Genomic DNA, 57,467 nt, shown 5'->3' on the forward strand with positions numbered 1-57,467 from the left:
CAGCGCCACGGCGGCGCTGCGCGCCTCCGCCAGGGCGGACGCGACCGGTTCGGCGCGGCGGGCGCGGTCGAGTTCGATCTGGACTTCCGCCCGGCGCGGGGCGCCGGCGGCGTAGGTGTCGAGTTGGTCGCGTGCGGTGGTGAGGCGCCGATGCAGTTCGTGCAGGCGGCGCTGCCCCTCGGCCACCGTGCGCGTCCGGCTCGAATCGGTTTGGCGGAGTTCGAGTTCCGCCGTGATGGCGGTCAGGTCCGCGCGGGCGGTCGCCAGCAGGTCATGGGACCATTCGACCGCTTCGAGGGGGCCGACGGTTTCGGTGGCATTGCGACCGGCGGCCACGCCGATCTGGGCAATAAGGCGGTCGATGCTCTGGCGGCGGGTGTCGAGATCGGCGGCGCTGGCGCGGCGCTTATCGATGAGCCACTGTTCGGCGGTACCGAAACGTTCGGTGTCGAAGAGCTTTTCGAGGAGTTTCTCGCGATCCTCATTATCGGCGCGCAGGAATCGCGCGAAATCGCCCTGCGGCAGCAGCACCACCTGGAAGAACTGATCGGCGCTCATACCGAGCAGGCGCACGATCTCATCGCCGATATCGGGAATCCGCGAGAGGTTGAGTCCGCGGCCGTCCAACCATTCGAGGGTGGCGCCGGCCTGTTCGCTGATCCACCCGGTTCCGCGCTTCTTGGGCCGCTGAAATTCCGGGGTGCGAATGAGTCGCAGCCGTCGGCCGCCGAGCGTCGCCTCGAGGATCACCCGCGGCGGTGTGTGCTCATCGGCGTGATCGGAATGCAGCCGCTTGCTCTCCCCGCGCGCCCCGGGCACCCGTCCGTACAGGGCGAATGCGATGGCATCGAGCACGGTCGTCTTCCCCGCGCCGGTCTGCCCGTGCAGCAGGAACAGCCCATCGGCACCGAGTTCGTCGAAATCGACCACCGTGGTCTCGGCGAACGGACCGAAGGCGGTCAGCTCCAAGCGGTGCAGCCTCATGGTCGAACTCCCCCATCGCGCTCGAATCCGGTTTCCGCTGCGACCGGGTGTCGGCTCATGCCGTCATCTCGGTGGGGTCCGTGGTCGCGAACATCCCTTCCGCGGCCACCGCTTCTCGCCCCGGTTCCCGCACGGCGGCGGCCAATGCCCTTTCCACCCACTTCATTTCATTGTCATTGGGTGCGCCGCGCACATCACTCAGAAAGCTGTGCGCGATCTCGGTATCGCGACGCCCGTGCACGCGCTCACGGTAGCGCAATTCCGGATTCCCCTCGGGCCGAACCCATTCCACATGGACCGCGTGCGGAAAGCGCTCGCGCAGTTTGCGCAGTGCATCCACCGGCCGGGCATGATCGGTGAGAGTAGCTGCGACATAGTCATTCTCGGCGTCGGCGAACTCCGGTTCGGTGAGCAGTTCCGCCAGATTGCCACTGAGCTGACTCAGCCCGCGCACCACCGGCAGATCGATTCGCCGCACCTGTGCCAGCCCATCGGCCGCGAGATCCACAATCCACACCGCTTTGCGCTGCGACCGCTCTCCGAACGAATACGGCAGCGGCGACCCGCAATAGCGCACCGATTCCGAGAGCGTCTGCGGCGAATGCAGATGCCCCAGCGCCACATAGTCGATGCCGTCGAAGGCCCGCAGCGGCACCGTTTCGACCCCGCCCACCGAAATGGACCGCTCCGATCCGGTCGCCTCCCCGCCGACGACGAAGGCATGCGCCAAGACCACCGACCGCACTGTCGCGGCGGCGCGATTACGCTCCGCCAGATCGGCGCGAATCAGTCCCATGGCCGCGTCGAGAATCTCGGCATGCGAACGCGCCTGCGGCACACCCAATTCGACCCGGGTGATATCCGGCTCCAGATACGGAATGCCGTAGAACGCCACCTCCCCGTGTGCGTCCGACAGCACTACGGGCCGTCCCACCTCGGCAATGGTGGTGCGCAAATGCAATCCTCCGGCCGCCGCGAAACTCCCCAGCGCCCCCAGCCGGGTCGGCGAATCGTGATTGCCGGAGGTCGCCACGATGGTTGCCCCCGCCGCGCGAATGGCCTCGAATCCGCGGTTGCACACCGCGATCGCATCGGCGCTGGGAATGGACCGGTCGTACACGTCACCGGGCACGACGACCACGTCGACTTGCTCCGCGGCAACCGTGGCGGCAATGGCCGCGAGCGAGCACGCCTGATCGGCTAGCAGATCGACGCCGTGGAAGGTGCGCCCGATATGCCAGTCCGAGGTGTGCAGGATCCGCATGTCGCAGAACCGTATGCGATACGGCCGACAACTTCACCGCCACCCGGGCCAGTCGCCCGAAAACCGCCGATGCATTGCAATTCGTTTGCCAAGGGGACAGCTGATCTCGCAACGGTCGGGGTACCTCGCCGGGTACGCCCGGAATCGGTTCGGCACCTGACCGCAGGCACGGATCTGTAACAGTAGACGGCTCTCAGTCGGCCGCTGGAAGTCACGGGGAGGCGGATCTGTCACTATCTGGGGCTATGACCGCACCGATGCTGTTTGCGCTGCTGTTGGTCTTCCTCGCCGGGCTGGCCGTGGGCTGGTTGGCGCATGCCGCGCGGGCGGGGCAGCGTGCCGCGGTGGCGGAGGCGCGCCTCGCGGCCGTGAACGACAACGAGCGGTTGTTACGGCAGTCGCTCAGCGCCGCCAGTGAGGACGCGGCGCGGCGGCAGTCCTATGCCATCGGCAATCTGGTGGAACCGTTGCGCGAGGCGGTCGGCGCGCTCAACCGCAATATCCAGGAGGTCGAGCACAACCGCATCAACGCGTATTCGGGTCTGCGCGAACAGGTTGCGGGGATGCAGCGTATTTCGCACCAGCTCACCACGCAGACGGGTCAATTGGCATCGGCGCTGCGCAATCCCCAGGTGCGCGGGCGCTGGGGTGAGATCCAGTTGGAACGTGTCGTGGAATTGGCGGGTATGACCCGGCACTGCGATTTCGACACCCAGGTGACCCGCCGGGGCGATTCGGTAATACGCCCGGACATGGTGGTGCGGCTGGCGGGTGAGCGCCAGATCGTGGTGGATGCCAAGGTGCCGTGCTCCGCCTATCTGGACGCCACCTCCACCGAGGATCCGCGCGAACAGAAGCGGCTACTCACCCAGCACGCCAAACATCTGCGTGCCCATGTCGACCAACTGGCTGATAAGGAGTACTGGGCCGCGTTCGAACCCTCCCCGGAATTCGTGGTGCTGTTCGTGCCGGGTGATCCCTTTCTCGACTCCGCGCTCACCAACGACACCGGATTGCTGGAATACGCCTTCGGGCGGAATGTGATTCTGGCGACCCCCACCACCCTGGTAGCGCTGCTGCGTACGGTGGCGCTGAGCTGGCGGCAGGAGGCGCTCACCCGGGATATGGCGCAGGTGCACCAGTTGGGCCGCGACCTGTACTCCCGCCTGAGCGTCGCGGGTCGGCATATGGACGATCTCGGGGCGCAGCTGGGAAAAACGGTGATGGCGTTCAACAAGGCCGTTGCCTCGGTCGAATCGCGCGTCATGGTGACCGCTCGCAAACTGCATGAATTGGAGATTGCCGACACGCCCGTCCCGGATATCGGACGAGTTGACTCCTGGCCGCGAGCGGTGGGTTTCAGTGATACCGCGGACGGTTACGCCGACAGTATCGACCAGCGCGGGTAAGAGGCACATAGCAAGCCGCGTGATGTCGCCTCCCTCGCGGAATAGCGACATGCCTTAGTGTGCTTGACGTGGCAGTAACCCCAAGCGACCGAGCCGACGTGCCCCCGTCGCATAGTTCGATTCTGCCGTCGGTGCCGGGCGTCCCCGCCGGAGCGGCGGTATTGATCGCCGTTACCTGCACCTTTCTCGGGTTTTTCATCGACGCCGCGGGTGGTTCGGAGCTGACCGGCACCTTCTCGTCGCTGTATGTGCTGGGATGCGTGCTCTCGGTGCTGGTGGTGCGCTTCCGGGGTCTTTTCACCGCCCTGGTGCTGCCGCCGCTGCTGCTGTTCTTCGCGGTGCCGCTGGCCTATCAGCAGATGCTCGGCAACGCCAGCAGCCTCAGGCTCAAGGACATGATCTTCAATCTGGCCATTCCGCTGGTCAACCGCTTCCCGGTAATGGCGCTGGCCACCGTGCTGGTGCTGGCCATCGGCGGGGCCCGGATCTACCTTCATCGCCGCGAGGCCGACCCGGGTAACGCTCGGTCGCGCACCCCACGCTCCCGTAGCGCGCGCCCGAACAGCAATGCCGTCCGATCCCGCCGAACCCGTCCGGCCGATACGGAACCGGCCAAACGGCGTTTCCGCGCGAAACCGGCTGGGGACGATGAATTCGACGACCGCACACCGGCACCCGCGCCACGTGGCCGCCGTCCCAACGGCCGGGTAGCCGAGCGGCCACCGCGCGTCGGAGCCGAGCGACCGTCCTCGGGGACTCCCGCCGACCGCAAGCGCGCCGCGGCCAAACCGCCGACCGGGGATCGCAAGCCGACCGCCGCCGGTCGCAAGGGCCCGGCTTCGGACCGCAAACCGCCTGTCGCGGAAAAGAAGGCGGCGGCCGCCGATCGCACCCCGCCCGTGAACGGCCGCAAGCCCCGCACGGATCGGGTACCGCCGACCGATCAGCCCCGCCGTCGTGGCCAGACCGGCGAGGTGCCGCCGCACCCCCGCCCGAACGTCCGCTACCGCGACCGCGATTCGGGTCGCATCGAGCGCTGAAGCGCCATCCGGCTACTTCCGAGATATCCGCGGCTGTAACGAGTCGGCCCTCGATATCGACAGCACCGGTGTATCACGTCGGCGCAGAGTGTGACAGCTCACGGGTTCGGCTGTGGATATGGCGATTTGGCTTTCCGAGGGGTATCCGCAGGACGGCCCGACACACACTGCGCTCGACGGCTAGAACCGCTACACAACAGCTACACAGTGTTCTGACAACAGTTACGAAAAAGCCCACGCCCCCGTGCGAACCAGCACGGGGGCGTGGGCGTTCGTAGTCTTTGTCTCAGCGAGCCGCGCGCAGCTCGCGCGGTAGCGAGAACACCAGGGTCTCATTGGCCGTCGTCACCGGCTGCACCTCACCGAAGCCGTGTTCGGCCAGCAGCTCCAGCACACCCTCGACCAGGATCTCCGGCACCGAGGCGCCCGAGGTGACGCCGACGGTGCGCACCCCCTCCAGCCACGCCAGGTCCAGTTCGCGGGCGTAGTCGATCAGGTACGAGGCCCGAGCGCCCGCGCTGAGGGCGACCTCGACCAGCCGCACCGAGTTGGAGGAGTTGCGCGAGCCCACCACGATGACCAGATCGCATTCTGGAGCCATGGCCTTGACTGCGGTCTGCCGATTCGAGGTGGCGTAGCAGATGTCATCGCTGGGCGGATCCTGCAGGTTCGGGAAGCGCTCCCGCAGTTTCTTCACCGTCTCCATGGTCTCGTCGACCGACAGTGTGGTCTGCGACAGCCAGATGACCTTGTTCTCATCGCGCACGGTGACATTGCCGACCGATTCGGGTCCGTCCACCAGCTGCACGTGCTCGGGGGCCTCACCGGCGGTGCCCTCGACCTCCTCATGGCCCTCGTGGCCGATGAGCAGGATGTCGAAGTCGTCGCGGGCGAAGCGCTTGGCTTCCTGGTGCACCTTGGTCACCAGCGGGCAGGTGGCGTCGATGGTGTGCAGGCTGCGTTCGGCGGCGGACTCGTGCACCATCGGCGAGACGCCGTGTGCGGAGAACACCACCACCGCGCCACGGGGCACCTCGTCGGTTTCGTCCACGAAGATCACCCCGCGCTCCCGTAGCGTCTCCACCACGTGCCGGTTGTGCACGATCTCCTTGCGGACGTAGACGGGCGCTCCGTGCTTCTCGAGCGTCTTCTCCACCGTCTCGACCGCGCGGTCCACACCGGCGCAGTAACCGCGGGGTTCGGCCAGTAATACGCGTTTCGCCGAGTCGGCATTACCCGTACTGGCCGACCGGGTGATTCCGACGTTCAAGGGGATAGCCGAGGACATGCCCCACAGAATACGTGTGCGGGGTGAATCGCATTTGGTGGGAGGCAAGGCTAACTCCGACTTTCCCGGACTCGTGCTCTTTGCATCACACGGCGTTTCGGGCAGGCTAGGACCATGTTTCGACCTCCCTTCCTGGCCCGGGTGGCCGCCGGGGCCGCCGTTTACGCCCTCGAGGAAACCCGGCGGCTACCGACGACCGCACTGAACCTGCCCATTACGGCCGCGAGCCAGATGCTGCAGAACTTCATGCACCTGCAGCAGTTCGTGACCAGCCTCGCCCTCAAAGGCGACGAAGTTTTCGACCGCTTGACCAACCGCCCGGAGGAGCAGCCGGAGTGGGCCACCTTCGACGAAGATTCCGACGACGAGCAAACCTTCGGCACCGCGTCGGAATCGGCACGCACGAGCCGTTTCGACCTGTATAGCCCCGAGGATTCGGCGGCGGCGATCGTGGACGCCGCACCCGAATCGGCCGAAATCCCGGCACCGGAAGTGGCCGAAATCTCGCAGCCGACGGCTGAGGATTCCGCAATCACCGCGCAGGAGGCGGCGATTTCGGAGACTTCTGAGGCTTCTGAGACTTCTGCGCCGGAGCGCACCGAGGTTTCGGAGCCGGTCGCCGAGGCGGCTGCCACTCCCGCTGAAACCTCTGTTCCCGCAACCGCTTCCGTGGCGTCCACCAATGGCCGCAATGGCAGCTCCGCGGCGATCGTGGAGCCGGAGGTCGCCACCCGCTACGACTACCTGAACATGACCCTGGCGCAGCTGCGTGCCCGTCTGCGCATGCTCAGCGTCGACGAACTGGCCCAGCTGCTCAGCTACGAGCAGCAGACCCAGGCGCGTGCGCCCTTCCTCACCATGCTCACCAACCGCATCGCCACCGTTAAGTCCAAGTGAGCTGACTTCACGCAGCGCCACCGACCCGACACAGCGCCGATCGACCGGTCAACCGAGTCCGGACGATCGGCGCTGTGTTGTCTCCGCGGAACCCCGCCCCGCATTCCGCGTACCTTCCGGCCGGAAGCCATTCCCGCCTTTTCTGGTTATCACTGACGTTTCGGCGGGTGCGTTCGACCTGTGTCGGTGCCGCCAACCACAATGGCGGGGTGAGCGACACTGGTTCGGCGACACCCGCGAGTACCGCGCGTCAGGCGAGTTCCCCCGAGAACCCCTGGCCAGTGCGCACCATCTCGGTCAAGGTGGCGCAGTGGATCGACAAACTCGGCGCGGTGTGGGTGGAGGGTCAGATCACCCAGATGAATTTGCGGCCGGGTACCCGCACGGCATTTCTGGTGTTGCGCGATCCGGCGGCCGATATGTCGATTTCGGTCACCTGCGATCCGGATCTGTTGCGCAAGGCCGCAGTGCCGCTACAGGAGGGCAGCCGGGTCATTGTCTACGGCAAGCTGTCGTTCTTCACCGGTCGCGGCACGATTTCCCTGCGCGTCACCGAGATTCGGCCCGTGGGAATCGGTGAGCTACTGGCCCGCATCGAACGGTTGAAGGCGCTGCTGTCGGCCGAGGGTCTGTTCGATCCCCGCCTCAAGCGCCCGATTCCCTTCCTGCCCAAGCGAATCGGCCTCATTACCGGGCGCGCCTCGGCCGCTGAGCACGATGTGGTGACGGTCGCGACGCAGCGCTGGCCCGCGGCGCTCTTCGAGATTCGCAATACCGCCGTACAGGGGCCGACCGCGGTGCCGCAGATCCTGGAGGCCATTGCCGCGCTCGACGCCCATCCGGAGGTGGAGGTGATCGTCTTGGCGCGCGGTGGCGGCAGCGTGGAGGATCTGCTGCCGTTCTCCGATGAAACCCTGTGCCGGGCAATTGTTTCCGCCAAGACGCCGATTGTGAGCGCGATCGGGCACGAGCCGGACAACCCGATCAGCGACTATGTGGCCGATCTGCGCGCCGCTACGCCCACCGATGCCGCCAAGCGGGTGGTCCCCGATGCCGCCGCCGAAATGGCGCTGCTGAGTGAACAGCGCGAGCGCGCCGCCGCCGCACTGCGCGGCTGGGTGAACCGGGAGGCACGCGCCCTGGAGCAACTGCGCTCGCGCCCGGTGCTCGCCGAACCACTGCGCATGCTCGACCAGAAGTACGATGAGGCGGAGCGGCTGCGTACCGCCGCCCGGCGCGCGGTCGAGCACGCGCTCTCCGCCGAATCCACCACCACCCGGCATCTGCGTGAAAAACTCACCGCCGTCGGCCCCGCCGCCACCCTGGCGCGTGGTTACGCCGTGGTGCAACGGGTTTCGGGGACCGAGCGGCATGTGGTGCGCTCCATCGACGATTCCCCCGCCGGCAGTCAGCTGCGCATCCGCGTGGCCGACGGCGCGATATCCGCCGCCGCCCTGGGCACCCAGCCCCTCGGCACCCGTACCGTCCGAAAGGAATCCGCACCGAATGACCGAGACTGACCTCGCCGAAATCGCCGGCTTCGGCTACGAACGCGCCCGCGACGAACTGGTGAATGTGGTGAAGATGCTCGAACAGGGCGGTATGGACCTGGACGAGTCCCTCGCCCTGTGGGAGCGCGGCGAAGCTCTCGCCACCCGCTGCGAGGAGCATCTCGCGGGCGCGCGGCAGCGGGTCGAGAACGCGCTGTCGCGACGTGAACAGGAGTAGGCCATGACCATCCGCCGGGCGGTCCCCGATATCCACACCACCGATATGACGGGCAGCCGCGCCTTCTACCGTGAACTCGGCTTCGAGGAGGTCATGGACCTCGGCTGGGTGGTAACCCTGGCCAGCCCCTCGAATCCGACCGCCCAGATCACCCTGTTCAGCTCGGACACCGCGGACCACGCGGATATGAGTGTCGAGGTCGACGATGTCGACGCGGTCCACGCCGCCATGGTGGCCGCCGGATCCGAAATCGTCTACGCGCTCCGCGACGAACCCTGGGGCGTGCGCCGTTTCTTCGCCCGCGACCCGAACGGGAAGGTCGTGAACGTGGTCAGCCACCGCTGAGCCAGGTCACCGGGAAAACGGTGGTGGCACAGCGACCGCCACCAGTGCCCGTTCGGTCGGCGCCAGCGGAGCTCAGGAGGAGAGAGTGCCGCACTTCGGACCGCCGGAGCTGTCCACAGAGCCGATCTTCAGCATGTGGATCAGCGCACAGAAGGCGTTCACGACCGAATCGGCCGAGCCGGTGTCGAGAGCCGACCCGGACGGCGCGGCAACAGGAGCGGCCACGCTCACCACCGGCGCGGCACCCGCGATTCCCGCAGGCAGGGCGAAGGTAGCGGTAACGGCAAGAGCGGCAATAACTTTCCTCATCCGGCGAGTATTGCCGCGATCCCGACCTCGATCACGCCCCCACTACTCGGGGCACCCGCCCACAGCGCCCGCGAACAAGATCAGGGAATCGGCAGCGGCAGAGTGCGAGTAGCGCCCGCCACCAGTTCCCCCTCGCGTTTCATTCAGGGGCGCGGAAGCGAGCGGGAGACGGCACAGCGCCGCGGACCGGGATGGGCACCGCCAGCGAAATGGCGGACAAGTTCCGGGTAAGCCACGGCGGTCCGGTCCGAGCCTGCGCCGCCACCGGTTCCCCCGCGCGGTTCCGCTCAGGCGGAAGAACGACCGGAGTAGCCGAGGGGGCGCAGCCTGATGTTCGCGAGCATTCGAGGCGAAGCCGGACAACCAGAAGCGGCGCGAGTCAGCGCCCGCAGGGGCACGGGACGAAACCCGATAACCAGAAGCGGCACGATCAGCGTTCTCGGGGGTTCGGGGGCGAAGCCCCTGAGAGCCTCCCGAGAGTAGGGATCACCCTCGGGACAACGGTTGGGCCCGGCCGACCGCGGTAGCGAGCACGTTGCAGGCTGGGACGCTGCCCGCAGCGGCACGAATCAGCACCTTCGGGGGTTCGGGGGCGAAGCCCCTGAGAGCCCCCCGAGAGTGGGGATCACCCTCGGGGCAGCGGTTGGGCTTGGCCGGTGACGGTGGCGAGGGTGTTGTAGGCGGCGGCGTTGCCCGCGCCCTTGATGAGGATTCGGACATCGCCGAAATCGGTGATCCAGGCGGTTTCGGTGCCGGGTTCGGCGTAGACGACCCACTTGCGGTCGCCGATTTGCTCGGTTCCGGTGGCATAGCGGGTGCCGACCACGTTTTTGGCGAGGGCCTCCTCGGCCGCGTCTGTTTGGGTCAGCTGCATGTAGGTGCCCTGCGGCGTGAGGAAGCCGACGGTGCTGACCGCGCCGCCGCCGGGGCCGGTAATGGTGTCGTGGTGCCCGGAGTTGGGGGTCCAGCCTTCCGGCAGCGCGGGCTTGCGGATGGGGAACGACATGCGTTTCGCATCGTCGGCCAGCGAATTGTCCAGATCGAAGTGCGGGATCTGGCCGGGTGTCGGCCCCTTCGCGGAGAACGTGCACTGGCTGGCGATTCCGGCGATGACCAAGCAGATCAGCACCAGTGGCAGCAGCGACCAGAACAGGTCTTTCCAGTCGTTCATGATCCGCGGCTTCGTATTCGGCACGCCCCCAGTATCCACGGCGGTGGGCTGCGGCCTCGGTCACAGGTAGCGGCGGCGGTCCGTCGCACGGCATCCCGGTGATCGACCTCTACGGAATTGGAACGTGAGTACCTGAATGCCGGGTCCGGCCTCAATGCGACAATTACGCGGCAGTAAGTCAAAACTAGGAGGCACCTGTCATGACCGCATCCAGCCGCCGCGAGGCTCCGGACCGCAACCTTGCCCTGGAGTTGGTCCGGGTCACCGAGGCCGGCGCCATGGCCGCAGGGCGGTGGGTCGGCCGTGGCGACAAGGAAGGCGGCGACGGTGCGGCCGTGGACGCGATGCGGCAGCTGGTGGCGACCGTATCGATGCGCGGCATCGTGGTGATCGGCGAGGGCGAGAAAGACGAAGCGCCCATGCTGTACAACGGTGAGCTGGTCGGTGACGGCACCGGTGCGGAGCTGGATTTCGCCGTCGACCCGATCGATGGCACCACGCTGATGGCCAAGGGTTCGCCGGGCGCGATCTCCGTGCTGGCGGTCGCCGAGCGCGGCGCCATGTTCGATCCCTCCGCGGTCTTCTACATGGAGAAGATCGCCGTCGGCCCGGATGCCGCCGATGTGATCGACCTCGGTGCCCCGATCGCGGAGAACCTGCGCCGCGTCGCCAAGGCCAAGGGCTCCTCGGTGTCCGACCTGACCGTCTGCATCCTGGACCGTCCGCGCCACGCCCAGCACATGCAGGAGGTGCGCGACGCGGGTGCGCGTATCCGGCTCATCTCCGACGGTGACGTGGCCGGTGCCATTGCCACCGCCCGCCCCGAATCCGGCGTCGACATGCTGATCGGTATCGGCGGCACCCCCGAGGGCATTATCGCCGCGGCCGCCATGCGCTGTATGGGTGGCGCGCTGCAGGCCAAGCTGGCCCCCAAGGATGACGAGGAGCGCCAGAAGGCCATCGACGCGGGCCACGACCTCGACCGCATTCTCGGCACCGAGGACCTCGTCTCCGGTCAGGACGTTTTCTTCTGCGCGACCGGCGTCACCGATGGCGATCTGCTGCGCGGTGTCCGCTACTACGGCGGCGGTGCGTCCACCCAGTCCATCGTCATGCGCGCCAAGTCCGGCACCGTCCGCATGGTCGATGCCTATCACCGTCTGTCGAAGCTGCGCGAATACGCATCGGTGGATTTCGTCGGTGACGACGAGGCCGCCCCGCCCATGCCCTGATTCCAATACCAGCGAATGTCGTTGCCGCCCAGCGCCTCCGAGGTGCTGATCGCGCTGTCCGACATCGCAAGGCAGCTCGGCGCGGTCGGACAGCCAACCATGCTGTCCGACCGCGCCGACGCCGTTGTCGCGCGCGTCGCCGGCCTGGTGGTGAAGGCCCACCCGTTCGATGCCGACGCCGCCGCGCTCCACACCCGTCTGCGCCTCGCCGCCCACCCGCGTTTACACCGAATCCTGGTGCCGCCCGCGCAGATCGACGGCGATGTCCTGACCATCCGCTCCGGCCGTGTGTACTCGGCCTGGCCATACGGCGAACCGGTCGACCCCGACGATCCAGATGCCGCCCCATGGGAGGCAGCAGCGGCTCTCCTCGCCGCCCTGCACAACTGCCCGCTGCCCTCCCTCATTGACGATTCGGTCTCCGCCGAGCCGAGTCCCGCAACCGACGGCACCGCATCTCATGCGAGCGCGTCCACTCCCACTGCGCGGCATCCGATCCCGATCGCCGACACCCCGACCCGGGTGACGTCCGGCTACGGCCCCGAGGTGGGCAGCCCCACCCCCGCGGCAGACCGGAGTCCCGCGACGACAGTCGGCTTCGACCGGCGAACCCGTCTACCGGCGGCGGGCGGTCCGGAGCGTGTCCAGCGTGCGATGGATCGCCTGCGCGCGGCCACCGGTATCGCGGATCCCGCTGCGGCGGACGTGGTGTGGCGCGCCTATGGCAGGCTGCCTTCACTCCAGCACGGGGAGAACACCATCCAGGACCCCCGGCGAAATCCCGGTGAAATATCAGGACCCCGCCCCGCCCATTCCGCCCGGCGACAGGCGTTGGTACACGGCGACTTTCATCTCGGCCAGCTGATTCGCCTGCCCACCGCCGCCTCGGGGCGCGGTCGCGCGGCGCAACCGCCGAGCGGCGGACGATCCAGCGTCACGCCCGGAGACAACGTCGCGACCGGAGACAACATCACGCCCGCAACCGATGTCACGACCGGAGACAACATCACGCTCGGGGGCGCTGTCACGGCCAGGGGCAACATCACGACCGGAGGCGAAAACCGCTGGCGGCTGGTGGATGTGGATGATCTCGGAGTCGGGGATCCGGTATGGGATCTGGCGCGGCCCGCCGGATTCTTCGCGGCGGGCATTCTCGATCCTGTTGCGTGGGAGCGGTTCCTCACGGCCTACCGGCGATCGGGTGGACCCGCGGTGCCGGGTGGCGGGGATGTGTGGGCGGTCCTGGATATCCCGGCGCGGGCACTGGTGGTGCAGACGGCGGCGATCGCGGTGGCCAAAGCGGGGCTGGTGGGGCGCGAATTGGATGAGCTGGATACGGCTTTGGTTGATTCGTGCTACCGGATGCCACCTGCCGTATGGTAAATCCCGCATGTATTTGCTGAATTGGGGAGCTGAAGTCGGATGCAGTGTCCGAAATGTCACGCCATGATGCATACCTACAACCGGGCGGGGGTTCAGATCGAGCAGTGCGGCGCCTGCCGGGGAATCTTCCTGGATTACGGTGAACTGGAGGCGCTGACTCGAATGGAGTCCGGGTACTCCGCTCCCCCGGCGACACCGCGGTTCGGCGCTCCGCCCATGTACGGCGCTCCGGTCTGGGGCGCACCTCGTCAGGGCTACGGACATTACAAACACAAGCACAAGAACAACTTCGGCAAGATGCTGTTCTCGTCGTAAACACGGCGCATCGGGTGACTCCTGGCATGCCGCCGTGTTCGATCCACCGCCGTGTTCGATCCACCGCCGCGTTCCATCCGGTGTCGTATTCCCGTCTCACCCCACTCTCGGGCGTGCCGATCCCCTCAGGCGTGGCATCCCCATGAACCCGGACTCGGGCATAGGGTCGAATCCATGAGTGAGGAGACCGAATACCGCATCGAACACGACACCATGGGCGAGGTCCGGGTACCCGCGCGCGCGTTGTGGCGGGCCCAGACTCAGCGGGCCGTGCAGAACTTTCCGATCAGCGGCCGCGGCTTGGAGCGCACGCAGATTCGCGCGCTGGGATTGTTGAAGGCCGCGTGCGCGGTGGTGAACCGGGACCTGGGGCTGCTGGACGCGACCAAGGCCGACGCCATTATCGCCGCGGCCACCGAGATCGCCGATGGCGAGCACGACGACCAGTTCCCCATCGATGTCTTCCAGACCGGTTCCGGCACCAGTTCGAATATGAACGCCAACGAGGTGATCGCCACCATCGCGGCGCGTAATGGCGTCACCGTCCACCCCAATGACGACGTGAATATGTCGCAGTCGTCCAATGACACCTTCCCGACCGCCACCCATCTGGCCGCCACCGAGGCCGTGGTGAAGGATCTCGTTCCGGCACTGGAACACCTGCGCTTGGCCCTGCTGGACAAGTCCACCGAATGGCGTGAAGTGGTGAAGTCCGGCCGCACCCACCTCATGGACGCCGTGCCGGTCACCCTCGGTCAGGAGTTCGGTGGCTACACCCGCCAGGTGAGCGCCGGTATCGAGCGTATGCTCACCACGCTGCCGCGGCTGGGTGAACTGCCGATCGGCGGCACCGCGGTCGGCACCGGACTCAACGCACCGACCGACTTCGGCGCGAAAGTCGTTGTGGAACTGAAGAAGTCGACCGGTTTGGACGCGCTGTCGGAAGCGCGCGACCACTTCGAGGCGCAGGCCGCCCGGGACGGACTGGTGGAGGTATCGGGCGCACTGCGCACCGTCGCCATCAGCCTTACCAAGATCGCCAATGACATTCGCTGGATGGGTTCGGGCCCGCTCACCGGCCTCGGCGAACTCCAGCTTCCGGACTTGCAGCCGGGCTCCTCCATTATGCCCGGCAAGGTGAATCCTGTTCTCCCCGAAGCGGTTACCCAGGTCGCGGCGCAGGTTATCGGCAATGACGCGGCGGTCGCCTGGGGTGGCGGCAACGGCCACTTCGAACTGAACGTCTACATCCCGGTCATGGCCCGCAATGTCCTGGAATCGATTCGCCTGCTCGCCAATGTCTCCCACCTGTTCGCCGATAAGTGCGTCAGCGGATTGGTCGCCAATGTGGAGCATCTGCGCACCCTGGCCGAATCCTCGCCGTCCATTGTGACGCCGCTGAATTCGGCCATCGGATATGAGGAAGCCGCGGCGGTCGCGAAGCAGGCGCTCAAAGAACGCAAAACAATCCGTCAGACCGTCATCGACCGTGGTCTTATCGACGACAAGCTCGCACTGGAGGAGCTCGACCGCCGTCTGGATGTGCTTTCCATGGCGAAAGTCGACGGTAAATAGCTTGGTACGGGAGTGACTACTGAGAATCACCGGGGTCAGCGACCAGTTTTTTTCTTTTCCGTGCTCGGATGTGAAACGCATCACGCATTGCCTCCGATTAGCTGAGTGTCCGCCAAAACAGCGGATTCCCCCGGAAAGGACAAGACAATGTTAACTAGCCTCGCTGCATTCTTCGTAGTACTCGGTGCCGCCGGACTCGTCGCTGCTCTGGCGACACTGGGCATCATCATTTGAACAGCACAGTCCTGGGTATGGCGGCGTAAGCCGCCATACCCACGTGCTGTGCCGGGAATTCGATTCGATCACTTCGGAATTCGACAACCCATCACCGCGGGCTCATGGATTCGGCGTAATTCTTCAGGTCGATATCATTAGCTGCCCTGTCGCCGTACATCGCCATCAGTGCGAAGGCGCGCGAGCCGAGGAACCAATTGCGGAGACGAATCCCGCGGGCGGTCTTCGGAGCCAGGAACGGCCCGGGGTTTGAACCATCGATCTTGCGCATATAGCGCTTCACGATCTCCTCGTACCGCGCAAATGCCACGGCCTGGTCCCCGTTCGCCGCGGCCAGTTCACCCGCGAGCACGTACGCGCCCACCACCGCGAGCCCGGTGCCGAATCCGGCGAGGGTATTGCCGTAGGCCGCGTCACCGAGCAAGGCCACCCGCCCGGCCGTGAAGTTCTTCATCCGCACGTGGCTGATGGAGTCGAGGTAGAAGGTGTCGAGACCGGCCAGCTCGGCCAGCATATCGGGCACCTTCCAGCCCATTCCGGCGAACTTGTCGATGACGATCCGCTTCTGGGCGGCGATATCGTCGCGGGGGAAGTCGAGCTCCGGCGTCGCGAACATGTACATGTGCGGCGACTTCGGACCACCCTCGACCGCCAGCCGTCCGGGAGTGTTGTGGGCGTATGCGATTTCGCGTTCCGGTGGCGCGTACGGATCAACCCGATTATCGCCCGCGATGCAGTAGTACCAGCCGTGGTAGTTGACGTAATTCCGCTCGGGCCCGAATACCAGACTCCGGACGGTGGAATGGATTCCATCCGCGCCGAACACCAGGTCGAAGGTGCGGGCGGATGCTTCGGCGAATTCGACGTGCACACCGTCGGCGGTTTCGGTGAGCGCGGTGATGTGGTCACCGAAGACGTACTCGCAGCCCTCGGCAGTGTGATCGTAGAGGACCTCGGCCAGGTCACCACGCCGAATCTCGAGGTCGCCGCCGGTGAAATCACCTGACATGACCGCTAATTCGCGGCCTTCGGCGTCCACGAACCACATATCAGCGGTGCCGGTGCGCCGGGCGCGAATATCCCCGAGGATGCCCATGCGCTCCAGCACGGTCAGGTGCGTCGCGCCCTTGAAATCGATGGCCTGGCCGCCGGGCCGCGGCGCGGGGGCCTTCTCGACGACGGTGACGTCGAAGCCGTAGCGGCTGAGCCAGTATGCGAGAGCCGGTCCGGCGATGCCGGCGCCGGAGATGAGGACGGTGGTGTTGCGCATATCGAGTGCTCCGTTCGAGTAACTGCGTCTGCTAGACGCTTTTTAACGTACGGTAGACGCAGTTAGACGTCAACGGCGATTTCGGGAAGGATGTGGGCATGGCCGCACCGACCACGACCGAACTGCTCTGGGGCACCCAGCAGCGACCCAGGCGCGGGCCCAAACCAAGCCTCAGCCTGGAGCGGATCGTCACCGAGGCGGTCGCGCTCGCCGATGCGGAGGGACTGACCAGCCTGTCCATGGCGCGCCTGGCCGAACGCCTGGGCTGCGCCAAGATGGCGCTCTACCGGTATGTGCCGGGCAAGGCCGAACTGACCGCGCTCATGCTCGACACCGCCATGGGCGTACCACCGGAGCCCGGACCGCACTCCGATGCGCAGGAACCCTGGCGCGATTACTTACGCCTCTGGGCCGAGACCTTCTTCCATCGAGTCCGGGCGCACCCCTGGAGCATCGAACTCTCCGTCGGCGCTCATGTGATGGGCCCCCATGAGATGGATTGGCTGGAGAGCGCACTCGCCACCCTCGCCGATACCGGCCTGACCGCCGCCGAGCGTTTCGACACCGTCGTACTGCTGATCGGCCACGTACGGAGCCTTGTCCAGCAGGTGGGCGAGCACGGCGATGATGCGGAAGACCTTCTGCAACAGGAAATGTCGGCCATTCTGACCACGCACGGTGAGCGCTACCCGCAAGTTGCCGCGACCTTGGCCGAGGCGGCGAGCACACCGCCCGGCGCTACCGGCCGCGACAATGCCCTGCACTTCGGCATCGATCGCATCCTCGACGGCCTGGGCACACTCATCACCGAACGCAAGTAATCCTGTTGCCGCCCGGCACTGCGGCCTACAGTCGAAGAATGTCCGATCTTCCTGAATTGCAGCAGGACGCCATCACCACGGTCCGCGAGTTCTTCGCCGCGCTGGAGATGAACCTCGCCGACGAAGCCATCGAACTGGTCGACCCCGGCATCGTCTGGAGAAACACCTCGCTACCGGATATCCGCGGTATCAACCGGGTGCGCTCGATACTGCGCAAGCTCGGCAACGATCGGTTCGGCTTCCGCGTGGATATGCACCATATCGCCGCCAATGGGGAGAATGTGGTGCTCACCGAGCGCACCGACTACCTGCGCATGGGCCCGGTCGAGATCGGGTTCTGGGTGTGCGGGACCTTCGAACTCGTCGATGGCCGAATTGCCCTGTGGCACGACCACTTCAGCTGGGAGAACTTCCTGCGCGGCACCGTGAAGGGCCTCGCCCGCGCGGCACTCTCGCGCTGACGCCGGTCCCGGCATGTCGCTGACACCGACCTCGTCATCCCGGCATGTCGCTGACACCGACCTCGTCATCCCGGCGTGTTTGTGGCCGGGATCCACACCTTCGGATAGGGCGTGGATTCCGGCCACAAACATGCCGGAATGACGAGGGGCGCAGGTGCTTCAGATGGCCGGGAGGCTCAGGGGCGCAGGTGCTCCAGTTCGGCGCGGGCCTGCTCGCCCGTCGCACCGAGATCGGTGCGGGAGAAGACCTTCCACTGCGCCAGCAGCGGGCCGAAGACCAGCTCGGGCTCCTTGGCGCGGTCGTAGATTCCGGCCGCGGCCAGCGCGTCGTCACTGCTGCTGCCGTCGGCGAGCACCACCTCCGGCACCCGGAAGTCGGCGACCCGGTCGGCAATGGCGCGCATGGTCTGGTCGGGAGCCAGGTCGAATGCGGCCGAGATCAGGTTGGCGAAGAACTCCGCCTGCATCTCGTCGTCGACAGCGAGCCGACGGGCGATTTCGGTGACAATCGGATTCTCGTCGAGGGCCTCGGTATTGCGGTGCCGCACCGCGGCCGCCATCTCCTCGAACGCCGACGCCGCCAGCACATCCAGCAGATGCATCGAGGGGCGGCGGAAGCCGAGGGTCATATGCGCCAGGCGCAGCCGCTCCAGCTCCTCCGGATCCACCGCACGGGTGACCATGAGGTAGTTGCGAATGAGGATTTCGTGGCGGTTCTCCTCGGCGGTCCAGCGACCGACCCAGCGCCACCACGGGCCGCGACGCAGGTACTTGCCGAGCTCCCGATGGTAGGAGGGCAAGTTATCGGCGACCAGCACACTCACGGTGAGCGCCAGCTTGGCGGTCTCGCCGAGTTCGGATTGCGACGGATCCCAATCGGTTCCGCCGAGGAACCCGAAGTTGCGGCCGTCATCCCACGGCACATAGTCATGCGGCTGCCAATGCGCCGCCGCGTCGATATGACGGGTCAGGTTGGCTTCCACCTCGTCGGTGAGCTGGTCCATCAAATCGCGGTCGGCCAAAACATTCTGCACCAGCACAACCTAGCGGCTACGCGGCAACCATGGGGACCTTCCCCCCGAATTCGGCTCGGCTACCGCAAAACCCGGGTTGGTGACGCGTGTCGCACAGCGGAATGCGTGTCGTGGAGCACACCCGATGCCGAGTGAAGTCGGCGCGCGCGAAGACTCAGCACGCTCGATCACCGAGTCCGCAACCGATACGGCGAGTCCGGAACGCGACCGCGGCAGCATCCCGGACCACACGTCGTCGACCGCAGCGGCGGCACCCGCAAGCCCGCTCGAACCGCCAACCGCCACGCCCCAAGGATTTTCGAGCCCAACCCACGCGGCTGTGCCTGGTGGATTCGGGCAGCGCCGCAAGCCACCAGCACCTCGCGGGTTTCGGGCAGTCCCGCGAGGGCAGCGAGCCGCGACCCGCCCCTGGGGTCTCAGGGGCGAAGCCCCTGAGAGTCCCGAGAGTTGGGCAATCCTCTACTTCTCGGTCACCGTGGTCTGTTCGTTCACCCAGGTGATCGTTCCGCCGGTGAAATCGCTCTGCTTGCCGCCCTCGATATCCATCTCATCGGTGGTGGGATAGCCGAGCGTGCCGCCGGGGCCACCGCTGGCCAGGTATGCCGTCCGAATCTCGCCCCACACGACATGGGCGCCCGTGGCGGGGCTGCCGTAGATCGCGCCGCCCTCGAACTCCTGCACGGTGCCACCGCCGGGTGCGTCCCGCTGGTCGGCGATCGGGTCGCCCAGTACGCCGGTGGGGCCGCCGAGCGCGTTGTACTTCTCCAGGACCGCTCCTGCCACGGTGACTTCCCCATGGGCCGTGGCGATCTTGGTTTCCGGGGAGTCGGTGTCCGGTGTATCCGTGCCGTGCTCACCCTCGTGCCCGGTGGCCTGCGCCATCTCGGTGGTGGTGGCCATTCCGGTATCGGACGACTTTCCGTCCTCGTCATCATTGGAGCAGCCCGCGGCGAGCCCGCTCACCAGAGCGACCGCCGCGATGATGCCAGCCGTGCGTCGAGCGAAGTGGTTCATGTCCATCCTCTCGCAGATGACTGTCCGAGGGCGCCGCACAGTGCGGCGCCCTCGGCAGCCAGGCCGACACTCGGCACCGGTTCGGCAAATACCTTGTCATTAGCCGAAATCAGCGCCGAGCAGGTATTTGGGCGAAAGATACCCGCATACCTGTGAGGTGAAACACATGCCTGCTGTTTGCTCGATCAGGAGTTCGGCCCGAACTCCTCCAGCATCTCGGTGACCAGGGCCGCGATCGGCGAACGCTCGCTGCGCGTGAGCGTGATGTGCGCGAAGAGCGGATGGCCCTTGAGCTTCTCGATCACGGCCGCCACCCCGTCGTGCCGCCCGACCCGCAGGTTGTCGCGCTGCGCCACATCATGGGTGAGCACCACCCGCGAACCCGTACCCAAACGGCTGAGCACGGTGAGCAGCACATTGCGTTCCAGCGACTGCGCCTCGTCCACGATCACGAAGGAGTCGTGCAGCGACCGGCCGCGAATGTGGGTGAGCGGCAACACCTCCAGCATGCCGCGCGCCTGCACCTCCTCCATCACCTCCGGGCTGGCGATACCCTCGAGGGTGTCGAAGACGGCTTGCGCCCACGGCCCCATCTTCTCGCTCTCCGAACCCGGGAGATAGCCGAGATCCTGGCCGCCGACCGCGTACAGCGGACGGAAGACCACCACCTTGCGGTGAGATCGACGCTCCAGCACGGCTTCCAGTCCGGCCATCAGCGCCAGCGCCGATTTACCGGTACCCGCGCGACCACCCATGGAGACGATCCCGATGCTCTCGTCGAGCAGCAGATCGAGGGCGACGCGCTGTTCGGCGGAGCGGCCGTGCAGGCCGAAGGCCTCGCGATCGCCGCGCACCAGCTGCACCCGCTTATCCGGGGTCACCCGGGCCAGTGCGCTGCCCTTATTGCCGAGTAGTCGAATTCCGGTGTGGCAGGGCAGATCCCGGGCCTCGTCGAGGTCGATAATGGAATCGGCGTAGAGCTTGTCGACGACCGCGGAGCCGACCTCCAGTTCCGCCATACCGGACCAGCCCGAGGTGACCACATCCTGCGCGTGGTACTCGTCGGCCGCCAGACCGACCGCGCTGGCCTTGACCCGCAGCGGAATATCCTTGGATACCAACACAACCGAGCGGCCCTCGGCCGCCAGATTGAGCGCGCAGGCCAGAATGCGCGAGTCATTGGAATCGGTGCGGAATCCGACCGGCAGTACCGTCGGATCCGTATGATTCAGTTCGACCTGCAAGGTCCCACCGTCGACGCCGACCGGAATCTCCTGGTCGAGTCGTCCGTGCTGAACTCGGAAATCGTCCAGCATGCGCAATGCCTCGCGAGCGAACCAACCCAGTTCGTGGTGGTGGCGTTTGGCCTCGAGTTCGCTGATGACCACCAGCGGCAGCACCACATGGTGCTCACCGAAGCGGGTGACCGACCAGGGGTCGGACAGCAACACCGAAGTGTCCACGACGAAGGTTTTCTGTCCGAGTTCGGACGACTGCGAGGAGGCGCGAACTCCCTTTCCTGTGCGCGCGGAGCGAGCATCCCTGGCGGGAGCGTTTACGGAGCGTGCATCAGTCACGGTGGGCTCCTTTTTCACCCACGCGGCCCCGCGCGGGCGTTCTAGATGGGCCGGTCCGCCCTGTAGGTCAATCGACCCTGGGGCCGGGTGCCGGCCCCCTCGCACTGAGTTGCTCAGCCACGACCAGGACCTCCCGTACGAGCCACCTCTACGCGACCCGCACCCCCGACGCTACAGCCGAATTGGGCTTCCGGCCCACCGGATTACAGGCGTGTTGGTGAACATCCCGTTAAGGCACGCCGCATTCGGGCGAATCGCCCGCTTGGCCCCGGCAGATTGGAATGTGGCCGTGATCAGGCTCTTTCACAGCTGTGACCAGCAAAGACGTTTCAATGTCGACTTCTTGGCGCAGCCGCCCCGGCCGCACGGTGAGCGCCCGCTGTGGTGAACTCGGCGCGGCGCCCTCGCGCGCACCCGGCGCAGCGACGCCGCGGCTCGGCGTTATACCTACTCACGCATAACAGTGCGGTCCATCACATCCGCGCCCACCCGTCGATCACCGCCGCCGGTTTGCTGACCCGACGCGACGCACACCCATCGCATCACGAACCCGAACCGATTTCACGCGCCCGAGCCGATACAGTCGAACCATGGCCGATGCTCAGGATCTCGAGAAGCTGTCCTCCAAGGAACTGCACGACCGCGCCGTGAAGTCGGCCGTGCGCCACGGCGACGTGAAATTCCTGTGGGACCTGCTCAAGTCGATTCCGGCCGCCGAGGCCGCCGCCGGAAATCTCGGTGAGAGCGAACTCGACGTCAAGTACGTCCTGCCCATGCTGGACGACTACGTGCACGCCGGTGAGGGCGATATCGCCGAGGTGCTGCGGCCCATGTACATCGACTACCTCGCCAGGCGCTCCTGAGCTGAAATCCCGTAGCGCGAGAACTCCCGCGGCCGGTCCGCACCGCGCACGAACGGAACGAAACTCGCGTGCCCACGGTGCGCACGGCTCTGCTCGACACCGGTGACCGGTGCGCCTAGCGTGAGTCCATGACCGCCGACCCCGCACCCGAGCTGGTTGTCTACCGCCGCCCGGGCTGCCCGTACTGCTCCCGAATGCGGCGGGTCCTCAACCGCCACGGGATCATTCACCGCGAAGTCGATATCTGGGAAGACCCGGAGGCCGCCGCCTTCGTACGGTCGGTCGCCGACGGCAATGAGACCGTGCCGACGGTGGTGCTGCGAAACGGTGCGACGCAACAGCATTGGGTGAACCCACAGCCGAAGAAGTTGATCACGACCGTCACCGCCGAAACACCCACGCTCACCGGCGGACCACGCAAGATCTGGAGTTGGTAGACCGCCGCCCGTCATTTCGCCGATAGACCTTGCCCGTCATTCCGACGCGCTTTTGGCCGGAATCCACGGAACCCGTTAGGCAAGTAGTGGATCCCGGCCAAAAGCATGCCGGGATGACGAGCGGGGCAATGCCGACGAGACAGGTGGGCGACGACGCAACCGGGGGCGAGGGATGACGAGGCCAATGGTCAATGTCTCAACCCGGGGCGGGGGCTGAGTCTCAGCCCAGGGCAGGGCTGACGCGACCGGGGACAAGAAGGAAAGCCCGCCGCGATCATGTGATCGGGGCGGGCTCCCCTGTTCGTTCAGGGTGACTCGGCGTTCCAGGTGGCTCAGCCCAGCAGACGCCAGTCCTCCAGACCCTCGTAGAGCGGGAAGTCCTGCGCCAGCTTGGAGACTCGGGTGCGCAGGGTCTCCACGTCGCCGCCGATCAGGGCCGACGCGATGATGTCGGCGACCTCGGCGAACTCGGTGTCGCCGAAGCCGCGGGTGGCGAGGGCGGCGGTACCGATGCGCAGGCCGGAGGTGACCATCGGGGGGCGGGGGTCGAAGGGAACGGCGTTGCGGTTCACCGTGATTCCGACCTCGTGCAGGAGGTCTTCACCCTGCTGGCCGTCGAGCTGGGAGTTGCGCAGATCGACCAGGGCCAGGTGCACATCGGTGCCGCCGGTGAGCACGGTGATGCCCTTGTCCTTGACGTCGGCGGCGGTGAGGCGCTCGGCGAGTAGTTTGGCACCGGTGATGGTGCGCTCCTGACGCTCCTTGAACTCCGCGGTACCGGCGATCTTGAAGGCCACGGCCTTGGCGGCAATGGCGTGCATGAGCGGACCGCCCTGCTGGCCCGGGAATACCGCGGAGTTCAGCTTCTTCGCGAACTCCTGCTTGGCCAGGATCAGACCGGAACGCGGGCCGCCGAGGGTCTTGTGCACGGTGGAGGACACCACATCGGCGTGCGGCACCGGCGACGGGTGCAGTCCGGCGGCGACCAGACCGGCGAAGTGCGCCATATCGACCCAGAGGTAGGCGCCCACCTCATCGGCGATCTCCCGGAAGGCCGCGAAATCCAGGTGCCGCGGGTACGCGGACCAACCGGCCACGATCACCTTCGGCCGGGTCTCGCGGGCGATCTTGCGGACCTCGTCCATATCGACGCGGTGGTCTTCCTTGGAGACGCCGTAGGCGTGCACCTCGTACAGCTTGCCGGAGAAGTTCAACCGCATGCCGTGGGTCAGGTGCCCACCGTGCGCGAGATCCAGGCCGAGCAGCTTCTCGCCCGGATTCATCAGCGCCATCAGCACGGCGGCATTGGCCTGCGCGCCGGAATGCGGCTGCACATTGGCGAATTCGGCCCCGAACAGCTCCTTGACGCGGTTGCGCGCCAAATCCTCGACGATGTCCACCGCCTCGCAACCGCCGTAGTAGCGGCGGCCCGGGTAGCCCTCGGCGTACTTATTGGTGAGCACACTGCCCTGGGCCTGCAGCACGGCGCGCGGCACGAAATTCTCGGACGCGATCATCTCGAGGGTGTCGCGCTCCCGGGCCAGTTCTTGGCCCATCGCGACGGCGAGCTCGGGATCGAGTTCGGCGAGGGACTGGGTGTTGACGGAAGCGGTCGTCTGGGTCACGCCGCCGAGTTTATTGGCCGTCGACGCGGGCTCGTGCAGAGGGTTCTCCGTGTCGGCAGCTCGGTGCTGATCCATTTCGCGACCTCCCATGATTGGGGTGCCCGGTTACCCGAGCCGCCCAACACCCAGGCGCGCGGTGCGGGGCTTGGTTGCTTCCCGGTGGTTACTTCCACCTCGAATGCGCCAGTCGCGGTACCCGGCCATGCTAACCCGCCTCCCCGAATCTTCAGCGCACTGTCCCGCCTCCCCGGAACTTCAGCGCACTGTCCCGCCTCCCCGGAACTTCAGCGCACTGTCCCGCCTCCCCGGAACTTCAGCGCCCGGCTGAGCGCCGTTGACATTCGTGCACGCGTGCCGACGTTGGGAGCCGAGCCGATTGTGGACGTACCCGGTGAGTTACCCCGAACGTTGCGAGATCAGTGGTCCAGTCGCATTCGACGAACGGCGGCCGGGGTCAACGGCTCGTCGAGTAGGCGGCGGAAGCGGTCTGAGCGGTCGTCGGCGTCGGGGGCCTGGTCCAGCCAGCCGCCGAGTAGGCGGTAGCCCTCGACGTAGGTGCTGATGTAGGCGCGCCACAGTGGGGAGGAGAGGAAGCGCAGGGACTGGCGGGCGCGCTCCGGGGTGGTCAGGCTCCAACGCTCCAGGAACTTCGCCACGGTGTCGGCGTCCTGGCGGCGGTCGTGCAGCAGTAGCGCCGCATCCTGGCGGACGTTCAGCAGTTTGGCGGAGGCGGTCGAAAGCTGTTCCGCCCGTTCACCATCGAAGCGCAGGCCGAGGTCGGCGTAGATCTCCTGCGCCCATTTCCCCCAACCGGGGCCGACGATGGATTTCAGCGCCAGATCCGCCAGGCCCTCCGCCATCAGGCACTGCGGGGTGTTGACCAGGAACAGCGTCTGCTCGGCCTGCCCGGCCGCGACCAGCCCGGCCTCCTTGCGGCAGTGCTCGGTGTGGTGGCCCGGATACGACTCGTGCGCGATGAGATGCGGCAGATGCGCCATATGCTGTTTGAGATCGGAGTTGATGGCGACCCGGGACCGGAAGTTGCCGAGGTAGTAGTTGAAGCCCGACCACGGCTTATCCCCCACCACTTCGTATTCCACGAATTCGTGCTCGGGCAGCGGATAGCGCTGCCGCACCAGCTCGCGCAGCGCACTGGAGAACGCCTCCACACACACCTGCAACCGCTCCGGCGGAATCTCATCGGCGCGCCGGTGCGCGGTCACCCGGTCGAACAGCGACCCCTCCCCGGCGAGCACCTCATCCATCCGCCGATGCGCGTCCTGGTACTCCGCCTCGTCGCCGGGCGCGATATCCACATCGAAGTAGGCGCGCACCTCCTCGACGAACGCGATCTCGTCCCCGGCGAACTTGCGCGCCGAGCACTCCATGGCCCGCAGGTGCACATCCAGGAATTCGGTGCGCTCGCTGGAGAGTCCGGCTTCGGGCAGTTCCTTGCGCAGGCTCGCGGCGCGATGCGCGAGATCGCGCGGCGCGGGCGGGGGCGCGTTGTCGACCTCGTGCCGTAGGGCGGGATCACCGGTGTAGGCGTCGACGAACCCTTCTTCGAGCCGGTCGAAGGCCAGACCCAACCGCAGATAGTCGTCGACAAGTGCGTGCGCTCCCATAGAAAAGACCTTATTGGATGGCAGTGCATTCGGCGTCGGCGCCGACGGGTCCCCCGTTTCGTGCTCGAACAAACACGGCGCGGGTGTTGGATATCTCACTGGCCCCTACTGGCCAGTAACAACACCCGGTATTCCCCGGGCCGGTGGACCCGAGCACAATTCGACCATGCGTGGAGTATGGACCGGATCTCACCGGACCGAGCATGGCAATGGTGAGGGTCGTGGCTGAATGGCGCGAATGAGTGAGCCGAGTCCCTACGTGGAATTCGATCGAAAGCAGTGGCGCACGCTGCGAAAATCAACTCCCCTGGTACTCACCGAGGAAGAACTGGTGGGCCTGCGCGGTCTGGGAGAACAGATCGACCTCGAGGAAGTCGCCGAGGTCTACCTGCCACTCGCCCGGCTCATCCACCTCCAGGTGGCCGCCAAACAGCGGCTCTTCGCCGCCACCGCCACCTTCCTCGGCGAAAAACACCCGGACCGCCAGGTGCCGTACGTAATCGGCGTCGCGGGCAGTGTCGCGGTCGGCAAGTCCACCACCGCCCGCGTACTGCAGGCGCTGCTGGCCCGCTGGGACCACCACCCGCGCGTGGATCTCGTCACCACCGACGGATTCCTCTACCCCACAGCCGAACTCACCCGCCGCGGCCTCATGCACCGCAAGGGCTTCCCGGAGAGCTACGACCGCCGCAAACTTCTGCGCTTCGTCACCGAGGTGAAATCCGGTGCGGCGGAAGTCTGCGCCCCGGTGTATTCGCATATCGCCTACGACATCCTGCCGGACCAGAAACACTGCGTGCAGCAACCCGACATACTGATTGTCGAGGGTTTGAACGTCCTGCAGACCGGCCCCCGCCTCATGGTCTCGGACCTGTTCGACTTCTCCATCTATGTCGACGCCCGCATCGAGGATATCGAGAACTGGTATATCGAAAGGTTTCTCGCGCTGCGCAAGACCTCCTTCTCCGATCCGAATTCGGCGTTCCACCACTACGCCAAATTCAATGATCAGGAGGCCATCGGAGCGGCGCGGGAGATCTGGAACAACACCAACCGGCCCAATCTGGTGGACAACATCCTGCCCACCCGCCCGCGCGCGACCCTGGTGTTGCGCAAGGATTCCGATCACGCCATCAACCGGCTCCGGTTGCGCAAGCTCTAGATCTTCCAGGCAGCGTCCAGCCGTGCGCCCACATCGATATCGATGGCGGCCACAATATGCGGTTTGCGAATCTCCTCGGCCAGGTAGCGGGCCACGAAGCGGCGGATCTCGTGATCGACGCTGGCCAGAATGCGCAGTAACTCCCCGCGCCGTGACGCGCTCGCGACATTGACGCGCACATCACTGGGGCGTGGTTCGGCGATATCGATAATCACCCGCAGTGGTTCGGCGGTGCGGACCGTCAGATGCAGATGGATCTTGCCGTCCACGTGAAACGGATACCGGTCCACCGCGAGATCGACGAGCAGGTCCACTTCCAGCGGAATCATCAGCTCGAACGAAATATTCTCCAGCACTTCACGGTCCAGCTTCGGCTTACCGAGCCGCACCGTCGCCGACAGCTTCGCTATCCGCCCCGGACCCACCCCGATGGGGCCGAAATCGAATGCCTCGCCGGTCAATTGCCCGAACGCACCGCTGATGCGCTGTTCGGAGGCCGCGTATTCCAGGAATCTACGGCCGAACTCCTCGTAGGAGATAAAGGAACTCGATCTGACCCCGCCCACCGAATCCACGGGGTTCCGCTCGCCCTCGCGCACCTCGCTCATGCAATCCGACGGTACGGCAGCGACAGTCCCGCGAACACCAAAGCCATTGCACTGCAACCCAACCGTTGGCCCGCCGTAGCCCCCCGTACAGCTCGAGACCCTGTCGATCTTCTCGTCGATACGAACCGTGACAACTGATCTCGCAACGTTCGGGGTAACTCACCGGGTACGCCCAAAATCGGTTCGGCACCCAACCGCCGGCACGCGTGCATGAGTGTCAACGGCTCTCACCTGCGCGCTGAAGATTCGGGGAGGCGGGGGAGTCAACGGCTCTCACCTGCGCGCTGAAGATTCGGGGAGGCGGGGGAGTCAACGGCTCTCACCTGCGCGCTGAAGATTCGGGGAGGCGGGGAGGATTAGACCCCGAAGCGGCGGTGCCGGGCCGCGTAATCACGCAGGGCGCGCAGGAAATCTGTGCGGCGGAACTCCGGCCAGTACGCCTCGGTGAACCAGATCTCCGAATACGCGCTCTGCCACAGCAGGAACCCCGACAGACGCTGTTCGCCGGAGGTGCGGATGACCAGATCCGGGTCCGGCTGGCCGGAGGTGTAGAGGTGCTGGCCGATGGCATCGACGGTAATCGACTGCACCAGATCCTCACCGGTCTCCCCGCCCGCCATCTCCTGGCGCAGCAGCGAGCGCACCGCATCGGTGATCTCCTGCCGCCCGCCGTAGCCGATGGCAACATTCACATGCACACCATCGCGGCCCTCCGTGCGCTTGGCCGCCTCGCGCAACCGCCGCGCCATATCCTCGGGCAGCTGATCCAGTGCGCCGACAATCCGGACCGTGCAATTCTGTTCCGGCGCGGACAGTTCCTCGACAACATCGGCGATCACCTCGAAGAGCGTCTCCAGCTCCTCGGGATCGCGGCGCAGGTTCTCGGTCGAGAGCAGGTACACGGTGACCATCTCGACACCGACTTCGGCGGACCAGCCGACCAGCTCGGCGATCTTGAGCGCACCCACCCGATGCCCGTGGCTGATATCGGAGAAGCCGTTCTCCCGAGCCCAGCGACGATTGCCATCGCACATCACCGCAACATGTCGCGGATGTTGTTTGCCGGCCAACTGCTTCGTCAGCCGGGCCTCGTAGATGCGATAGGGAAAACTCCGCACCTGACTCGCAAGCTTCACGGCGCTAAACAGTACGCCCCGCCGCACAGCGGCGGGCTGGCCGGGACAGCGCTCACCTACCTCCCCCGCGACTTCAGCGCCGGGCTCGAGATACGCGCTTGCGCATTCGGCTTCCCTTCTCTTCGAGACGAACGTGACGACTGATCTCGCAACGGTCGGGGTAACTCACCGGGTACGCCCAAAATCAGCTCGGCACCCGACAGCCAGCACGCGTACACAACGGTCAACGACTCTCAGCCACGCGCTGAAGTCCCGGAGAGGCGGGGGAGCTCGGGGTAACTCACCGGGTACGCCCAAAATCAGCTCGGCACCCGACAGTCGGCACGCGTACACAACGGTCAACGACTCTCAGCCGGGCGCTGAAGTCCCGGGGAGGCGGGTCAGTGACCCCTACCGCAGAGTGATGACGTGACGGGGCTGTGGGCGCTAACCTACGGTACCGTAGGTTACTCAGGAGGTAATGGTGTCGGAAACCGCGTTGCCCGCTTCCTCGGTGGGGGCTGCCGTTGAGGCGTTGATCAAACCGCGCATGCGCGGGTGGATTCATACCTGGGCGGTGGGAATCGCCGCCATCGCGGTGCTGACGCTGGTCGCGACCGCGACCACGGTGTCGGCGACGGCGACCTGGTCGACGCTCGTGTACGGGCTGACCGTCTGTGGGGTTTTCGGGGTCAGTGCCACCTATCACCGGGTGAACTGGTCCACCGATAGTGCGCGCATTCATATGAAGCGAGCCGATCACTCGATGATCTTCTTGTTCATCGCCGGGAGCTATACGCCGTTCGCACTGCTCGGGGTCGGCGGTCGGTCGGGGACGACCCTGCTCACCGTGGTGTGGGTTGGTGCGCTCGCGGGGGTCGCGCTGAAGCTGTTGTGGCCGACCGCGCCGCGATGGGTCGGGGTTCCGCTGTATCTGCTGCTCGGGTGGGCCATCGTGCCGGTGGCCGGAACCCTCACACACAATGTGGGACTCGCGCCGATGTTGCTGCTACTCATCGGCGGCATCACCTACAGCGTGGGCGCGATCCTCTACGCGACCCGCTGGCCGGACCCGTGGCCGGAGGTCTTCGGACACCACGAGTTCTTCCATGCCGCGACGGTGGTCGCGGCGCTGTGCCATTACGTCGCGGTGTGGTTGGTCCTGCTGCACTGAGCGCGAAATTTCACAAACGTGCACAGCGGCCCGAACAGTCTCTAAAGTCGGCTGCAAGAGCCGGACCGATTCGAGGCAGTACCAACAACCCATGACAGCACCGACAGCCGCCGCGGCGACAGCGCCGATGGCCACCGCGGCGACAGGCCCAATGGCCGCCGCGACGGACGCCGTGACGTGATCAGTCGACTGATCCTGTGGGCACTGCGGTCAGGCTGGGGGTTGGCCGCCGCCGTGATGGCGTGCAATATCGCCGGACTCGGCGTCATCCTCACCGAACTGTGGCTGGCCGGATTCCTGGGCCGACTCGGGCCCAACTGGCTCATGGTCCTGGCACCCGTGGCCGTCTATCCGACCATCGGCGCATTGATCGGCATCGCGCTCGCCGTCCGTGACCGCACCCATTACTTCGGTTGGCTGGATCAGCGCCGCCGACCCACCGAACGCGAAGCCCGGCGGCTGCTGACCCTGCCCATCGCGATTACCGCACGCGCCCTGGCCATTTGGATTCCGGGCGTGATCATCGCGGCCGCGCTGTTCGCGCATGCCACCGCGGAGCGTGACTTCCTGGTCGTACTCGCCATGTTCGTCTTCGGTGGCCTGGAATCGGCGGCGGTCACCTATCTCGTCGTGGACCGGCTCATCCGGCCCACCATCCCCACGGTCGCGGCGGTGACCGGCGGCACCACGCACTGGAGTTCCACGGTGCTGGTGCGGGTGCTGGTGACCTTCGCGGTCACCGGAGCCGTACCGCTGCTCATGCTCATTACGGTGCTGGCCGATCCGGTATCGGATCCCAGCGACCGCATTCGCACCGGCATCTATCTCGCGGTCGTCGGACTGTCCGCGGGCGCGGTCGCCACGGCCGCCCTGGCGCGCGCGGTTGCCACCCCAATGCACACCCTGCGCGAGGCCCTCGATCGAATCGCGCGCGGCGATCTCGATGTACAGGTGCCCATCGGCAGCGCGAGTGAGGTGGGGCGGCTGGAACATTCGGTGAACGAGATGGCCGCGAATCTGCGCGAACGCGAACGCATGCGGACGCTGTTCGGCCGCCATGTGGGCACCGAGGTGGCCGAACGCGCCCTGGCCGGAGGTGCGGCGCTGACCGGCGATATGCGGGTGGTGACGGCCCTTTTCGTGGATGTGACCGGGTCGGTGGCACTGTCCACGGAGCTGGCTCCGGGCGAATTCGTGGCCAAACTCAATCGGCTGCTGTCCATCGTGGTGGCCGCCACCGAGGACAACCACGGTCTGGTCAACAAGTTCGAGGGTGATGCGGCGCTGTGTATCTTCGGCGCACCGATCGCCCTGTCCGACAACGCCACTCCCGCCCTGCGCGCCGCCCGCCGGATTCGGGACGCGGTGGCGGCGGGCGGTGAACTCGATGTCGGTATCGGGCTGGCACGCGGTCTGGTCTTCGCGGGCGATATCGGTGCCGACACCCGGCTGGAGTTCACCGTAATCGGCGATGCCGTCAACGAGGCCGCCCGCCTCACCACCGAGGCCAAGCGGGTACAACGCCGAATCCTGGCCAGCCAGGCCGTAATCGACGCCGCCGCGGCCGATGAGCGGGCCCACTGGGCGCTGTACGAGACCATTCTGCTGCGCGGGCGCAAACAACCCACCCACTGCTGGACCGATGGCGCGGCCACCGGCTCAGCCGTGAGCACCCCCGTCGTTCCCGAAGCGGAGCTCCTCGATCCGAAATCGCAAGTGGTCCAATAACTTTTCCGGATCGTCGAAGTCGGCGGGATCTATGGGTTGCCCGAAATGAACCGTCACCTGCTGTGAGCGATCGAACCGCTTGCCCTCGCCACGGGTGTGACGAATCGGCAATACCCTATCGGTGCCGGTGGTACCCACAGGAATAATCGGAATACCGCTCGCCAGAGCAAGTTTCGCGACACCCGGCTTATACGGTTCGTACTCCCCGGGCGCGACGATCCGACCCTCCGGATAGATGAGCAGCACACCCCCGTGCCGCAGAATCGTCTCCGCCTGCGATATGGCCTTCTGTCCGGACTCGGCATTGCGCCGCACCACCGGAATCTGGCCCAGCCGCCGCACCAACCACCCGACCACCGGCCACGACCACAGCTCGGCCATGGCGATGGCAACCGCGCGCCGCCGCAGGGCACCCCACAGAAACACCGCGTCCAACATCGAAATGTGGTTACCGGCCACAATCACCGGACCGGTCTTCGGCACCATCGCACGCCCGATCACGGTAACGCGCACGAACTTCGACCAGGCCAATCCACGCAATACCCGGCGCACCACCTTGGTGGTCACCCAGGCCCGCTTACCCAGCCCCTTCGGCCGCCGCGCCGATTCGCTACCCATCGATTTCCCCTCGCCAGATCGCCGCACCGCTGAATACTCGCACCGCGCCATCCCCCACGGCACCGCAGTCTCACGTCACCTCGAGCGGGTTTCTACTCAGCGATGGCTCGCACCCGGCCGATTCGGACGCGGCCGGGTAGCTTTCGGCCGCCGCCCCACCGACGGACGGCCGTTCAACGCTCGCGAAATATCGACTCGATTGGGCGGGGCGAATACCCCGGCCCGGCGACTACTGGTCATGTAGCCGCGTCGCTTCCAACATCCCGCCGCACTTCGGTTGCGGCGAGTCGGTACAGCGCGAATACAAGATGAGCGTCGACATGCTCGCCGACTGTAGGACTCGCGCGGCGAGGGGGCAATGGATTATGGCCGCGACAGCCTGATCGCCCGACACCACGTCTCGAGGACAGCCTCGCTGCCGCCCAGGCATTCGATACCGATAGTCCGCCGTCGGCTCATACCGCTGAGTGAGGAGCAATCGATACTCAGGGGTGATCCGCCGATCGGCCCGTCCGCCGCAGAGTCGAGGGCATGATCGAAGGTTCGCTTCCTCGGCTCGCGGCAATGCCCGAGCCTAAGCCGCCTCGCGTGGTTTCCATTGCGCTGCAAGCCATCTTGATCGCGGTCTGCTGTGGCGTGGGCGAGACAGTGCTCCGCGCCGCACTCATGCTCGACCGTCCCGACGCGGACGTGGTCGGCCTCCTACCCATACTGGCGATTCGAGTGGCGATCTACCTGGCCGTCGTCGCCGCCGCCTTCCGGATGGCAGCCGGAGCCCAATGGGCACGTTGGACGCTCATTATCGGCCTGGGTACCGTCGGCCTTGCCTCACTCGTCGCCGACCCGCTGAGCGCCGCGCTCACCGCACCGCACCTCGGCGATCTGGAGGTGAACTGGACGGCGGAATCGCTGGTGCTGGCACAATTTCGCATCGTGCACATTGTGGCGGTACTCATCGCGGTGCCCGCCATGCTCCGCGCCGGGGCGCACTTCCGCTCGGCGCCGAAGCCCTGACCTACGCCGTGCGGACCGGCGGCAGCGAACATCGATCGCCGCCGCCCGGTATCCACCAGGCATAAGCGAGCCAGGCTCGTCATCCCGTCCAGGCCACCCGCAACCCGTCATCCCGGCGCGCTTTTGGCCGGGATCCACGCCCGGTGCAGCGAAGAGGCGAGCAGGCCCGGCGGAACAGGCCGATAGAGCGGGCCACGCCTGTGCAGGCGAACTCAGTCGCGGGTGGGCGCGAGGGACTGACGGAGGGCGTTCGCCGAGGTGACAGGCAGGTCGCAGACCGAGCCGCGGCAGACGTAGGCGGCCGAGTGGCCGTCGACCGGATGGCGGTTGGCCAGCAGGGGCGCCGAATCGGCTACTCCGGTGACGACAACCGCGCCGCCCGGTGCGAATTCCCTTGCGGTGACCGCCAATCCGGCGGCATCGCCTTCGCTGTCATCGTCGGACACGACGATCGCCACCTGGATCGGGCCCTGGACGGCGGCTTCGGCGACGGTCAGCCAGTGCCCCGCCGACCGCGGCGCTCGGGCCAGGGCGATCGCACCGCGGTTCAGGGTGCGGTCGGCGAGATCGCGGTAGCGCAGCGCACGATCTGGATCACTGAGGGCGGATGCGGTGAGCAGGGCCTCGGCCATGGCGGAAGTGCCGGCGGGGGTGGCGCCGTCGAGAGGGTCACGGGGGCGCGCCACCAGGGTTTCGGCATCGTCGGCGGTATCGAACCAACTGCCGGGGGCCTCCGGATCCGCGAAGTGGGTAATGGCCGCGTCCAGGATGCGCTGCGCCGGTGTGAGCCAATCGGTTTCGCTGGAGATCTGATGCAGGGCGAGCAAACCGGTCGTGAGCCAGGCGTAATCCTCCAGCACACCGGGCGCGGTACCCGCGGCACCGCCGAGCGATGCGCGCAGCACTCGGTCGCCGACCACATGCTCATCGAGCAGGAACCGGGCACACCGCACCGCCGCGGACATCCAATCCGCGCGGGAATGCCTGGCTCCGGCTTCGGCGAGAGCGGTAATCGCCATGCCGTTCCAGGCGGTCACCACCTTGTCGTCGCGTTCGGGCTGCGGACGCTGGGCACGAGCGGTGCGCAGCACCGCGCGGATACGTTCCAGGCGTTCGTATTCGCCCGCTCGCGGATCGCGGTAGCGGGTGAGCACCGAGGTGCCGTGTTCGAAGGTGCCCGCCGTGGTGACACCGAAAAGCTCTGCGGCCCAAGCACCGTCGGTGGGACCGAGAATCCCGATGAACTCGCTGGGCGTCCACACGTAGGTGGCGCCCTCCACACCGGGCTGCCCCGGTGCCACATGGGTGTCGGCATCGAGCGCGGAGGCGAATCCACCGGTATCGGTACCGAGGTCGTCGATGAGGAATTCCGCGGTCTCCCGGGCGATCCGCAACGGCAGCGATTCGACCGCCCCCGCGGGAACTCGTTGCGCGAGATGCGCGTACGCCCGCAGCAGCAGCGCATTGTCGTAGAGCATTTTCTCGAAATGCGGCACCACCCAGGCGGCATCCACCGAGTAGCGCGAGAATCCCCCGCGCAGTTGGTCATAGATCCCCCCACGCGCCATGGTCTCGGCCGTGAACGACACCGCGTGCAGCACCTGCTCATCACCGGTGCGCTCGTACCCCCGCAGCAGCCCTTCCAGCAACGCCGACGGCGGGAATTTGGGCGCACCGCCGAACCCGCCCCGTTCGGCGTCCAGATCCCCCAGCACCGCCGCCACCGCATGATCGAGCAGCTCCGCACTCACCGCCACCGAGCTATCGGGCAGCCCCGCGGACTGCTGCCGCAGCGCATCCGCCACCTGCGCCGCCGCCTGACTCACCTCATCGCGGCGATTCCGCCACGTCTCCCCCACCGCGGTCAGCAACTGCGAAAACGACGGCATCCCATGCCGCGGCGTCTTCGGATAGTAGGTACCGCAGTAGAACGGCTCCCCTTCCGGAGTCAGGAAGCAGGTCATCGGCCAACCCCCCTGCCCGGTCATGGCAACCGTCGACGCCATGTACACCGCGTCCAGGTCGGGCCGCTCCTCCCGATCCACCTTGATACACACGTAGTTCTCGTTCATGAGCGCCGCAGTGGCCTCATCCTCGAAGGACTCGTGCGCCATAACATGACACCAATGGCAGGACGCGTACCCGATGGACAGCAGAATCGGCACATCCCGCGCCGCGGCCTCCGCCAATGCCTCGACGTCCCACTCCCGCCAGTGCACCGGATTGTCGGCGTGCTGACGCAGATACGGAGATGTAGCGTTCCGAAGCCGATTCATGCCTACACCGTCTCACAAGACCCCTCAGATCCAGGTAGCGATGCGGCACGAACTCGGAAGCATCCACCAACGAGGTCGCTGCATCGAGTCGGCCCTGGACGAGCGGAGACACGCCACCAGTTCGCCCGCGCCCGAGCCATCCGGGCGCGATACACAACGAATGTTGGTCAAATGATCGGCATTAGTTTCGGCAGATGATCAAGTGTGAGCTACGATCGACCACTGAACTCTTTCCACTCTTGCAAGGCGAGATCACCAGCGAGCCCGACGGATTCGTCGATGCGGCCTTCGCCCACGGCCACCGGATACAGACGAACCCAGCAGAGTTCCGCCGCCGCGACTACCTCGCGCTGACTGCCCGGGGCGGCTATCCCGACTCGACGACGGACCAACACCCTCGATCAGACGGCGGAACGGCGCGATCGCAGCCAGGTAGGCCAGCCGTCCCGTCGTCATCCATGTCCGGTTCAGCAGTGACGCCGAGACCGAGGAACGGCTGGTCCCGAAGGCGGTCGTCACGGTTTCCTATGGCTCGAGGAGTGTTTCGGCGTCATAGGCTCGGTGCAGCAGCTCGACGAACGTTTCTGTCTCGGAAAAAGAGGCCGAGTCGATTCGGTGTACCGCGATGCCCGGCGTCCACGAGTTCATGACCACCGCACCGGACAGCGCCGAGAGGTCCGACAGGCGGATTTCCTGGTCACGTTGGGCAACTCCGAGCCGTTCGAGCTGCCTGCGCACTATTCCCATCGTGGTGCCGCGCAACATATCCGCCGTCGGCCACACCACCGCGGTCCCATCCCAGAAGGCCAGATTCCAGATGGATGCCTCACTGAACCGACCATGACGGTCGAGGAACGCGGTATCGTCGAAACCCTTCCCGACGGCCTCACGCAGGTAGTACGTCTTGGCCACCTCGCCGACGTGCTTCACGGTGGGCAGGACCCGCTCGTGCTCGATCGCCGCGAGCGCGAGCGGACCGTCCGGCCCCGACGAGGCAGGTCCGGTCCGAATCAGCACCTCGGGCTCGATATCGGTTCCGGCGACAGTGAATTCGCCTGCCGGTGAGTACACCGTCACGGTCAACGACAGGTCGGCCGGACCGTCCGCGAGTGCGGTCCGCAGATACGCCCGGATCTGCTCGTCCGGCAATGCACGGTCGAACATCCGCGCCGACGCATTCCGCAGCCGCTCCAGATGCAGGTCGAGTCCGCGAATCCGGCCGTCCCGCACTTGCATAGCGGTGAAGTGGGCGTACCCGGCGAAGGCAAGCGGAGCCAAGTCCTGGGCAGTCGCGGAGCGGCCATTGCGGTGAGCAACAAAGGAGGTCATGCGTTCGAGCCTGCCGCCCGACGCCGGACCCAACCAGTGTGCAGCTATCGGGGGTGTAGCAACACCACCCTCCAACCTGCGCCTGCCGGTCGAACAGCGTTTCTCTACCTGCCGCCTTGGCCTCCCCGACACCCGCGTACCCCGCAGCAACCCCGTCCGGTCCGCCCCGAACTGCAACATCGCCCGAAAAGCGACCGTATCCCGCTGGTGGTCCGGCCACATCCGCGGACCATCTTATCCCCGCGACCTGCACATGCTCCGCCCCGGAGCAGCAACGCAGATGACCTATACTGCCGAAAATATGTGATCTACCTGCGCAAATATAACTCGCAACCTTAGGTCATCGCATGGCACAAGTGGCAACTCGTGTATCCGATCGACAGCAGGATCGGCACATCCCGCGCGGAGGACGATGCGACAACGGTTGCCTCGGGTGAACCAGGCGTGGACGTACCACACGAGATCGTGCACGCCGCCGCAGTGCCGACAATGAACAGTAGATGTCCGACGGCCCGAATTCTCATCACGGATTGACAGCCCTATCCAAACCCGCCCGCTGGCTGTCAGCCAGCGAGACCAGGCAGATTGCAGACCCTTCAGATTGCCCGTGCGAGATTCCAGGCCATAGGGAAACGCAACCGAAACGCAACCTGACGAGTTGCGTTTCGTTGAGAGCTCCGACTATGTGCGCCAGGCACCCGAGTGTGGTGACTGATGCCCTCGGAGGTGTGATCGCATCTACGGCGAGGACAACGGCCGCTACATCGGTCCCTGGGCGGCGGGTGCCAGTCAGCGGCAGATCAACCATATGCCCTGCGGCAGATCAACCAACGTATATGCGGCAGATCAACCAGTAGGATAGCGTCGAATCGACCACCCGTATCAATTCGAGTCCTGGGAGCTCCTATGCAGACCCTGCTTGGCCCCGCGTTGCCTCGACATGCCGAAACCACCGTGGCCGCGGCACTTGAAGATACCCGGGTAGTCCTGCTCAATGGAGCGCGCCAGTGCGGCAAGAGCACCCTGGTCCGACTCGTCGCCAAGGATCGCGATATCGAATGGCGCGATCTCGACACTGCGCTGACCCGCCGGGCCGCACTCGATGACCCCGACGGCTTCGTCGACTTCCCACAGCCGATGGTGATCGACGAGATTCAACGGGCACCGGACCTGTTGCTGTCGATCAAGGCCCGGGTCGATGCCGACCCTCGTCCAGGACGGTATCTGCTGACCGGTTCGGCACGAGTCCTGGGCCTGCGGTCCTTGCCTGACACTCTGGTGGGCCGGATGGAGACAATCGAGTTGTGGCCGTTCTCCCAGGGAGAAATCGACGGGGCGGCGGACCGGTTCGTCGACGCGGTCTTCGAGCACGGCGACCAGCTGCGCCATGAATCGGCTGTACCACGTGCCGAGTACGCCGAACGTGTTGTCCGAGGCGGCTTTCCGGAGGCGATCGCGCGGACCAACGACCGCCGACGACGCACCTTCTTCAACTCCTACGTGGGAGACCTGATCGCACGGGACGTTGCGCAACTTTCCGAAATCGAACGGACCACCGAAATGCGGTCACTGGTACAGATGCTCGCGGCCCGCTCAGGTCAACTGCTCTCCAGCGCCACCTTGAGCAACGAACTCGGCCTCGGCGCATCCACGGTGAAGCGCTACCTGGCACTGCTCGAGGAGGTCTACCTCATCAAGCGAATCCCGGCCTGGTCCCGAAACATCAGCAGCCGCGCCACAACCACACCCAAACTCGCCTTCGTCGATTCCGGGATCGCTGCCCACCAGGTAGGAGCGGACACTCGAAGCCTGCTGCGGCCCACCGGCCAGCTCGGTGGGCTTCTCGAAGGGTTCGTCCTGATGGAATTGGCTCGCCAACTGACTTGGTCGGACGAGGACGTCGAGCTCTTCCACTATCGAACCCGCGACCAGGTCGAAGTCGACGCGGTCCTCGAAAACCGCCGCGGCGAAGTAGTCGGGATCGAAGTCAAAGCGGCGTCCACCGTCGGCCCCGGAGACTTCCGCGGCCTGCGTCACCTGGCCGAACGACTCGGCGACGACTTTCGCGCCGGAATCGTCCTGCACACCGGACAACAAACACTCCCGTTCGGACCGAAGATGCTCGCTATGCCCATCAGCGCGCTCTGGCAAACCCCCGCGTCCTGACCCCCAGGGGCACCCGCGAACTCCGACGCCGCGCCCATCCACCGGCCAGGTCCACCCAGGCAAGGGGTCGGTACCGAACATGCGACCTACGCGATAGCCGGGAACGGGATATCGGTCAGTTTCTCCGAAGGTGCTGTCGGTGGGAGCCGATGTCTCAGACGGTGCGGAGCCTGCTACTTCCCTCGGCGAGGCAAAAATCCTGAAACCCCTCTCGCGTAATGGTCCGTTCAGGCGCACCCTGGATATAAGGAGGGATTCTCCGCAGTTCAGGAGGCAAGACAGTGGTGAGGATGACCGCAATCAAGGCGAATGGCGAGCATTGGCATCCGCATCCTGGCGATGCCATCGAAGATCACGGCGAACTTCCAGCCCTGATCCTGTGCGGGCTCGGCATCGCGGCACTCGGTATGACGATCACCGCGGCCGCCTACGGTTTCCGCGGCTGGGCGGTCCTGGGTGCGATCGTGACAGTGGTGCTCTTCGTTTCGGGCCTGCTGTTGATCCGATTCGAGTACTTCCGTGAGTTCAAGAAGGAACAGCAGGTCGGCAGACACGGACACAATCCGCTGGTTTCCGGGGAATGGCGGCCCGGGCTCGCCAGTTCGTGGCAGAGGCGGCGTCGAGTGTCGTCCCACAAACGGCGGATAGCTCCTGATCGCTCTCCCGGCGCTAGGTGACGAGGCTGCTATACGAGCCATCTCCGCCGAACCAGCGCTTATCGGCAGATGATCAGCGAAAGCCTCGGCAGACGATCAGCCCCGCCGCCGTGACCGCGACCGTGACGGCTACGAAGTCGACGCCATCCCCGAAGACGATTGCTAGCATTCGCGGGTGAATCCGGTGGGTGAGCACGCTCGGCTGTGGACAGCGCCGGCGAGCTCTCAGGTGGATTTGCTCGCCGCGCGGTTCGAGACGTTTGCCTTCGATCGGCACAGTCATGAGCAGCTCTCGGTCGGCGTCATCGAAGAAGGAGCGGAAGGGCTGCACCTGGCCGGCGGTAACGTCGTGATTCCCGCCGGGCAGCTGGTGATCATCAATCCGGAGCAGGTGCACACCGGGTTCGCCGCCGTGGACTCCGGGTGGCGGTATCGGATGTTCTATTTCGACACCGCGTTGGTCGACGAGCTGGCCGGCGAACGGCTGGGCACCCGTGAGGTCTGGTTTCCCGAGACCGCTGTGCGCGACGACGAGCTGTTCACCCGGCTGCGAGCGGTGCACCGCGAGCAGGAACACGTCGGCGATCCGCTCACCGCGGAATCGCTGCTGCTCGCGGGACTGGACGCGGTGCTGCGCAGGCATTCCCGCCGCGGGCCGGCGTCGGCGGCCGATCCCCCGCCGCGCCGGGGCGTCGAGGTGGCTCGCCAGCTATTGCACGACCGGTGGAGCGAAGCCGTCACCGTCGCGGAGCTCAGCGCTGCCGCGGGGGTGCCGCGAGCCTCGCTCATTCCCGCCTTCCGCGCCGCGTACGGACTGCCGCCACACGCCTATCTGCTGCGGTTGCGCGCGAACCGAGCCCGGCGGCTGCTGCTGGCCGGGCGGCCACCGGCCGAGGTGGCGGTTACCGCGGGTTTCGCCGACCAGGCCCATCTCACCCGGATCTGCAAGCGATATTTCGGAGTTACTCCGGGCGCAATCCGACCCTGAGCCGACACCCGGCGGCGGGTTCGTGCCCACTCGCGCAGCCGTCGAGCACGAGATTTTTGTTCAAGACCGCCACCCGCCCGGACCGTCAAGCTCTGTCGCGACTGTTGTACGCGATGAAGGGCTTGTGGGAGCGATGCTGTGGACGTTGACGATATTCCCGCTGATATTCGTGCTGGGGGCGATCGCGGGATTGCGTCGGCCGGCGCACTGGGCCGCGGCCGGAGGTGTCGTCGTGGCAGTGCTGCTCATCTGGTGGCGGCCGGAGTTCACACTGCCGGGCAGCGCGCTGAGCGGAGCGGCCGGCGGAGCCGGTCTGCTGGTGCTCAATGCGGCCGCGGTAATGCTGCCCGGTGTCTATCTCAGTCAGGTACTCACCCGCAGAAGCGTGCATCAGTCACTGCGGGAGTGGGTACGTCAGCTGCCGTTGCCCGTTCCCGCGAAGGTCGCGCTCGTGGTGGTGGGGATCGCCCCAACTGTGGAGGCACTCACGGGATTCGGCGTTTCGCTGCTGGTCACCGTTCCCGTCCTGTTGGCGCTCGCGCCGCCGCCGACCGCGCTGCGGCAGGCCATGCTCGGGATGAACATCATGCCGTGGGGCACGCTCGGCCTGGCCACCGTGATCGGCGCTGAGCTCACGGGGCTTCCGACGACGACGCTGGGCACCGCCACCGCGATCACCAGCAGCATGATTTTCCCCCTGGTGGCCGTGTGGGCGGCGCTGCTGTCTCGCCCGGCGCACCGTTTCCGCACCGCGATCCTCGCCGCCACGGCAGGCAGCCTGCTCGCGGCCGGGCTGCTGATCTTCAATCGGCTGGGCATCGTCGCTCCGGCGGGTGTGCTGGCCGGGTTGCTCACGACCGCTGCCGGACTGACGCTGTGCGTCATCCGACGGCAGCGGACCGACGAAACCGACTCCCGCGCAGACCGATTCGCTCGGGGCAAGACCTCCGGCGGCAGCCAGCGGCGCGACGGGCTCGCCCTCGAGGAACCGACCGAACCGATACCGGGCCGACTGCTGCCTCCCCTCGCGGTCCTGTATGCCTACGGCCTCGTCCTGGGTGGCATCGCGGTGCTGCGCGTGGCCACCGCGGCCGGTATCGCGCCCATGACCCTGCATGCCGGGGGTGCCAGCTTCGCGCTGCTGAACTCACCTGGCCTGCCGTTGCTGGCCGCCGCCTTACTGCTGGACCGAGGCCGCCCGAATCTGTCGGACGCGCGCGCCGTGCTGGCGAGAGTCGGCCGACCGCTGCTCGCGTTGACCGGTTTCGTCGTTCTCGGTCGGCTGATGGCCGACAGCGGCATGATCGGACAGCTGGGTGCGGCGGTCTCCGCGGCCCCGCCCCTCGTGGTCGCGCTGGCCGCACCCGCCCTCGGCATGCTCAGCGGTTTCGTCACCGGCTCGAATGTCGGCGGCAATGCGCTGATGCTGCCACTGCAGCAGCAGCTCGCCCCAACCGGCCTCGACACCTGGTTCGCGGCGGTGCAGAACAGTGGAGCGGGACATGCCGTCTTCACCTCACTGCCGATGATCATGCTGATCCTGGCCGTGGCCGGCGACCGCGCGAAGACCTCGGACACTTCGGAACGTGACCTGCTCCGATTCGGATTGCGAGTGGCGACGGCGATCTACGCCGTCCTGGCGGCGGCGACGGTCGTGGCGGTTGTTGTGGTGTGACTGATGATTCAACCGGCGGCCCGTGCGTCGATCTCGTATCGATCGGAGATCCTCAGCAGAGCCACCACGGACACGAAGATCGCCGGAACCAGGGTGAGCATGGCCAAGACGAGCGGTTCACCACCGTAGCCGGCGGCACTGACCAGGTCGGAGCTGAGGCCGACGAGGAATGGGCCGAGCGCGCCACCGAGAGTGACCAGGAAGGTGAGCAGGGCGAACCCCATGCCACGACGGGCGGCGGGAACCACGTCGGCTGAGACCGCGGTGAGATTCGGTATGGCACCGGCGAATCCGGCGCAGGCCAGAGCGATCAGGGTGACACGCGCGGGAACACCCGGGATGAGCAGAGCGCCCGAAAGGGCGAGGGCGCCGGTCAGCAGGAAGACGGTGGCGACGGTGATCCGCCGGCTGGCCCGGATAGCGTGGGCACGGTCGCCGAATCTGCTGCCCGCGATGATGCCCACGACGATGCCGGTACCGCCGACCGCGCCCGCGAGTCCGGATGCGGTGTCGTAGCCGAGGTTTTCGGTGCGTTCGAACAGTGTCGGGAGCCAATAGAACACGCCCCCGATCCCGAGCGAGAGCAGGGCTTGGCCGATGATGACTCCGGCCAGCGTTCTGATTCTCAGCAGTCCCCGCGCTTCGCGAAGCAGCGAGACGGGACGCGGGAGCGCAATAGCTGGCATCGGTTCGCCGGTGCGGAGACGGTCGAGGCGGTCACCCAAGCCCCGCAACGGTTCCCGGACGGTGAGCACCAGTGCGGCGACCAGCAGACCGGGAACCGCCGCGACAAAGAACACCATGCGCCAACCGAGCGCCTCGGCGAGCACGCCGCCGAGGATGACCCCGGCAGGTAGGCCCAAGTAGTAGCCGGCGCGCTCGAATCCGTACGCCTTGCCGCGGCTGCTGGACGGGTAGTAGTCGGCAAGCAGGCTGGACGCGGGCGGGTTGTAGAGCTGTCCGGCGGCACCGATCAGCACGCGCACGAGGAAGAACAGCACGAATGTGGTCGCCAATCCACTCAAGACCGAACACAGTGACCATACGAGGACGACGATCGAGATGGTGACCACGCGGGGCGCGCGATCGGCGAGACGGCCGGCGGGCAACAGGAGCACGGCACCCGCGAGACTCGCGGCGGTCGGTATCGCACCCGCGGCGGTATCGCCGAACCCGAAGTGGTCCTGGATCGCCGGTAGCGCGCCGGCGATCAAGTTGATCTCGAGCCGATCGATGAACGCGACGAGACCGACCGCGATGGCGGGCCACCAACCCAGTGGCGCGGATTTCGTCAGATCGACGACGCGGGCCGGGCGGCCCTCGGACACGACGATGTCAATCGAACCGGTCGGGGCGGCGGGAGCACCCGCGGGATCCGGGGACACAGCCTCGGTCATGGGATTCGCTCCTGCCTGGAGGGATAGTCCGGGTCGCCGATCCCACGACCGGACCGCTCGGACGTATTGTCGAATATCTCTGTTGAACAAGGGATTCCGAATCTTTGCTGTGCCGGCATCACGGCACGCGTCCGCGACCCCGAGAGCCGAACGGGCGTCTCACCCTTCATGTACCGTTTCGCAAGAGGATACGTTGTATCCAATCAGATCGCATGGCGGTGGATCGGATACGAACCCGGCCCCACACCGCCTGCGGCCACCCGCATCGCCGCGCGGATTCTGACGGAAATCGCGACGCGAGCATGATCCCGGTCGCGGTCTGATCGGCGTTCGATCCCACTGCCATACCCTTCCGGTCCACCGCAGACCCTGGATGATCGTCGGCCGCGCGAGGCCCACCAGCCAGACCGCATCCGGCCGCGAGCCGATCGCATGTCCGCGCCACTCGATGTCGGTTTCCGGCCCGCTCGGGTCCTGCGTTATCAGGGACTTCAGATGACGTTGTGCCCTGTGGTTCAGCTGGCTGAGGAGGCCATGCTGGACAGTGACAGCTGCCGGATCCCTATGCGGATCAGAACATTTCGAGAGGACACGAGCATGAAACCGTTGTCGGAATCTTTGATGGATCTCGCGACCCAGGTGAAGCAGTTCGAAGAATCGTCGGCCGAGGCGCGGGAGAAGAACCGCGCCGCGCTGCAAGCTCGGCGGGAGGAGTTGGGCGCGACCTTCGAGCGCGAGGGCAAGGAGCTCGAGAAGACCGCGGCGGAACTGCGGGAGGCGGCGCAGAATTGGTGGTCGGATACCAGGGAGGCCGTCGAACACCAGATCAGCGTGATGCGGGCCGACTTCGACAAGTGGCAGGCCGAGGTCAAAGCACAGCATGCGAAACGATCCGCTGAGGACGGCAAGACCGCGGAGCCGATCAGTCGAGGCTGATCAAACATCGGGACGCGACCGACGGCGAGCCCGAAGTTCCCGATCGGTCGCCCGGCGCCTAGGGCACTCCGAGACCGCCGCCTTCACGCACGCCTGTACGCGCTGGCATGGATACCCACCCGGCCGTCAGCGGCACCACAATCGCAGCGGCAACGCTGATCGGCGACCGACCCAGGACAGGCGGGACCGGGAAGTCTCCGATCCCGCCTGACAACTCCGCTTCGACCAGCGGCTGAGGAGGTCCTCCGCATCTCAACTCCTCTTGATTATCCCGGGAGCGTTCCAGGTTTCATCGAGAACCTTCTGATCCGTACTTCCGTGAGTTCAAGAAGGAACAGCAGGTCGGCCGACACGGACACAGTCCGCTGGTTTCCGGGAATGGCGGCCGGGCGGCCCAGTTCGTGGCACGAACGACGTCGAGTACGCGGCTGCGCCCACGGTGCGCGTCGTTGGCCCGGCGCGAAAGGTTGAGCCCGTAGCCTGGGCTGGATGCGGACGTCGGCCTCGGCACTGGTTCTTGCGATGACGGTTCTGCTGGGCACCGGCTGCGGCGGACCCGATGACAAACCCACGTCGCGGGAGTCGCCGACACCGACGGGAGCACCGCAGTCGACACGTTTCGCCTACGGCGATACCAGCGACAACTTCGGCGATCTGTACCTCCCGAACCAGCATGCGAGCGACCTGCCGGTCATTGTGATGATGCACGGCGGAGGCTGGCAACAGCAGACGAACCTGGCCTACACCGAAGCCCTTGCCGCTGATCTGGCCGCGCACGGTGTCGCGGTCTGGAATATCGAGTATCGACGGGTGGGCGGGGCGGGCGGCTGGCCGACCACTCTCGCCGATGTCGATGCCGCCACGGACGCGCTGGCGACGATCGTGCGGCCGGGCTGCGGCGGCTGCCTGAACCTGGACAGCGTCCATGTCATCGGTCATTCCGCCGGTGGGCATCTGGCCGCCTGGTTGGCGGGTCGGCACACTCTCGACAGGCCGGACGCGCCAGGCGCGGATCCGCAGGTCCGCCTCGCCAGCGCCACGATCCTGGCGGGTGTGCTGGACCTGCGGCTCGCCGTCACCGACGGTCACGACCGATATGTCCGGGCTCTGCTCGACGGAACGCCGGACGAGCGACCTACCCGCTACCAGATCGCTTCGCCCATCGAACACCTTCCGATCGGGCTGCCTGTCACTGTCATTCACGGCGATGCGGACACCGTGGTATCCGTCGAGCACAGCCGCCGTTACGCGGCTGCCGCGCGAATCGCCGGTGATCCCGTCACATCGCAGATCCTCCCCGGCATCGGCCACGCCGACTTCGCCGACCTGACCTCACCGGCGTGGGCCGCGGCGAAAACCGCTGTCCTGGAGCGAATCAACTCCCGACCGCGATAGCCCGCATTACCCACCGCCATACTCAGCGAATCCAGCTACGTCAGGGCCCATGAGTTGGCCGTCGTGGTACACCGCGAACGGCTCCGCCGTCGAGACCGGTCGGCAACTGTTCTTGCACCCGAACTCGCTGCGCTATCGACTGCGCCGAATCGAGGAGCTGACGGGCCGCTCGCTCAACAATCCCCACACCGTCCTCGAACTCGGCGTCGCATTGCGGGCGCTGTCGGCCTCGGCCGGAAGTTTGTGTAAACCAATGTTTCAAGTTCAATCCCGCACACCCGAGATGGGGTAAATGTGAGCAGATGAGATCTGCCACTGCCTTGAAGACACTCGCCGCCGGCGGTGCCGCCGCCGCGCTCGCGCTACTGTCTGCCTGCGGTTCACCGCCGACGGACAAGGACGCCGAAGGGTCCGGCAATACCTACGGTGCGTCCGATGCGCGGTTCCGGGCCTGCATGGTGACCGACGCGGGTGGGGTGGACGACAAGTCGTTCAACGAATCCGGGTGGAACGGCGTGAAGGCGGCGGTCGACGCCAACCCGGAGATCTCCGGCAGCTACCGGCAGTCCAACAGCACCGCCGACTACGAACCCAATTTGCGGGCCTCGGCCGACGACCCCGATTGTGGTCTCGTGATCGGCGTCGGCGGCCTGATGGCGGATGCGGTCACCACGGTGGCCGAGGAGAACCAGGACCGGCGTTTCGCGATCGTCGACTCCCACGTCGACCTGCCCAATGTGTACTCGATGGAGTTCAATGCGGCCCAGTCGTCCTACCTCGCGGGCTATCTGGCGGCGGGCACCACGAAGACCGGAAAGGTCGCCACCTGGGGCGGTATGCAGATTCCGGCGGTCACCATTTTCATGGACGGATTCGCCGCCGGTGTCGCCAAGTACAACGAGGTGCACAACACCGGTACCACGGTCCTCGGCTGGGATACCCAAGCCCAGAAGGGTTCGTTCACCGGCAATTTCGACGACACCAGCGCCGGCCGGTCACTGACGGAGAACTTCCTCGCCCAGGGTGCCGATGTGATCCACCCGGTCGCCGGCCCGGTCGGCCTCGGTGGCGCCTCGGCCATCAAGGACGCCGGTAACGCGAGCATGATCTGGGTGGATTCCGACGGCTACCAAGCGGTTCCGGAGTACAAGCAGATCATCCTGTCCTCGTCGATGAAGGACATCGCCTCCGCGATCCGGGTCGCGATCGACAATGCCTTCGACGATGGCGCCAAGGACGGCCGCTACGTGGGCACGCTGAGCAACGAGGGTGTCGAGTTGGCGCCGTTCCACGAGTTCGACAGCTCCGTCCCGGACACGTTGAGGCAGGAACTGACGCAACTGCGGGCCGACATCATCGCGGGCACGGTGGCCGTCTCCTCACCGGCAGCCCCGAAGCCGTAGCGTATGCGCCTCGAATTACGCGGCTTGACAAAGAAGTTCGGTGATTTCGTCGCGGATGACGCGATCGACCTGGTGGTGCCGCCGGGCCAGATCCACGCCATCCTCGGCGAAAACGGCGCGGGCAAGTCCACGCTGATGAACATGCTGTACGGGATCCTGGAACCGACCGACGGACAGATCCGCATCGATGGCGCGCCGGTGCGGTTCCGTTCGCCCGGCGACGCCATCGCCGCCGGAATCGGCATGGTGCACCAGCATTTCAAGCTGGTCGGCCCATTCAGCGTCGCCGACAATGTCCAGCTCGGGCGCGAGCACGCCCGGGCCGGGATGCTGGACCGCACCGCCGCCCGTCGCGCGGTGCGGGAGGTATCCGAACGCTATGGGCTGGCACTGGATCCGGATGCCATCTGCGAAAACCTGCCCGTCGGTGTGCAACAGCGGGTGGAGATCGTCAAAGCTCTTTCCGGGCATACCGAATTGCTCATCCTCGACGAACCCACCGCGGTGCTCACGCCCCCGGAGGTCGCCGAATTGCTGACGATCATGCGGAACTTGGCGGCGTCGGGTATGTCGATCATCTTCATCAGCCACAAGCTGAGGGAAGTCAAGGCGGTCGCCGACACGATCACGGTCATCCGGCGCGGCAAGGTGGTTGCCGAAGTGTCCCCCGACGATGGTGAGGCGGAGTTGGCTGCCGCCATGGTCGGGCGCGAGGTGTCCCTCACCGTCGACAAGACACCCGCCCAGCCGACCGAAAAGGCTTTGGAGATCATAGATCTCACCGTGCTCGACGATCGGGGCATTCCGGCGCTGGACGGCCTGAATCTGACCGTGCGCGCCGGTGAGATCGTGGGACTGGCCGGAGTGGAGGGCAACGGCCAGACCGAATTGGCCCGCGCCATCCTCGGCACCCTCGCACCGGCGGGCGGCTCCATCGAGATGGCCGGCACCGAGGTCACCCGATGGCACCCGTACCGGCGCATAGCGGCCGGGCTGGGGTATATCCCCGAGGATCGGGCCCGCGACGGTTTGGTCGGCGATTTCACCGTGGCCGAGAATATCGTGCTCAACCAGTACCGGGAGGCGCCACTGTCCAGGCGCGGTGTGGTCGATGAACGGGCGGTGCGGGCCGTCGCGTCGAAGTCCATCGCGGAGTTCGATATTCGCACCCAGGGCCCCGAGGAAGGGGTGTCCGCACTGTCCGGAGGCAATCAGCAGAAGGTGATCATCGCTCGCGAATTCTCCCGTCCGCGAAAGGTCCTCGTAGCAGCGCAGCCGACCCGCGGCGTGGATATCGGCGCCATCGAATTCATCCATGCCCGGCTGGTGGCCGAACGCGACACCGGCACCGCCGTCCTGCTCATCTCCGCGGAGCTGGATGAGATTCTCGCCCTGTCCGATCGCGTGGCCGTCATCTACAACGGTCAGATCGTGGGCGAGGTAGCGCCGGATAGTCCGCGATCGGAGATCGGACAGCTCATGATCGGCCACCGGCTCGAGAACTCCCCGGGCGACGCGTGAAGACCACAGTCGATCCGGACCCCGAGCCGAGCCGAAAGGGCTTCGGCCCCACCTTCGTTCGCTACGTGACCGAAGCCAACAACGTCATGGTGACGGTCTACTCGCTCCTGCTGGCCTTCGCCATCGGCGCGGTACTCATTATCGTCTCCGACCCCGGCGTACGCGGTACCTTCAACTACCTGTTCGCTCGCCCCGGCGATGCTTTCAGTTCCTCCTGGTATGCCGTGAGTACGGCCTACCAGGACCTGTTCGAGGGCTCGATCGTCGATTTCGGTCGCCTGCAACAGTATTTCGCGGGCGATGCCACCCTGGCCCAGGTCCTGCGCCCGCTCTCGGAGACCCTCACCTACACCACCCCGCTGATGTTCACCGGTCTGGCGGTCGGACTCGCGTTCCGGGCGGGCCTGTTCAATATCGGCGCCCAGGGGCAGTTCGTGTTCGGCATGCTCGGCGCGCTCGTCGTCGGCTTCGCGGTGGAACTCCCACTACTGCTGCATCTTCCGCTGGCACTGCTGGCGGGCGGCCTCGCGGGTGGCCTACTCGGCGCGATACCCGGTTACCTCAAGGCGAGAACCGGTGCACACGAAGTCATCTCGTCGATCATGCTGAACAATATCGCCGCCTACTTCCTGATGTGGGCATTGGGCACCACGTTCATCCATTCGGTCACCTCCCAGGAACTCGTCTCCAAGCCGGTCGCCGAGTCGGCCCGACTGCCGCAGCTGCTGGGCTGGGCCGGGCCGGGTCTGCGGGTGAGCATCGGGCTACTGATCGGGTTCGCCCTGGCCGCCGGAACCTGGTGGCTGCTCAGCAAATCCACCTTCGGCTTCCGTATCCGCGCGGTCGGCGCCAACGCCCACGCCTCGGAGACGGCGGGTATGGATATCGGGCGCACCTTCACCACCACCATGGGCGTGGCCGGTGGACTGGCCGGACTCGGCGGCGCCGCACTCACACTGGGCCTGAACCCGTACACGGTGAATCCCGGCACCGCGGTGGAATACGGCTTCGACGGCATTACCGTGGCGCTGCTCGGACGCGCGCATCCTGGCGGGATCGTCGCCGCCGCACTGCTTTTCGGTGCCCTGAAATCCGGCACCCTGCATATGCAGCCCGCCATCCCGGTGGAGATGTCCACACTGCTACAGGCCGCCATCGTGCTGTTCATCGCCGCACCCGCCCTGGTCAAAACCCTGCTGCGGCTGCGGACACCGCGCGGCGGGCTCAACACTCTGGAAGCGAGGGGCTGGTGAGGGCATCGACCGGCACCGAACCGCAGGTTGCGGTGTCCGACCAGGTCTTCCGGCGGCGCACCGCGGCGGGCTACGGCTTGATCGGCACCGCTGTCGTCCTGGGCGGGCTGGGCCTGCTGCTGATCGATACGGGGCGCACCACCACCTACCGGCTGGATCAAACCCTCGATGCGAGCTGGACGGCCGGGACGCTCGCGGTGGTCGCGACGCTCAGTGTCCTCGCGGCATTCGCCGGAGTCGCCCTGCTGGTACTGCCGAAAAGCATTGTGCGGCGCTACGACGGCGGCCTGATCGGTGGCGCGGTCGCCGCGCTCGTTATCGCCGCGCTGTCCTGGACGGTCACCCCGGGCGTCGGCTTCCCGGTCGAATTTGTTTTAGCGACAACACTTTTCCTGGCACTACCGTTCATCTTCGGTGCGCTGTCCGGTGTCGTCGCCGAACGCTCCGGGGTCATCAACCTCGGGATCGAGGGCCAGTTCCTCACCGGCGCGTTCACTGCGGCACTGCTGGCATCGGTCACCGGGAACGCCTACATCGGAATGCTGGCCGCCACCGTCAGCGGCATCTGCTCGACCCTGCTGCTGGCCTGGCTCGCGACCCGTTTCCAGGTCAACCAGGTGGTCACCGGCATCATCCTGAACCTGCTCGCGCTCGGGCTGACCGGCTTCCTGTACGAGCGGCTGATGCGCGCCGACGGCTCGCTCAACCAACCCGCCACCGTGCAGCGGGTCGGTGACTCGCTGGGCTTCCTGGCCCGCATCCCGATCCTCGGCCCGGTGCTGTTCAACCAGAACATTTTCGTCTACGTGGCGCTGGCCTGCGTATGCGCCGTCTCCTTCCTGTTGTTTCACACCCGCTGGGGCCTGCGCACCCGCGCCGTCGGCGAACACCCCGCCGCCGCCGACGCCGCCGGCATCAACGTCAACCGACTGCGCTTCTGGAATGTCACCGTCGCCGGGGCGCTCTCCGGCTTCGGCGGCGCCTTCTTCACCATCGCCAACAATGTGTCCTTCAGCAAGAACATGACCGCGGGCCTCGGATTCGTGGCCCTGGCCGTGATGATTGTCGGCCGCTGGCGCCCCTTCGGCGTTCTCACCGCGGCCCTGCTGTTCGGTTTCTCCAGCGCCCTGCAACGGTTTCTCAACACCATGCCCGGCAATCCGATCCCCACCGAGTTCCTGGGCATGCTCCCCTACGTGGTCACCCTCGTCGTGGTCGCCGGATTCATCGGCAGGGCCGTGGCCCCGGCTGCCGACGGTATCCCCTATACACCGGGGAGCAAATAGCCGCCGGTCGGCGCCGCGACCCGTGAGGCCATCGCCCGCCTGACTCCCCAAGTGCCGTACCAACGGTCACGGCGTACTCACCCCGTCATTCCGGCGTGCTTGTGGCCGGAATCCACCGACGAATCGGGACACCGCACCAGGAACTCCAGGTCCGGCAGCTCGAGGCCGCCGGCGGCCTCGGCCTCAGAAGACCAGGCCGCGCAGCGCCAGGAAGCGCATACCGCCGACCGCCGCCATGATGGCGACTACGGCGCTGGCCTGCGCGAACTCAGCGAGGCCCGGTGCCCAAGTCCCGAGACCGGCCAGGGCCGCCGTGCTGACCAGCAGACCGATCAGCGCCAGCCCGCCACCTTCCCATTGCGCGGTGAACCAGCCGACCCGTCCGGCCGCTCGGAAGGTGAGCTGCCGGTGCAGTTCGTTCGCGATCACCGTGCTGACGATCGATCCGGCGACATTGGCGACCAGCGGGCCGATGCCGTGCACCGCCATGAACAGCAGCACATAGGCGACATTGCTGGAGCCGCCGACCAGGGCGAAGCGGATCAGCTGGGCGAAGGCGTGGTCGCCGCGCAGGTACCGCATGGCGCGGGCGAGTCGGTTGCGCTGTCCCGTGCCCGGCAGCGAATAGGGACCAGCCCACGCCGTGTAGGCGTTGGTGCCGGGGAGCATTCCCGGGCGGGTCGGCTGCAGGACAGTCATGGTCTTTCCGATCGAAACGCGGGCATTCGGCACCGTTGGCGTTCAACGACACACTGACTATAAGTAGATGTATACGTATATGCAAGATCGAACTATGCGCGGCCGCTCAGGGAGTGTCGCGACCGTCCCGGCCGGGAGATATTGGATACCGCGGTAAGCGCCGTTGCTTGCCACTGGGCACGCCGTTGTGCCTGAATCTCCAGCCGGGACGGGTCGGCATCGGCCGTGCTGCCGGGTTCCACCAGCCCCGGGCCGCCAGCACCGCATCGACGTCGCGAACGGCGGCCTCGAAGGAGTAGTCCGCCGAACGCCGCGATTTGCCGCGAGCCCGCTCGTCATAGGTGATGTGCCGGAAGCCGGGACCGAGATCGGCGATGACCTTGCGCCAGTAGCCCTGGGTGGCGAACTGGCCATTGAGGTCGACCACGGGGATACCGGGACCGCCGGGCCAGGGCCGTATCTTCGACCGGCACCATGCCGGTCCAGGTCGAATCGGTCGAGGAGTTGTTGTTCTTCGTCATGCCAGCAACTTTGAGCGTCCGGCCTGACACCGCCCCGCCACCGAACTGACACGACCACTGACACGGGCGTTCCACCTGGTCGCGCCGGGCAACAGCCCTCCCGGCAGTCAGAGCAGCAGGCGAGCCAGTTCGGCGGGCCTGGACATCATGGCCATGTGGCCGCCGTCCATCTCGACCGGTTCGATGCCCAGCCGTTCGCGCACCAGCTCGCGCATGAAGTCGGCGGGGAAGAAGCGGTCGTCGCGGAAGAGCACGAACCGGGTGGGCACGGTCGGCCAGGCGGGCAGCGGCCATGGCAGCTTCATCGGGGTGTCGGACTGGCCGCGCTCGTACTGCTCCGCCTCGGCCCGCAGCTCGGGCGGGAATTCGTTGTAGAACACATCGTCATCATCGGAGGTCTCATGCCCGGTGTTGGCCCACCAGTCCCCCGGGGCCTCGCCGGGGGCCGGAATCATCGCGGAGATCAACACCATTCGCTCCACCGGCACCCGATCGCAGACGAGCGGTGCGGTGAACCCGCCGAACGAGTGCGCCACCACGACTACGTCCCGACGGTCGCCGATCGCCTCGACCACCGCGTCTGCGTACTCCCGCAGCCCCGCGGCATCGTCCTCGCTCGGCAATCGCACCGGCACGGCCTCGTGGCCGAGGCCGCGCAGCTCGTCCGCTATCTGCCGCCAGTACCCCGCATCGCATCCCGCTCCCGGGATCAGCATGAATGTACTCATGCCCCTTCGCATCAGGGCCTACCGACAATCGGAAGGCCACGACCACCGAGCCGCCCCGTCGGCCCGGACTGGCCGACCACTAGACGATGTTCTCGATACGACAGCCAAAAGTGAAGCGGGCCAATGCAATTCGGCTTACTGCGACGGGCCGATGTCTACGGTACGAACACTTCTGCCGTCGCGGGGATATTGGGCCGGTCTGTTCGTACGGTGAGCTGCACTCGGCCGGGACCGGTATCCGCGACGAGGATTGCCGGAGCGGAGCGCTGGGTGGCCGGGATGAAGCGGCTGACGCTGCCCGTGCGGCCGGAGTCGAGGTTGTGCCAGTCGACTACCGCGGTGACGTCGCAGGCGAGGAGTTGCGGGCCCCATTCGCCAATGGGCGAGAAGCCCTGTGTGATGCGCAGGACGACCGAATGTACTGCGCCCGGGGCCTCGGAGTAGTGGTAGAGGGGGCCGTCGAATGCGGTGCCACCGGTCGAGAGCATGCCCGCGCACACACCATTGCCGAGTGTCCAGGTGGGGGCCAGGTTGAAGCTGTTCTGCTCGCAGGAGCGTGGCTCGACATTCGACCATCCGAGCTGGCAGGGGCTGCCGGGGTGTTCGGCATTGGCGGGCGCGGCGGCGACGGCCACACCCGCGCCGAGGAAGGTGGCAGCGGTCAGGTACCGGATCGTGCGTTTCATCGTCTGACTCCACTCATTGTCGGGTGGTTCATTTACGAGCTGTCGTGCCCTACCTGCGCCATCCATACGGCGGGCGGAGTAGGCCGACTGGTCGGCCTACTACTCGACTGTCGAGCCCGCGGCAGGACGCGTTACTCGAGGCAGCATAGGCCCGGCCGGGTGAACCGTCCGGTAGCGAATCGGTGGCATCCGCCACCTCGACCTCGGCGTCCGCTCCGTGCATGTCGCACCCGGTGGCGCGCGTCCCGCTCTCAGCACACGGTGCGGAAAATCCCGGGGCCCGCAGTGCGGACCCCGGGACAACGCTGTGGAGCGTTGGCATCAAGCGCTGATGTCGGCGCGCTGTACCAGCGTGGCGCCCGCGGCGAGTCCGGCAATAACAATGCCGGACAACACAAGTGTGCCGAGCGCGGGCGACAGCAGTCCGCCGTTGCCGGGGAACTGCGCCATGGCGCTGGATGCCATCCCGGGGAACCAGCGACCGACCGCCGAGGACGCCGCGGTGACCACCGACTCGACCAGCAGCAGCCATGCCATCGCGACGACAATCGCCACCACCTGGTTGCGCAGTACCGCGCCGAGCGCCACGCCGAACACCGCGAGCAGTGCCGCCGCCCCGGTCGCACCGAGCAGCGCCAGCCATACCGCGGGACGGTCCAGCGGCAGCGACAGCTCCTGGGAGCGGTAGGCACCCCACGCCGACAGCAGGGTGGCAGCGGCCGAGGCCAGGCCGTACAGCAGGCCGACACCCGCGTAGACGACCACCTTCGCGCCGATGACCTGCCAGCGCCGCGCGGTCGAGAGGAAGGTCTGATTGGCCTGCCCGAAACGCCATTCACCGGCCATGCCGATAATGCCCGATACGACGACGAGCGTCGATCCGGCCAGGGCGCCGTGCATCGCCACCCGCAGGCTGTCGTCGGTCAGCAGGGCCGCGCCCTCCTTATCACTGAGCGCGACCATCAGATAGGTACTGAGTCCGGCGAACGCCACGGTGCCCAGCATCAGCCACCAGATCGTCGAATTCGCCCTTGCCTTATGCATTTCCGTCAACAGCACCCGGGTAGTGGACCGGTGCGGCCGCGTCGGCTGTGTATGACTCATGACGCCACCTTCTTTCCGGACGCCCCGCGCCCCGTATCGCCGAGCGAACCCGCCAGCTCGAAGTACACGTCCTCGAGCGAACGGCCGCCCGCCGACAGTTCCGCGGTGGTCGCGTCGGCCACCAGGCGGCCGTGGTCGATAATGACCAGGCGGTCGGCGACCTCGCCCAGTTCGGTGAGCAGATGGCTGGAGACGAGGATCGCGCGCCCCGCACCGGCCAACTCGCGCAACAGTTCCCGCATCCACAGGATGCCGCGTGGGTCGAGGCCGTTGACCGGTTCGTCCAGCATCAGCACCTGTGGGTCGCCGAGCAGCGCACCGGCCAGGGCCAATCGCTGCCGCATACCGAGGGAGAACCGTCCGACTCGCTTACCGGCGTCCCTGCTGAGTTCCACCATGTCGAGCACCTCCTCGACCCGGCTGCGCGGTACTCCGGCGGCGGTGGCGAGGATCCGCAGATGGGTGCGGGCGGTGTGGCGGGGATGGGCGCCGGGACCGTCGAGCACCGCACCGACTCGGCATCGGGGGTCGACCAGGTCCCGATAGGGCTGCCCGTGGATCAGCGCGGTGCCCGAGGTCGGCGCGGCAAGGCCGAGCAGCATGCGCATGGTGGTGGTCTTACCGGCGCCATTGGCGCCGATGAATCCGGTAATGGTGCCCGCGGGCACGCTGAAGGAGAGATTGTCGACGGCGTTGTCGGCGCCGTATGTCTTTGTCAGGCCGCGACATTGGATGAGCGGTGCGGCGGCAGTCCGGCCGGAAGAATTCATATCAGGTTCCCGGGGTCGCGTTGAGTCGGGTGTTCTGGTACGAGGTGAACAGCCACCTGTCGTCCTGTTTGACCGCGCCTCTGGTCTGGATGGATTCGGCCTGGGGGCTGCATTCGTCGGATTCGGTGCGCAGGATGCAGGTCCAGGTGATCAGCACGGCGGTCTCGGCGGTGGGGAAGCGCACGAAGACCCGGTCGGGAACCGAAACGCGCGTCCCCTTCATGAAGGTGTCGAAGCCCTGCCGCATCGATGCGGCGATATCGTCGCGGCCCTGGATGAGTTCTCCTGTGACACCGACGAAGTCGGCATCGACGGTGAAGGTGGCGGCGTAGGCGTCGCCGTCCCCGGCCGCCCATGCCTTCGCCTGTTCGCGCTCCAGGTCCCGCACCGCGGTCTCGTCGCTGGTGCCGAGCGGCGCCGGATCGTCGTCGTCCGATCCGCAGGCGGTTACCGCCAGCAGGCCCACCGCGAGCAGGGCCGCGACGGTCAGGCCACGCCATCCGCGCCGGACAGGTGTTCCGGATACCCGGTCGTGAATCGTCTGCTTCATGGAGCGAATTCCTCTCGTTGATGTCCGGGAATCAGATTCACAGCCGAGGAGATACACCGTCGTCGGGTCGAAGTTGTCGGTCCGCTACGTAATTCGACGTAGAGCGGCAGACCGCCGACTGCGCCCGCGACCGGATGCGGCGGTACCGGCGGAAAACCTATCGTTGCCTCATGCTCCAGCGGCGTGACCGATACGTCGGACTCCTCTCCCCTCGGCTGCGCCGGATCCTGGTCGATCTCGGCTTCGGCCTCGTCGTGACCACCGCCGTCGTGATGATGACGCTGCTGGCCGGTCCCGATGACGGCAGCGGCCGACCCGACGCCGTCTCCTGTGGTCTGGCCCTCGCGCTGGGTACCTCGATGCTGGTCCGGCGCCGGTGGCCGGTGGCGACACTGCTGTTCGTAGGAGTCGGACTGGCGGCGTTCTACGTGCACGGATACCCACCGGTCGGCATCGCGGTACCGATGGCGGCGGCGCTGTTCACCGCCGCGCAGGCCGGTCATCTCCGCGTCGCCGTCACCGGCGCCGTCGGTTTGACGGCCTTCATGACCACTCGGCAGATCTGGGACAGCGGTACCACCTATGTGCTCTGGTACGAGCTGTTCACCGCCCTGATTCTGATGCAGGCGACGATCGCGGCCGGTGACACCGTCCGCTCCCGGCGCGGCTGGCAGCGCGAGGCCGCCAAACGCGCGGAGTTGATGCTGGTCGAGCAGGAGCACGAGGCGCAGCGGCGGGTGGAGCAGGAGCGGGTGCGTATCGCCCGCGAGGTGCATGACGTCATCGCCCACACCCTGACCGTCATTTC

At 66.4% G+C, this 57,467-nt stretch carries 54 protein-coding genes, 1 pseudogene and 1 riboswitch (1 of these 56 running past the window's edge); of the genes and pseudogenes, 30 read left to right on the forward strand and 25 right to left on the reverse strand.

Annotated features, from left to right (window positions below; genetic code table 11):
• Together NU1_RS04870 and NU1_RS04875 are read right to left on the reverse strand one after the other, a co-directional pair.
• On the reverse strand, positions 1-984 hold a 984-nt coding region (locus NU1_RS04870), incomplete at its 3' end, for an AAA family ATPase (RefSeq protein ID WP_157551991.1).
• A gap of 55 nt (positions 985-1,039) precedes the next feature.
• Positions 1,040-2,248, reverse strand: a complete 1,209-nt coding sequence (locus NU1_RS04875; RefSeq protein WP_067517825.1) for an exonuclease SbcCD subunit D — start codon at positions 2,246-2,248, stop codon at positions 1,040-1,042.
• A 245-nt stretch (positions 2,249-2,493) separates the two neighbouring features.
• Between NU1_RS04875 and NU1_RS04880 the strand changes: the two genes are divergently transcribed.
• The gene (locus NU1_RS04880; RefSeq protein ID WP_067517827.1) at positions 2,494-3,657 is read left to right on the forward strand and encodes a DNA recombination protein RmuC; all 1,164 of its coding nucleotides are present in this window, start codon (positions 2,494-2,496) and stop codon (positions 3,655-3,657) included.
• 68 nt (positions 3,658-3,725) lie between these two features.
• Positions 3,726-4,697: a DUF6542 domain-containing protein gene (locus tag NU1_RS04885; RefSeq protein WP_067517829.1), complete on the forward strand. Its 972-nt coding sequence runs from the start codon at positions 3,726-3,728 to the stop codon at positions 4,695-4,697.
• A gap of 286 nt (positions 4,698-4,983) precedes the next feature.
• Here NU1_RS04885 and NU1_RS04890 read toward each other — a convergent pair whose 3' ends face one another.
• Positions 4,984-5,985, reverse strand: coding sequence for a 4-hydroxy-3-methylbut-2-enyl diphosphate reductase (locus NU1_RS04890; RefSeq protein WP_067517831.1), 1,002 nt, complete (start codon positions 5,983-5,985; stop codon positions 4,984-4,986).
• A 114-nt stretch (positions 5,986-6,099) separates the two neighbouring features.
• On the opposite strand from NU1_RS04890, the gene NU1_RS04895 reads away from it, so the two are divergent.
• The 4 genes from NU1_RS04895 to NU1_RS04910 all read left to right on the forward strand — a co-directional run bounded on the left by NU1_RS04895 (position 6,100) and on the right by NU1_RS04910 (position 8,955).
• On the forward strand, positions 6,100-6,882 hold the full coding sequence (locus NU1_RS04895; RefSeq protein ID WP_067517832.1) for a lipid droplet-associated protein: 783 nt from the start codon (positions 6,100-6,102) through the stop codon (positions 6,880-6,882).
• A 209-nt stretch (positions 6,883-7,091) separates the two neighbouring features.
• A complete protein-coding gene (gene xseA / locus NU1_RS04900) occupies positions 7,092-8,402 on the forward strand; it encodes an exodeoxyribonuclease VII large subunit (protein WP_067518343.1) in 1,311 nt (436 codons plus the stop codon).
• Positions 8,389-8,610, forward strand: a complete 222-nt coding sequence (locus NU1_RS04905) for an exodeoxyribonuclease VII small subunit (protein ID WP_067517834.1) — start codon at positions 8,389-8,391, stop codon at positions 8,608-8,610. The genes xseA and NU1_RS04905 overlap by 14 nt, the downstream gene beginning before the upstream one ends.
• 3 nt (positions 8,611-8,613) lie before the next feature.
• Positions 8,614-8,955 (forward strand): VOC family protein, encoded by a 342-nt coding sequence (locus NU1_RS04910; protein ID WP_067517836.1) that lies wholly within the window; start codon positions 8,614-8,616, stop codon positions 8,953-8,955.
• 72 nt (positions 8,956-9,027) lie between these two features.
• On the opposite strand, the gene NU1_RS04915 is transcribed toward NU1_RS04910, so the two are convergent.
• Positions 9,028-9,264, reverse strand: coding sequence for a hypothetical protein (locus NU1_RS04915; protein WP_067517838.1), 237 nt, complete (start codon positions 9,262-9,264; stop codon positions 9,028-9,030).
• A gap of 625 nt (positions 9,265-9,889) precedes the next feature.
• Entirely contained in the window at positions 9,890-10,459 is a 570-nt protein-coding gene (locus NU1_RS04920; RefSeq protein ID WP_067517839.1) for a DUF4245 domain-containing protein, read from the reverse strand.
• Positions 10,460-10,635: 176 nt separating this feature from the next.
• Here NU1_RS04920 and glpX point away from each other — a divergent pair, with 176 nt between their 5' ends.
• The 4 genes from glpX to NU1_RS04940 all read left to right on the forward strand — a co-directional run bounded on the left by glpX (position 10,636) and on the right by NU1_RS04940 (position 14,940).
• Positions 10,636-11,667 carry a class II fructose-bisphosphatase gene (gene glpX, locus NU1_RS04925; RefSeq protein ID WP_067517840.1) on the forward strand — a complete coding sequence of 344 codons (1,032 nt, stop codon included), beginning with the start codon at positions 10,636-10,638 and terminating at the stop codon, positions 11,665-11,667.
• Between the two features lie 15 nt (positions 11,668-11,682).
• Positions 11,683-13,050: a hypothetical protein gene (locus NU1_RS04930; protein WP_067517842.1), complete on the forward strand. Its 1,368-nt coding sequence runs from the start codon at positions 11,683-11,685 to the stop codon at positions 13,048-13,050.
• 39 nt (positions 13,051-13,089) lie between these two features.
• The gene (locus tag NU1_RS04935; RefSeq protein WP_067517844.1) at positions 13,090-13,365 is read left to right on the forward strand and encodes a TFIIB-type zinc ribbon-containing protein; all 276 of its coding nucleotides are present in this window, start codon (positions 13,090-13,092) and stop codon (positions 13,363-13,365) included.
• 174 nt (positions 13,366-13,539) lie between these two features.
• Positions 13,540-14,940 carry a class II fumarate hydratase gene (locus tag NU1_RS04940; protein WP_067517846.1) on the forward strand — a complete coding sequence of 467 codons (1,401 nt, stop codon included), beginning with the start codon at positions 13,540-13,542 and terminating at the stop codon, positions 14,938-14,940.
• Positions 14,941-15,265: 325 nt separating this feature from the next.
• Here the strand turns inward: NU1_RS04940 and NU1_RS04945 are convergent, their stop codons facing one another.
• On the reverse strand, positions 15,266-16,444 hold the full coding sequence (locus tag NU1_RS04945) for an FAD-dependent monooxygenase (protein WP_067517848.1): 1,179 nt from the start codon (positions 16,442-16,444) through the stop codon (positions 15,266-15,268).
• Between the two features lie 98 nt (positions 16,445-16,542).
• Between NU1_RS04945 and NU1_RS04950 the strand changes: the two genes are divergently transcribed.
• A complete protein-coding gene (locus tag NU1_RS04950) occupies positions 16,543-17,265 on the forward strand; it encodes a TetR/AcrR family transcriptional regulator (protein ID WP_067517850.1) in 723 nt (240 codons plus the stop codon).
• A gap of 38 nt (positions 17,266-17,303) precedes the next feature.
• Positions 17,304-17,726 (forward strand): limonene-1,2-epoxide hydrolase family protein, encoded by a 423-nt coding sequence (locus NU1_RS04955; RefSeq protein WP_067517852.1) that lies wholly within the window; start codon positions 17,304-17,306, stop codon positions 17,724-17,726.
• A 176-nt stretch (positions 17,727-17,902) separates the two neighbouring features.
• Here the strand turns inward: NU1_RS04955 and NU1_RS04960 are convergent, their stop codons facing one another.
• The 3 genes from NU1_RS04960 to phoH2 form a co-directional block, all read right to left on the reverse strand.
• Complete coding sequence (locus tag NU1_RS04960) at positions 17,903-18,730, reverse strand: acyl-ACP desaturase (RefSeq protein ID WP_067518345.1); 828 nt, start codon at positions 18,728-18,730, stop codon at positions 17,903-17,905.
• Between the two features lie 489 nt (positions 18,731-19,219).
• Positions 19,220-19,774 (reverse strand): LGFP repeat-containing protein, encoded by a 555-nt coding sequence (locus NU1_RS04965; protein WP_067518347.1) that lies wholly within the window; start codon positions 19,772-19,774, stop codon positions 19,220-19,222.
• A 185-nt stretch (positions 19,775-19,959) separates the two neighbouring features.
• On the reverse strand, positions 19,960-21,351 hold the full coding sequence (gene phoH2, locus NU1_RS04970) for an RNA 5'-3' helicase PhoH2 (RefSeq protein ID WP_084521019.1): 1,392 nt from the start codon (positions 21,349-21,351) through the stop codon (positions 19,960-19,962).
• Between the two features lie 590 nt (positions 21,352-21,941).
• Here phoH2 and NU1_RS04975 point away from each other — a divergent pair.
• Together NU1_RS04975 and NU1_RS04980 are read left to right on the forward strand one after the other, a co-directional pair.
• Positions 21,942-22,214 carry a hypothetical protein gene (locus NU1_RS04975; RefSeq protein WP_067517855.1) on the forward strand — a complete coding sequence of 91 codons (273 nt, stop codon included), beginning with the start codon at positions 21,942-21,944 and terminating at the stop codon, positions 22,212-22,214.
• 128 nt (positions 22,215-22,342) lie between these two features.
• Positions 22,343-22,651 (forward strand): glutaredoxin family protein, encoded by a 309-nt coding sequence (locus NU1_RS04980; protein WP_067517857.1) that lies wholly within the window; start codon positions 22,343-22,345, stop codon positions 22,649-22,651.
• Positions 22,652-22,983: 332 nt separating this feature from the next.
• Here NU1_RS04980 and glyA read toward each other — a convergent pair whose 3' ends face one another.
• Together glyA and NU1_RS04990 are read right to left on the reverse strand one after the other, a co-directional pair.
• Positions 22,984-24,276, reverse strand: coding sequence for a serine hydroxymethyltransferase (gene glyA / locus NU1_RS04985; protein ID WP_067518349.1), 1,293 nt, complete (start codon positions 24,274-24,276; stop codon positions 22,984-22,986).
• Positions 24,277-24,392: 116 nt separating this feature from the next.
• A riboswitch (ZMP/ZTP riboswitch) is annotated at positions 24,393-24,477 on the reverse strand.
• Positions 24,478-24,692: 215 nt separating this feature from the next.
• The gene (locus NU1_RS04990) at positions 24,693-25,901 is read right to left on the reverse strand and encodes a DUF885 domain-containing protein (RefSeq protein ID WP_067517859.1); all 1,209 of its coding nucleotides are present in this window, start codon (positions 25,899-25,901) and stop codon (positions 24,693-24,695) included.
• Positions 25,902-26,130: 229 nt separating this feature from the next.
• Between NU1_RS04990 and coaA the strand changes: the two genes are divergently transcribed.
• On the forward strand, positions 26,131-27,063 hold the full coding sequence (gene coaA, locus NU1_RS04995; protein ID WP_067517861.1) for a type I pantothenate kinase: 933 nt from the start codon (positions 26,131-26,133) through the stop codon (positions 27,061-27,063).
• Here the strand turns inward: coaA and NU1_RS05000 are convergent.
• A complete protein-coding gene (locus NU1_RS05000; RefSeq protein ID WP_067517862.1) occupies positions 27,060-27,671 on the reverse strand; it encodes a hypothetical protein in 612 nt (203 codons plus the stop codon). The genes coaA and NU1_RS05000 overlap by 4 nt on opposite strands.
• A 356-nt stretch (positions 27,672-28,027) precedes the next feature.
• Entirely contained in the window at positions 28,028-28,807 is a 780-nt protein-coding gene (locus NU1_RS05005) for an isoprenyl transferase (protein ID WP_067517864.1), read from the reverse strand.
• A gap of 460 nt (positions 28,808-29,267) precedes the next feature.
• Between NU1_RS05005 and trhA the strand changes: the two genes are divergently transcribed.
• Together trhA and NU1_RS05015 are read left to right on the forward strand one after the other, a co-directional pair.
• Complete coding sequence (gene trhA, locus NU1_RS05010) at positions 29,268-29,960, forward strand: PAQR family membrane homeostasis protein TrhA (protein ID WP_067517865.1); 693 nt, start codon at positions 29,268-29,270, stop codon at positions 29,958-29,960.
• A gap of 177 nt (positions 29,961-30,137) precedes the next feature.
• On the forward strand, positions 30,138-31,688 hold the full coding sequence (locus tag NU1_RS05015; protein WP_067517867.1) for an adenylate/guanylate cyclase domain-containing protein: 1,551 nt from the start codon (positions 30,138-30,140) through the stop codon (positions 31,686-31,688).
• On the opposite strand, the gene NU1_RS05020 is transcribed toward NU1_RS05015, so the two are convergent.
• Positions 31,620-32,306, reverse strand: a complete 687-nt coding sequence (locus NU1_RS05020) for a lysophospholipid acyltransferase family protein (protein ID WP_067517868.1) — start codon at positions 32,304-32,306, stop codon at positions 31,620-31,622. The two genes, NU1_RS05015 and NU1_RS05020, sit on opposite strands and share 69 nt — an antisense overlap.
• Positions 32,307-32,837: 531 nt before the next feature.
• On the opposite strand from NU1_RS05020, the gene NU1_RS05025 reads away from it, so the two are divergent.
• Positions 32,838-33,320, forward strand: a complete 483-nt coding sequence (locus NU1_RS05025) for a hypothetical protein (RefSeq protein WP_157551992.1) — start codon at positions 32,838-32,840, stop codon at positions 33,318-33,320.
• 212 nt (positions 33,321-33,532) lie between these two features.
• On the opposite strand, the gene NU1_RS05030 is transcribed toward NU1_RS05025, so the two are convergent.
• The 3 genes and pseudogenes from NU1_RS05030 to NU1_RS44120 all read right to left on the reverse strand — a co-directional run.
• Complete coding sequence (locus NU1_RS05030) at positions 33,533-35,596, reverse strand: thioredoxin domain-containing protein (RefSeq protein WP_067517872.1); 2,064 nt, start codon at positions 35,594-35,596, stop codon at positions 33,533-33,535.
• Positions 35,597-36,121: 525 nt separating this feature from the next.
• The gene (locus NU1_RS05040; protein ID WP_067517876.1) at positions 36,122-36,925 is read right to left on the reverse strand and encodes an aminotransferase class IV family protein; all 804 of its coding nucleotides are present in this window, start codon (positions 36,923-36,925) and stop codon (positions 36,122-36,124) included.
• Between the two features lie 341 nt (positions 36,926-37,266).
• Positions 37,267-37,362 (reverse strand): annotated as a pseudogene (locus NU1_RS44120) (DUF255 domain-containing protein); the annotation flags it as partial.
• Between the two features lie 469 nt (positions 37,363-37,831).
• On the opposite strand from NU1_RS44120, the gene NU1_RS05045 reads away from it, so the two are divergent.
• From NU1_RS05045 to NU1_RS05060, 4 genes are all read left to right on the forward strand, one after another.
• Complete coding sequence (locus NU1_RS05045) at positions 37,832-39,091, forward strand: ATP-binding protein (protein ID WP_067517877.1); 1,260 nt, start codon at positions 37,832-37,834, stop codon at positions 39,089-39,091.
• 290 nt (positions 39,092-39,381) lie between these two features.
• Positions 39,382-39,768 carry a hypothetical protein gene (locus tag NU1_RS05050; protein WP_067517879.1) on the forward strand — a complete coding sequence of 129 codons (387 nt, stop codon included), beginning with the start codon at positions 39,382-39,384 and terminating at the stop codon, positions 39,766-39,768.
• 154 nt (positions 39,769-39,922) lie between these two features.
• Positions 39,923-40,735, forward strand: a complete 813-nt coding sequence (locus tag NU1_RS05055; RefSeq protein ID WP_067517880.1) for an AraC family transcriptional regulator — start codon at positions 39,923-39,925, stop codon at positions 40,733-40,735.
• A gap of 145 nt (positions 40,736-40,880) precedes the next feature.
• Positions 40,881-42,410 carry an L-lactate permease gene (locus tag NU1_RS05060; protein WP_169814999.1) on the forward strand — a complete coding sequence of 510 codons (1,530 nt, stop codon included), beginning with the start codon at positions 40,881-40,883 and terminating at the stop codon, positions 42,408-42,410.
• A gap of 8 nt (positions 42,411-42,418) precedes the next feature.
• On the opposite strand, the gene NU1_RS05065 is transcribed toward NU1_RS05060, so the two are convergent.
• Positions 42,419-43,807 (reverse strand): MFS transporter, encoded by a 1,389-nt coding sequence (locus NU1_RS05065; RefSeq protein WP_067517884.1) that lies wholly within the window; start codon positions 43,805-43,807, stop codon positions 42,419-42,421.
• A gap of 597 nt (positions 43,808-44,404) precedes the next feature.
• Between NU1_RS05065 and NU1_RS05070 the strand changes: the two genes are divergently transcribed.
• The 7 genes from NU1_RS05070 (at position 44,405) to NU1_RS05100 (ending at position 51,601) form a co-directional block, all read left to right on the forward strand.
• Positions 44,405-44,743 carry a hypothetical protein gene (locus tag NU1_RS05070; protein ID WP_067517886.1) on the forward strand — a complete coding sequence of 113 codons (339 nt, stop codon included), beginning with the start codon at positions 44,405-44,407 and terminating at the stop codon, positions 44,741-44,743.
• 489 nt (positions 44,744-45,232) lie between these two features.
• Positions 45,233-46,138: an alpha/beta hydrolase family protein gene (locus NU1_RS05075; protein WP_067517888.1), complete on the forward strand. Its 906-nt coding sequence runs from the start codon at positions 45,233-45,235 to the stop codon at positions 46,136-46,138.
• 49 nt (positions 46,139-46,187) lie between these two features.
• Complete coding sequence (locus NU1_RS05080; RefSeq protein ID WP_067517890.1) at positions 46,188-46,430, forward strand: helix-turn-helix domain-containing protein; 243 nt, start codon at positions 46,188-46,190, stop codon at positions 46,428-46,430.
• 10 nt (positions 46,431-46,440) lie between these two features.
• Positions 46,441-47,541 (forward strand): BMP family lipoprotein, encoded by a 1,101-nt coding sequence (locus tag NU1_RS05085; RefSeq protein ID WP_067517892.1) that lies wholly within the window; start codon positions 46,441-46,443, stop codon positions 47,539-47,541.
• Positions 47,542-47,565: 24 nt separating this feature from the next.
• Positions 47,566-49,062, forward strand: coding sequence for an ABC transporter ATP-binding protein (locus NU1_RS05090; RefSeq protein ID WP_245719955.1), 1,497 nt, complete (start codon positions 47,566-47,568; stop codon positions 49,060-49,062).
• Entirely contained in the window at positions 49,059-50,315 is a 1,257-nt protein-coding gene (locus NU1_RS05095; protein ID WP_067517895.1) for an ABC transporter permease, read from the forward strand. Before NU1_RS05090 ends, NU1_RS05095 begins: the two co-directional genes overlap by 4 nt.
• Entirely contained in the window at positions 50,312-51,601 is a 1,290-nt protein-coding gene (locus NU1_RS05100) for an ABC transporter permease (RefSeq protein ID WP_067517897.1), read from the forward strand. The genes NU1_RS05095 and NU1_RS05100 overlap by 4 nt, the downstream gene beginning before the upstream one ends.
• Positions 51,602-51,784: 183 nt before the next feature.
• Here NU1_RS05100 and NU1_RS05105 read toward each other — a convergent pair whose 3' ends face one another.
• From NU1_RS05105 to NU1_RS05135, 7 genes are all read right to left on the reverse strand, one after another.
• Positions 51,785-52,300 carry a GtrA family protein gene (locus NU1_RS05105; protein ID WP_067517899.1) on the reverse strand — a complete coding sequence of 172 codons (516 nt, stop codon included), beginning with the start codon at positions 52,298-52,300 and terminating at the stop codon, positions 51,785-51,787.
• A gap of 106 nt (positions 52,301-52,406) precedes the next feature.
• On the reverse strand, positions 52,407-52,727 hold the full coding sequence (locus NU1_RS43000) for an alpha/beta fold hydrolase (RefSeq protein WP_067517901.1): 321 nt from the start codon (positions 52,725-52,727) through the stop codon (positions 52,407-52,409).
• A gap of 201 nt (positions 52,728-52,928) precedes the next feature.
• On the reverse strand, positions 52,929-53,549 hold the full coding sequence (locus NU1_RS05115) for an alpha/beta fold hydrolase (protein ID WP_067517903.1): 621 nt from the start codon (positions 53,547-53,549) through the stop codon (positions 52,929-52,931).
• Positions 53,550-53,704: 155 nt separating this feature from the next.
• Positions 53,705-54,235, reverse strand: a complete 531-nt coding sequence (locus NU1_RS43005; RefSeq protein ID WP_245719956.1) for a hypothetical protein — start codon at positions 54,233-54,235, stop codon at positions 53,705-53,707.
• A gap of 321 nt (positions 54,236-54,556) precedes the next feature.
• Positions 54,557-55,339, reverse strand: a complete 783-nt coding sequence (locus NU1_RS05125) for a hypothetical protein (RefSeq protein ID WP_157551995.1) — start codon at positions 55,337-55,339, stop codon at positions 54,557-54,559.
• Positions 55,336-56,109: an ABC transporter ATP-binding protein gene (locus NU1_RS05130; RefSeq protein WP_067517906.1), complete on the reverse strand. Its 774-nt coding sequence runs from the start codon at positions 56,107-56,109 to the stop codon at positions 55,336-55,338. Before NU1_RS05130 ends, NU1_RS05125 begins: the two co-directional genes overlap by 4 nt.
• A gap of 1 nt (position 56,110) precedes the next feature.
• Positions 56,111-56,659 carry an SgcJ/EcaC family oxidoreductase gene (locus NU1_RS05135; RefSeq protein WP_084520991.1) on the reverse strand — a complete coding sequence of 183 codons (549 nt, stop codon included), beginning with the start codon at positions 56,657-56,659 and terminating at the stop codon, positions 56,111-56,113.
• Between the two features lie 170 nt (positions 56,660-56,829).
• On the opposite strand from NU1_RS05135, the gene NU1_RS05140 reads away from it, so the two are divergent.
• Positions 56,830-57,467, forward strand: the 5' portion of a protein-coding gene (locus NU1_RS05140) for a sensor histidine kinase (RefSeq protein WP_067517908.1). The gene runs 562 nt beyond the window's last position; 638 of the gene's 1,200 nt are visible here — the first part of the coding sequence; its start codon is at positions 56,830-56,832; its stop codon lies off the right edge, out of view.

Origin of the sequence: Nocardia uniformis NBRC 13702 (assembly GCF_001613345.1) — a bacterium.
GTDB lineage: Bacteria > Actinomycetota > Actinomycetes > Mycobacteriales > Mycobacteriaceae > Nocardia > Nocardia uniformis.

Coding starts and splice junctions, on each gene's coding strand:
- NU1_RS04905 (WP_067517834.1), top strand. CDS start 8,389: ATGACCGAGACTGACCTCGCCGAAATCGCCGGCTTCGGCTACGAACGC.
- NU1_RS05000 (WP_067517862.1), bottom strand. CDS start 27,671: ATGAGCGAGGTGCGCGAGGGCGAGCGGAACCCCGTGGATTCGGTGGGC.
- NU1_RS04960 (WP_067518345.1), bottom strand. CDS start 18,730: ATGGACCAGCTCACCGACGAGGTGGAAGCCAACCTGACCCGTCATATC.
- NU1_RS04980 (WP_067517857.1), top strand. CDS start 22,343: ATGACCGCCGACCCCGCACCCGAGCTGGTTGTCTACCGCCGCCCGGGC.
- NU1_RS04965 (WP_067518347.1), bottom strand. CDS start 19,774: ATGAACCACTTCGCTCGACGCACGGCTGGCATCATCGCGGCGGTCGCT.
- NU1_RS05070 (WP_067517886.1), top strand. CDS start 44,405: ATGAAACCGTTGTCGGAATCTTTGATGGATCTCGCGACCCAGGTGAAG.
- NU1_RS05030 (WP_067517872.1), bottom strand. CDS start 35,596: ATGAATCGGCTTCGGAACGCTACATCTCCGTATCTGCGTCAGCACGCC.
- NU1_RS04945 (WP_067517848.1), bottom strand. CDS start 16,444: ATGCGCAACACCACCGTCCTCATCTCCGGCGCCGGCATCGCCGGACCG.
- NU1_RS05080 (WP_067517890.1), top strand. CDS start 46,188: ATGAGTTGGCCGTCGTGGTACACCGCGAACGGCTCCGCCGTCGAGACC.
- NU1_RS05020 (WP_067517868.1), bottom strand. CDS start 32,306: ATGGGTAGCGAATCGGCGCGGCGGCCGAAGGGGCTGGGTAAGCGGGCC.
- NU1_RS05065 (WP_067517884.1), bottom strand. CDS start 43,807: ATGACCGAGGCTGTGTCCCCGGATCCCGCGGGTGCTCCCGCCGCCCCG.
- NU1_RS05105 (WP_067517899.1), bottom strand. CDS start 52,300: ATGACTGTCCTGCAGCCGACCCGCCCGGGAATGCTCCCCGGCACCAAC.
- NU1_RS04975 (WP_067517855.1), top strand. CDS start 21,942: ATGGCCGATGCTCAGGATCTCGAGAAGCTGTCCTCCAAGGAACTGCAC.
- NU1_RS04930 (WP_067517842.1), top strand. CDS start 11,683: ATGTCGTTGCCGCCCAGCGCCTCCGAGGTGCTGATCGCGCTGTCCGAC.
- NU1_RS04950 (WP_067517850.1), top strand. CDS start 16,543: ATGGCCGCACCGACCACGACCGAACTGCTCTGGGGCACCCAGCAGCGA.
- NU1_RS04915 (WP_067517838.1), bottom strand. CDS start 9,264: ATGAGGAAAGTTATTGCCGCTCTTGCCGTTACCGCTACCTTCGCCCTG.
- NU1_RS05025 (WP_157551992.1), top strand. CDS start 32,838: ATGATCGAAGGTTCGCTTCCTCGGCTCGCGGCAATGCCCGAGCCTAAG.
- NU1_RS05050 (WP_067517879.1), top strand. CDS start 39,382: ATGACCGCAATCAAGGCGAATGGCGAGCATTGGCATCCGCATCCTGGC.
- NU1_RS04875 (WP_067517825.1), bottom strand. CDS start 2,248: ATGCGGATCCTGCACACCTCGGACTGGCATATCGGGCGCACCTTCCAC.
- NU1_RS05045 (WP_067517877.1), top strand. CDS start 37,832: ATGCAGACCCTGCTTGGCCCCGCGTTGCCTCGACATGCCGAAACCACC.
- NU1_RS05115 (WP_067517903.1), bottom strand. CDS start 53,549: ATGAGTACATTCATGCTGATCCCGGGAGCGGGATGCGATGCGGGGTAC.
- NU1_RS04955 (WP_067517852.1), top strand. CDS start 17,304: ATGTCCGATCTTCCTGAATTGCAGCAGGACGCCATCACCACGGTCCGC.
- NU1_RS04990 (WP_067517859.1), bottom strand. CDS start 25,901: ATGGGAGCGCACGCACTTGTCGACGACTATCTGCGGTTGGGTCTGGCC.
- coaA (WP_067517861.1), top strand. CDS start 26,131: ATGGCGCGAATGAGTGAGCCGAGTCCCTACGTGGAATTCGATCGAAAG.
- NU1_RS05075 (WP_067517888.1), top strand. CDS start 45,233: ATGCGGACGTCGGCCTCGGCACTGGTTCTTGCGATGACGGTTCTGCTG.
- NU1_RS05135 (WP_084520991.1), bottom strand. CDS start 56,659: ATGAAGCAGACGATTCACGACCGGGTATCCGGAACACCTGTCCGGCGC.
- NU1_RS04940 (WP_067517846.1), top strand. CDS start 13,540: ATGAGTGAGGAGACCGAATACCGCATCGAACACGACACCATGGGCGAG.
- NU1_RS05130 (WP_067517906.1), bottom strand. CDS start 56,109: ATGAATTCTTCCGGCCGGACTGCCGCCGCACCGCTCATCCAATGTCGC.
- glpX (WP_067517840.1), top strand. CDS start 10,636: ATGACCGCATCCAGCCGCCGCGAGGCTCCGGACCGCAACCTTGCCCTG.
- NU1_RS43005 (WP_245719956.1), bottom strand. CDS start 54,235: ATGAAACGCACGATCCGGTACCTGACCGCTGCCACCTTCCTCGGCGCG.
- NU1_RS04895 (WP_067517832.1), top strand. CDS start 6,100: ATGTTTCGACCTCCCTTCCTGGCCCGGGTGGCCGCCGGGGCCGCCGTT.
- NU1_RS04890 (WP_067517831.1), bottom strand. CDS start 5,985: ATGTCCTCGGCTATCCCCTTGAACGTCGGAATCACCCGGTCGGCCAGT.
- trhA (WP_067517865.1), top strand. CDS start 29,268: ATGGTGTCGGAAACCGCGTTGCCCGCTTCCTCGGTGGGGGCTGCCGTT.
- NU1_RS05040 (WP_067517876.1), bottom strand. CDS start 36,925: ATGACCTCCTTTGTTGCTCACCGCAATGGCCGCTCCGCGACTGCCCAG.
- NU1_RS05085 (WP_067517892.1), top strand. CDS start 46,441: ATGAGATCTGCCACTGCCTTGAAGACACTCGCCGCCGGCGGTGCCGCC.
- NU1_RS04935 (WP_067517844.1), top strand. CDS start 13,090: ATGCAGTGTCCGAAATGTCACGCCATGATGCATACCTACAACCGGGCG.
- NU1_RS04910 (WP_067517836.1), top strand. CDS start 8,614: ATGACCATCCGCCGGGCGGTCCCCGATATCCACACCACCGATATGACG.
- NU1_RS05125 (WP_157551995.1), bottom strand. CDS start 55,339: ATGAGTCATACACAGCCGACGCGGCCGCACCGGTCCACTACCCGGGTG.
- NU1_RS04880 (WP_067517827.1), top strand. CDS start 2,494: ATGACCGCACCGATGCTGTTTGCGCTGCTGTTGGTCTTCCTCGCCGGG.